The 57,671-nt window shown below is 35.0% G+C and carries 53 protein-coding genes and 3 pseudogenes (1 of these 56 running past the window's edge); 21 read left to right on the top strand and 35 right to left on the bottom strand.

The genetic code is table 11. The features are described from left to right. A protein-coding gene (gene fsa / locus OK414_RS09625) for a fructose-6-phosphate aldolase (protein ID WP_034652863.1) crosses the window boundary here: on the bottom strand, positions 1 to 71 show its beginning. The gene continues 598 nt to the left of window position 1, outside the view; only the first 71 of its 669 coding nucleotides appear in the window; its start codon is at positions 69 to 71; its stop codon lies off the left edge, out of view. 60 nt (positions 72 to 131) lie between these two features. Next, positions 132 to 641 (bottom strand): hypothetical protein, encoded by a 510-nt coding sequence (locus OK414_RS09620; protein ID WP_263045537.1) that lies wholly within the window; start codon positions 639 to 641, stop codon positions 132 to 134. A gap of 491 nt (positions 642 to 1,132) precedes the next feature. On the opposite strand from OK414_RS09620, the gene OK414_RS09615 reads away from it, so the two are divergent. Beyond that, positions 1,133 to 1,429, top strand: a complete 297-nt coding sequence (locus OK414_RS09615; RefSeq protein WP_013082749.1) for a hypothetical protein — start codon at positions 1,133 to 1,135, stop codon at positions 1,427 to 1,429. A 106-nt stretch (positions 1,430 to 1,535) separates the two neighbouring features. On the opposite strand, the gene OK414_RS09610 is transcribed toward OK414_RS09615, so the two are convergent. After that, positions 1,536 to 2,987 (bottom strand): NADP-dependent glyceraldehyde-3-phosphate dehydrogenase, encoded by a 1,452-nt coding sequence (locus tag OK414_RS09610; RefSeq protein WP_216874961.1) that lies wholly within the window; start codon positions 2,985 to 2,987, stop codon positions 1,536 to 1,538. Positions 2,988 to 3,498: 511 nt separating this feature from the next. Between OK414_RS09610 and OK414_RS09605 the strand changes: the two genes are divergently transcribed. After that, on the top strand, positions 3,499 to 3,639 hold the full coding sequence (locus tag OK414_RS09605; RefSeq protein ID WP_168797079.1) for a hypothetical protein: 141 nt from the start codon (positions 3,499 to 3,501) through the stop codon (positions 3,637 to 3,639). Positions 3,640 to 3,710: 71 nt separating this feature from the next. Here OK414_RS09605 and OK414_RS09600 read toward each other — a convergent pair whose 3' ends face one another. Beyond that, a complete protein-coding gene (locus OK414_RS09600) occupies positions 3,711 to 4,157 on the bottom strand; it encodes a hypothetical protein (RefSeq protein ID WP_016763751.1) in 447 nt (148 codons plus the stop codon). A gap of 326 nt (positions 4,158 to 4,483) precedes the next feature. Here OK414_RS09600 and OK414_RS09595 point away from each other — a divergent pair, with 326 nt between their 5' ends. Next, positions 4,484 to 4,639, top strand: a complete 156-nt coding sequence (locus OK414_RS09595; protein WP_016763750.1) for an aspartyl-phosphate phosphatase Spo0E family protein — start codon at positions 4,484 to 4,486, stop codon at positions 4,637 to 4,639. 133 nt (positions 4,640 to 4,772) lie between these two features. Here OK414_RS09595 and OK414_RS09590 read toward each other — a convergent pair whose 3' ends face one another. From OK414_RS09590 to OK414_RS09550, 9 genes are all read right to left on the bottom strand, one after another. Then, entirely contained in the window at positions 4,773 to 5,741 is a 969-nt protein-coding gene (locus OK414_RS09590) for an alpha/beta hydrolase family esterase (protein ID WP_263045536.1), read from the bottom strand. A 472-nt stretch (positions 5,742 to 6,213) separates the two neighbouring features. Continuing rightward, on the bottom strand, positions 6,214 to 7,560 hold the full coding sequence (locus OK414_RS09585; RefSeq protein WP_095379502.1) for an MFS transporter: 1,347 nt from the start codon (positions 7,558 to 7,560) through the stop codon (positions 6,214 to 6,216). Positions 7,561 to 8,216: 656 nt separating this feature from the next. Next, positions 8,217 to 8,501, bottom strand: a complete 285-nt coding sequence (locus OK414_RS09580; protein WP_034655212.1) for a DUF5316 family protein — start codon at positions 8,499 to 8,501, stop codon at positions 8,217 to 8,219. A 178-nt stretch (positions 8,502 to 8,679) separates the two neighbouring features. Beyond that, complete coding sequence (gene ybaK / locus OK414_RS09575; protein ID WP_263045535.1) at positions 8,680 to 9,162, bottom strand: Cys-tRNA(Pro) deacylase; 483 nt, start codon at positions 9,160 to 9,162, stop codon at positions 8,680 to 8,682. A gap of 200 nt (positions 9,163 to 9,362) precedes the next feature. Further along, positions 9,363 to 11,969 carry a phosphoenolpyruvate synthase gene (gene ppsA / locus OK414_RS09570; RefSeq protein WP_263045534.1) on the bottom strand — a complete coding sequence of 869 codons (2,607 nt, stop codon included), beginning with the start codon at positions 11,967 to 11,969 and terminating at the stop codon, positions 9,363 to 9,365. Between the two features lie 346 nt (positions 11,970 to 12,315). Beyond that, entirely contained in the window at positions 12,316 to 12,699 is a 384-nt protein-coding gene (locus OK414_RS09565; RefSeq protein ID WP_034652872.1) for a hypothetical protein, read from the bottom strand. Positions 12,700 to 12,948: 249 nt separating this feature from the next. After that, positions 12,949 to 13,224: a hypothetical protein gene (locus OK414_RS09560; protein ID WP_263045533.1), complete on the bottom strand. Its 276-nt coding sequence runs from the start codon at positions 13,222 to 13,224 to the stop codon at positions 12,949 to 12,951. A gap of 288 nt (positions 13,225 to 13,512) precedes the next feature. Further along, a complete protein-coding gene (locus OK414_RS09555; RefSeq protein WP_034652878.1) occupies positions 13,513 to 13,845 on the bottom strand; it encodes a YolD-like family protein in 333 nt (110 codons plus the stop codon). A 14-nt stretch (positions 13,846 to 13,859) separates the two neighbouring features. Further along, the gene (locus tag OK414_RS09550; protein WP_263045532.1) at positions 13,860 to 15,125 is read right to left on the bottom strand and encodes a Y-family DNA polymerase; all 1,266 of its coding nucleotides are present in this window, start codon (positions 15,123 to 15,125) and stop codon (positions 13,860 to 13,862) included. A 154-nt stretch (positions 15,126 to 15,279) separates the two neighbouring features. On the opposite strand from OK414_RS09550, the gene OK414_RS09545 reads away from it, so the two are divergent. After that, positions 15,280 to 15,522 (top strand): hypothetical protein, encoded by a 243-nt coding sequence (locus OK414_RS09545; RefSeq protein WP_034652881.1) that lies wholly within the window; start codon positions 15,280 to 15,282, stop codon positions 15,520 to 15,522. 546 nt (positions 15,523 to 16,068) lie between these two features. Continuing rightward, a complete protein-coding gene (gene brnQ, locus OK414_RS09540) occupies positions 16,069 to 17,421 on the top strand; it encodes a branched-chain amino acid transport system II carrier protein (protein ID WP_263045531.1) in 1,353 nt (450 codons plus the stop codon). A 129-nt stretch (positions 17,422 to 17,550) separates the two neighbouring features. On the opposite strand, the gene OK414_RS09535 is transcribed toward brnQ, so the two are convergent. Then, entirely contained in the window at positions 17,551 to 18,108 is a 558-nt protein-coding gene (locus OK414_RS09535) for a hypothetical protein (RefSeq protein WP_216875171.1), read from the bottom strand. Between the two features lie 460 nt (positions 18,109 to 18,568). Between OK414_RS09535 and OK414_RS09530 the strand changes: the two genes are divergently transcribed. Continuing rightward, positions 18,569 to 19,039, top strand: coding sequence for a DinB family protein (locus tag OK414_RS09530; protein WP_263045530.1), 471 nt, complete (start codon positions 18,569 to 18,571; stop codon positions 19,037 to 19,039). 508 nt (positions 19,040 to 19,547) lie between these two features. Here OK414_RS09530 and OK414_RS09525 read toward each other — a convergent pair. Beyond that, positions 19,548 to 19,724, bottom strand: a complete 177-nt coding sequence (locus OK414_RS09525) for an aspartyl-phosphate phosphatase Spo0E family protein (RefSeq protein ID WP_016766643.1) — start codon at positions 19,722 to 19,724, stop codon at positions 19,548 to 19,550. 1,101 nt (positions 19,725 to 20,825) lie between these two features. On the opposite strand from OK414_RS09525, the gene OK414_RS09520 reads away from it, so the two are divergent. After that, positions 20,826 to 21,266, top strand: coding sequence for a DMT family transporter (locus OK414_RS09520; RefSeq protein WP_016766641.1), 441 nt, complete (start codon positions 20,826 to 20,828; stop codon positions 21,264 to 21,266). Between the two features lie 344 nt (positions 21,267 to 21,610). On the opposite strand, the gene OK414_RS09515 is transcribed toward OK414_RS09520, so the two are convergent. Continuing rightward, on the bottom strand, positions 21,611 to 21,955 hold the full coding sequence (locus OK414_RS09515; RefSeq protein WP_256656499.1) for a hypothetical protein: 345 nt from the start codon (positions 21,953 to 21,955) through the stop codon (positions 21,611 to 21,613). 277 nt (positions 21,956 to 22,232) lie between these two features. On the opposite strand from OK414_RS09515, the gene OK414_RS09510 reads away from it, so the two are divergent. Continuing rightward, complete coding sequence (locus OK414_RS09510; RefSeq protein WP_095379486.1) at positions 22,233 to 23,645, top strand: ABC transporter permease; 1,413 nt, start codon at positions 22,233 to 22,235, stop codon at positions 23,643 to 23,645. Positions 23,646 to 24,397: 752 nt separating this feature from the next. Here the strand turns inward: OK414_RS09510 and norA are convergent. Further along, positions 24,398 to 25,597 (bottom strand): multidrug efflux MFS transporter NorA, encoded by a 1,200-nt coding sequence (gene norA / locus OK414_RS09505; protein ID WP_034652886.1) that lies wholly within the window; start codon positions 25,595 to 25,597, stop codon positions 24,398 to 24,400. A 138-nt stretch (positions 25,598 to 25,735) separates the two neighbouring features. On the opposite strand from norA, the gene OK414_RS09500 reads away from it, so the two are divergent. After that, the gene (locus OK414_RS09500; RefSeq protein ID WP_034652888.1) at positions 25,736 to 26,560 is read left to right on the top strand and encodes a MerR family transcriptional regulator; all 825 of its coding nucleotides are present in this window, start codon (positions 25,736 to 25,738) and stop codon (positions 26,558 to 26,560) included. A gap of 174 nt (positions 26,561 to 26,734) precedes the next feature. On the opposite strand, the pseudogene OK414_RS09495 reads toward OK414_RS09500, so the two are convergent. Next, positions 26,735 to 27,612 (bottom strand): annotated as a pseudogene (locus tag OK414_RS09495) (Rpn family recombination-promoting nuclease/putative transposase). A 1,031-nt stretch (positions 27,613 to 28,643) separates the two neighbouring features. On the opposite strand from OK414_RS09495, the gene OK414_RS09490 reads away from it, so the two are divergent. After that, positions 28,644 to 28,805: a hypothetical protein gene (locus OK414_RS09490; RefSeq protein WP_016765086.1), complete on the top strand. Its 162-nt coding sequence runs from the start codon at positions 28,644 to 28,646 to the stop codon at positions 28,803 to 28,805. A gap of 224 nt (positions 28,806 to 29,029) precedes the next feature. Further along, positions 29,030 to 30,109 carry a lysozyme inhibitor LprI family protein gene (locus OK414_RS09485; protein ID WP_053215342.1) on the top strand — a complete coding sequence of 360 codons (1,080 nt, stop codon included), beginning with the start codon at positions 29,030 to 29,032 and terminating at the stop codon, positions 30,107 to 30,109. A gap of 399 nt (positions 30,110 to 30,508) precedes the next feature. Here the strand turns inward: OK414_RS09485 and OK414_RS09480 are convergent, their stop codons facing one another. Both OK414_RS09480 and OK414_RS09475 read right to left on the bottom strand, forming a co-directional pair. Next, complete coding sequence (locus OK414_RS09480; RefSeq protein ID WP_016765084.1) at positions 30,509 to 31,738, bottom strand: NAD(P)/FAD-dependent oxidoreductase; 1,230 nt, start codon at positions 31,736 to 31,738, stop codon at positions 30,509 to 30,511. Positions 31,739 to 32,056: 318 nt separating this feature from the next. Then, positions 32,057 to 33,469, bottom strand: a pseudogene (locus tag OK414_RS09475) (PLP-dependent aminotransferase family protein). A gap of 129 nt (positions 33,470 to 33,598) precedes the next feature. Between OK414_RS09475 and pdxS the strand changes: the two are divergent. Continuing rightward, entirely contained in the window at positions 33,599 to 34,486 is an 888-nt protein-coding gene (gene pdxS, locus OK414_RS09470) for a pyridoxal 5'-phosphate synthase lyase subunit PdxS (protein WP_263045528.1), read from the top strand. A gap of 233 nt (positions 34,487 to 34,719) precedes the next feature. On the opposite strand, the gene OK414_RS09465 is transcribed toward pdxS, so the two are convergent. The 3 genes from OK414_RS09465 to OK414_RS09455 all read right to left on the bottom strand — a co-directional run bounded on the left by OK414_RS09465 (position 34,720) and on the right by OK414_RS09455 (position 37,101). Continuing rightward, entirely contained in the window at positions 34,720 to 34,920 is a 201-nt protein-coding gene (locus tag OK414_RS09465; protein ID WP_263045527.1) for a hypothetical protein, read from the bottom strand. 381 nt (positions 34,921 to 35,301) lie between these two features. After that, the gene (locus tag OK414_RS09460) at positions 35,302 to 36,405 is read right to left on the bottom strand and encodes an NADH:flavin oxidoreductase (protein ID WP_263045526.1); all 1,104 of its coding nucleotides are present in this window, start codon (positions 36,403 to 36,405) and stop codon (positions 35,302 to 35,304) included. Positions 36,406 to 36,456: 51 nt separating this feature from the next. Beyond that, a complete protein-coding gene (locus OK414_RS09455) occupies positions 36,457 to 37,101 on the bottom strand; it encodes a DsbA family protein (protein ID WP_263045525.1) in 645 nt (214 codons plus the stop codon). A gap of 150 nt (positions 37,102 to 37,251) precedes the next feature. Between OK414_RS09455 and OK414_RS09450 the strand changes: the two genes are divergently transcribed. Further along, positions 37,252 to 38,103, top strand: coding sequence for a LysR family transcriptional regulator (locus tag OK414_RS09450; protein ID WP_263045524.1), 852 nt, complete (start codon positions 37,252 to 37,254; stop codon positions 38,101 to 38,103). 53 nt (positions 38,104 to 38,156) lie between these two features. On the opposite strand, the gene OK414_RS09445 is transcribed toward OK414_RS09450, so the two are convergent. Then, the gene (locus OK414_RS09445) at positions 38,157 to 38,297 is read right to left on the bottom strand and encodes a YolD-like family protein (RefSeq protein WP_016766715.1); all 141 of its coding nucleotides are present in this window, start codon (positions 38,295 to 38,297) and stop codon (positions 38,157 to 38,159) included. A 410-nt stretch (positions 38,298 to 38,707) separates the two neighbouring features. Between OK414_RS09445 and OK414_RS09440 the strand changes: the two genes are divergently transcribed. From OK414_RS09440 to OK414_RS09425, 4 genes are all read left to right on the top strand, one after another. Continuing rightward, positions 38,708 to 39,061, top strand: a complete 354-nt coding sequence (locus OK414_RS09440; RefSeq protein ID WP_016766716.1) for a hypothetical protein — start codon at positions 38,708 to 38,710, stop codon at positions 39,059 to 39,061. Positions 39,062 to 39,171: 110 nt separating this feature from the next. Further along, entirely contained in the window at positions 39,172 to 39,351 is a 180-nt protein-coding gene (locus tag OK414_RS09435; RefSeq protein ID WP_258358160.1) for a hypothetical protein, read from the top strand. 114 nt (positions 39,352 to 39,465) lie between these two features. After that, complete coding sequence (locus OK414_RS09430; RefSeq protein WP_263045523.1) at positions 39,466 to 40,317, top strand: DUF5677 domain-containing protein; 852 nt, start codon at positions 39,466 to 39,468, stop codon at positions 40,315 to 40,317. Between the two features lie 709 nt (positions 40,318 to 41,026). Beyond that, complete coding sequence (locus tag OK414_RS09425; RefSeq protein WP_263045522.1) at positions 41,027 to 41,275, top strand: hypothetical protein; 249 nt, start codon at positions 41,027 to 41,029, stop codon at positions 41,273 to 41,275. Positions 41,276 to 42,119: 844 nt separating this feature from the next. On the opposite strand, the gene OK414_RS09420 is transcribed toward OK414_RS09425, so the two are convergent. The 4 genes from OK414_RS09420 to OK414_RS09405 all read right to left on the bottom strand — a co-directional run bounded on the left by OK414_RS09420 (position 42,120) and on the right by OK414_RS09405 (position 44,219). Beyond that, entirely contained in the window at positions 42,120 to 43,100 is a 981-nt protein-coding gene (locus OK414_RS09420) for an aldo/keto reductase (RefSeq protein ID WP_098598777.1), read from the bottom strand. Positions 43,101 to 43,377: 277 nt separating this feature from the next. Continuing rightward, positions 43,378 to 43,836: an SMI1/KNR4 family protein gene (locus tag OK414_RS09415; protein WP_205662687.1), complete on the bottom strand. Its 459-nt coding sequence runs from the start codon at positions 43,834 to 43,836 to the stop codon at positions 43,378 to 43,380. Positions 43,837 to 43,863: 27 nt separating this feature from the next. Then, on the bottom strand, positions 43,864 to 44,040 hold the full coding sequence (locus tag OK414_RS09410; protein ID WP_205662686.1) for a hypothetical protein: 177 nt from the start codon (positions 44,038 to 44,040) through the stop codon (positions 43,864 to 43,866). A gap of 29 nt (positions 44,041 to 44,069) precedes the next feature. After that, on the bottom strand, positions 44,070 to 44,219 hold the full coding sequence (locus OK414_RS09405) for a YolD-like family protein (protein ID WP_263045521.1): 150 nt from the start codon (positions 44,217 to 44,219) through the stop codon (positions 44,070 to 44,072). A 163-nt stretch (positions 44,220 to 44,382) separates the two neighbouring features. Between OK414_RS09405 and OK414_RS09400 the strand changes: the two are divergent. After that, a pseudogene (locus tag OK414_RS09400) lies at positions 44,383 to 44,781 on the top strand (class D sortase); the annotation flags it as partial. A gap of 480 nt (positions 44,782 to 45,261) precedes the next feature. Here OK414_RS09400 and OK414_RS09395 read toward each other — a convergent pair. The 6 genes from OK414_RS09395 to hppD form a co-directional block, all read right to left on the bottom strand. Next, the gene (locus OK414_RS09395; protein ID WP_205662684.1) at positions 45,262 to 46,701 is read right to left on the bottom strand and encodes an amino acid permease; all 1,440 of its coding nucleotides are present in this window, start codon (positions 46,699 to 46,701) and stop codon (positions 45,262 to 45,264) included. 277 nt (positions 46,702 to 46,978) lie between these two features. Then, complete coding sequence (locus tag OK414_RS09390) at positions 46,979 to 48,133, bottom strand: homogentisate 1,2-dioxygenase (protein ID WP_263045520.1); 1,155 nt, start codon at positions 48,131 to 48,133, stop codon at positions 46,979 to 46,981. 16 nt (positions 48,134 to 48,149) lie between these two features. Then, positions 48,150 to 49,253 (bottom strand): histidinol-phosphate transaminase, encoded by a 1,104-nt coding sequence (gene hisC / locus OK414_RS09385; protein WP_205662683.1) that lies wholly within the window; start codon positions 49,251 to 49,253, stop codon positions 48,150 to 48,152. 172 nt (positions 49,254 to 49,425) lie between these two features. Next, on the bottom strand, positions 49,426 to 50,712 hold the full coding sequence (gene fahA / locus OK414_RS09380) for a fumarylacetoacetase (RefSeq protein ID WP_205662682.1): 1,287 nt from the start codon (positions 50,710 to 50,712) through the stop codon (positions 49,426 to 49,428). After that, positions 50,709 to 51,725: a hypothetical protein gene (locus OK414_RS09375; RefSeq protein ID WP_263045519.1), complete on the bottom strand. Its 1,017-nt coding sequence runs from the start codon at positions 51,723 to 51,725 to the stop codon at positions 50,709 to 50,711. The genes fahA and OK414_RS09375 overlap by 4 nt, the downstream gene beginning before the upstream one ends. Before the next feature lie 66 nt (positions 51,726 to 51,791). After that, a complete protein-coding gene (gene hppD, locus OK414_RS09370; RefSeq protein WP_263045518.1) occupies positions 51,792 to 52,913 on the bottom strand; it encodes a 4-hydroxyphenylpyruvate dioxygenase in 1,122 nt (373 codons plus the stop codon). A 259-nt stretch (positions 52,914 to 53,172) separates the two neighbouring features. Here hppD and OK414_RS09365 point away from each other — a divergent pair, with 259 nt between their 5' ends. Next, a complete protein-coding gene (locus tag OK414_RS09365) occupies positions 53,173 to 53,484 on the top strand; it encodes a DUF1450 domain-containing protein (RefSeq protein ID WP_263045517.1) in 312 nt (103 codons plus the stop codon). Between the two features lie 266 nt (positions 53,485 to 53,750). Beyond that, positions 53,751 to 54,215 carry an Lrp/AsnC family transcriptional regulator gene (locus tag OK414_RS09360; protein WP_263045516.1) on the top strand — a complete coding sequence of 155 codons (465 nt, stop codon included), beginning with the start codon at positions 53,751 to 53,753 and terminating at the stop codon, positions 54,213 to 54,215. A 748-nt stretch (positions 54,216 to 54,963) separates the two neighbouring features. Here the strand turns inward: OK414_RS09360 and OK414_RS09355 are convergent. Then, positions 54,964 to 55,833 carry a LysR family transcriptional regulator gene (locus OK414_RS09355; RefSeq protein WP_026106744.1) on the bottom strand — a complete coding sequence of 290 codons (870 nt, stop codon included), beginning with the start codon at positions 55,831 to 55,833 and terminating at the stop codon, positions 54,964 to 54,966. 119 nt (positions 55,834 to 55,952) lie between these two features. Here OK414_RS09355 and OK414_RS09350 point away from each other — a divergent pair, with 119 nt between their 5' ends. Further along, a complete protein-coding gene (locus OK414_RS09350) occupies positions 55,953 to 56,915 on the top strand; it encodes a cupin (protein WP_263045515.1) in 963 nt (320 codons plus the stop codon). The last annotated feature ends 756 nt before the right edge of the window (positions 56,916 to 57,671 follow it).

Raw genomic sequence — 57,671 nt, 5'->3', positions numbered from 1 at the left:
CCAGCTAGAACACCTACTTTGTATGCTTTCTTAATATCCTCAAGGTTTGCTGTATCAATAAAAAATTTCATCTCACTATTCCTCCTTATTGTTATACATCAATCTGCATTTCAACTTGCTTGAGCTATAGCCTAGCCAATTTGCTGCAGGGCATATAGATTTTCTATAGAAGCGTTTTCAATCTCTTTTGCAGTTAATACCTTTAATTTTTCTAAAAATTGTATAGCGTCCACTCGGTCTTCAATGTCTTCTTCTGTACGAATATTCTCCGTTTTAATCTGATGGATACATTCGTTGATGACTTCTTTGTACGCATTCGTTTGGATAAACCATTCTGCTAACAGCGTTTTTGTTGCTTCTCTTTCTTCTTCACTTTTAACTGCAAACAAACTCTCTGTTTCCGTTTCACTCAGCATAAAGCTGCTAAAATCGTGATTCATACAAAGCCAAAAATAACCTTTTTGGCTATCGTAATACTTTCCTTCTCTTAAAAGAAAATACTTGATTCCAAATTTAATTTTATGAGATTGGTTCTCTGAACTCGGCATATGAATTTCTTTTATTTCTACGCTTTCTGACACATCCAGATATGTTTCTAAACCGTACTTTGTATTCACTACTTTTGCATCCAATAGGTCCATCCTCATTCTCCTTTTCTCAAATTCTATTTATTTTTATAAAAACAGAGGTCTGATTTTATGTAATAACGAATCCCATTTTTGTGGATGTTTTTCTTAACCAACCGACATGTTTTACTGTTTACGCTTTCATTATATATCAGATTATTCGAAAAATCATCAAAAACAATCAAATTCATTCAAAAAAAGTCATAAAAACGTAAAAAAATAGTCAAAAAAGGTCATTATTCATTAAAAATAGATGAACTTTTACGTTGATTGCGTGCTTCAATGTTTCTTAAGGGAATTACCTTTTCCAAAAAAACCACTTTTATTACATACCCTTTCTGGAAAAATATACTCATTCGTTTCACCGTTTTTTCACTTTAACATGATATCCTGTAGTATACTTTTGTTTCACGTGCTAATTCCCATGATTTTTTACTATTTAAGGTTATTCATTTTTATTAGTGGGAAAGTTACATAAATACAACACGTTATAGGGGGACTTTAACATGGATAAGAGAATTGAAACATTAAAAGAAAAGCTGCCTGATAATCATAAGGAGGTTGCTGTTCTGACCTCTCATATTTTTGATGCGCTTGATAAATTAACAACTGAACATCGCAGATATGTTGATATTTCGGCAGCAGCCAAAATAAAGCCGAATCCGGATGAAGAGAAAGCTTTTTTTGATACCATTTATCAAGTGAAAACACTCATTATGTCAGAGCTTGAAAAAACCGTTGAGGATATCGAGCATAAAGGTGATAAAAACTGGCATAAGAACTATAAAGATGGAATCGAGTGATAGGTAAATAAAACGTTTAAAAGCCTGTGCTTTTTGGAGCACAGGCTTTTTCCTTTGAGATTCTCTACACTCTACTGGCTTGATTTGGAGAGCTCTTGGAATTCAATCATTGAAGATTTAATACCGTTACTTTTTCACGAGTCATCGATTCAATACTTTTACGAATGCCTTGAGCGCCCATACCAGATCCTTTTACGCCGATAAAAGGAAAATGATCAGGACCGCGTTCCGTGCGGCCGTTGATTTGAACGGATCCGACTTCAATTTTATTTGCAATTGAGAAGGCTTTATTAATATCTTTTGTAAAAACACTTGCTTGTAAGCCAAATTCTGATTCGTTTGCTATATCAACGGCTTCTTGATCAGAAGAGACGCGGATAATTGGTAACACAGGACCGAATGGTTCTTCCCATGCCACGCGCATAGTATCATTCACGTCATCTAAAAGCGTAGGATAGATAAGGTTTCCTTCACGCTTGTTTCCAGTCACAACTTCTGCACCTTTTCCGAGCGCGTCTGCAATTAAAATCTGAATAAAGTCCGCTGCTTTGCTATCAATTAATGGAACGATCGTACATCCATCTTCAGGAGAACCGACTGATAGTTTATGTACTTCTTCTTTTAAAATATTTACGAGCTCGTTTGCCACTTTTTCATGCACAAGTACACGTTTAATAGCTGTACAGCGCTGACCGGAATAAGAAAATGCTCCGCTTATAATATGTTTTGCTGCTTCTTGTAAATCTGCATCTTCACATACAATACCCGGGTCTTTTCCTCCAAGTTCTAGTACAAGAGGAATCATGCCTGCCTTTTTAGCTAATTGAGTACCCGTATTTGTTCCCCCGGTAAATGAAATCATGTTAATGCCTTTATGTTCAACTAAATAATCCCCAATAACAGATCCGCGGCCCGTTACGACGTTTACAAGACCTTGTGGAATACCTGCTTGATGAAGAGCTTCAATCATCTTAATACCGCTGATCGCTCCTTGCGTTGCGGGTTTGAAGATAACTGCATTTCCTGAAATAAGCGCAGGCGCCAGTTTAGCAGCTGCTAAATTTACCGGATAATTAAAAGGAGGAATTGCGAGTACAACCCCTAAAGGCACGCGTTCAACAATAGCAACTTTAGACTTAGAACCGCCAGGAAAACTATCTCCCTTCATGCTTTCTCCGTTCATATGAAGGGCTTCTTCAACTGTATAGCGAATGAAATCTGCTGTGCGCACTACTTCATTCCTTGCATCTTTTAAGCTTTTTCCAACTTCCTTCATAATAATTTCGGCAATTTCACTCTGCATTCTTACCAGCTCATCCGCCCAGTTGTATAAATACCTGGCACGTTCTTGCAGAGAAATTTCTGCCCACCCTTTCTGAGCTTTTTGCGCGGCATGTACTGCTTCATCGACCTCTTCTTTTGTGATAGCCTGCACTTTTCCAATCACGTCATGACGGTATGGAGAAACAATGTCAATTGTCTGCCCTGATTTACTTTCTTTCCACTCACCGTTAAGATAAAAAGAATAAGTTGATACATTTAATACCGTTGTTGTCATAAAAAGTCCCCCTTAATAAAAGTGAAATTATTATCAAAATTTTCAGTCTTTTTTATGAATGAAAACTCTGTGAATATTTGAGCAAAAAGAATTCTAGATGCATCTATTTCTATAACTTTTTATATCGCTTGTAACTTCCTTAAACTTGTTGCCTTTAAAGCAGCAGCTTTTCTCTTTTCGACTCAAAACCAAAGCATCATATAATTTAATGAATATTTTGTATTTTTAATATATATAAATTTCTTTCATTCGTACAATACAAAAAAGTTATCTCAACGATTAATAATGTTAATGATTTATGTCCCCATACGAAAAAAATTTATAGATTCCTACTTTTTTAGGGAAAATGGGAGTTTTAAGCTCCCTTGATTATATTTATTTTGAGGGAGATATTGAGGAGATGCCCTACTCTTTTTATTCTATGTGTTGAGAAAATAAAATAAGGGTATATAATAAATATAGGAAAATGAAGATAAAAGTAGAATATATATTCTAAAGGGAGGGATTTATTGTGATTGTTACTTTAGGTTTTGCGGCATCAATTATTGCTTTGTTTATGCTTTTTACTAATCGGACGTCCAATATCCCGGAAGAAATAATCCATGAAACAACAAATGTTAATAAAGAAGAGCAGGATATGTATTATATATAAAGCGTCTTAACAGACGCTTTTTTGTTGCGATTTTTACAAAGTCTATAGCGGTTAGAAACGGCCCTCACCTATCATTTATCTTTATTTGTCAGTGCCTGATAGCCATAAATAGTTAAGCAGAAACTAATAAACGAAAAAAAGATATGTTTTGGCTTAAAGTTAACTAACTTAAATAAGTCCAATTTTTGATACAAGTAGCTTAGCGGAAAAGCAAATAGTGAATCCATAAGTAAATTAACGAAAAAAAATCTCTTAAAGCTGCCAAACGTAAAATGAAAGATCCACAGTGTCCCTATCAAAAAGGGGCCAAAAATAAAGCTGCTATCATTTAAAATTTTTCCTTTCCACCCTCCTTTTACACTCCACCACTTGTAAGGAATAGCTAATGAGCACATTCCAATTACTAAAGATGAGGCAAATAGAGAAGCGGGAAAATAGGTTCTCATTGATTTTTTTGGCATAAAAACAAGGGAAATCCATGGAAGAAACAATTGAAGAATTCTGATGACGTTGGGCATATTAGTAAATTCTCCTTTCTTATGTTAACATGCCTAAATGTAATCGGATTATGCCTATATCCAAAAAAACGGATAAGCTCTATTGCTCTGTGAGTTATTTACAACCGGTGGAACAATCATAATTAAGACATAGCATAGCTTCTAGCATAACGTTTAAGAGCTAATTCTTTTTAAATGAAAATATCTTAATTCAAAATACGACAGACTTCGACACTATCTATTTGTTACTATATTTTTTAGGTTCTATTTTTAGATTGGAACCATTTTTACATAAATAATTTAACAATTTAAGCCTTTAAAATGACGTGGCAAGTGGAGGAAACTTAATGTGTTTCAAATGTAGACTACTGCTGATAAAGATAGAATTTATACGAAAAATGATGATGATGATTGCCCTAGAAGAAGGGTTTACAAGTAGTAATACGATTAAAATCAGTCAGGATCTCGATGTATTGTTAAATCGGTTTGAAGCTACTTGTTAAAAAATGTTCGTTGATAACAGAAAAAGGATCTTTCGATAAGATCCTTTTTCTGTTGGTAGACAATTATTTGTTTCAAAAAAATGAAGGCTGATGTTATTTAGCAGTACATCTTGATCGCGCGTTCATACTCTATTTAATCATTCTGTGCTTCAAAAAAGTCCCACATCATTTTTGAAGCATTAGGACCTTTTGAATCAGTGTCTGATCCATTGTTATTTCCTCCTGACCATGCATGCCCCATATCCTCTACCATAATTTTTTTCATCCAGATTTTATTTTCTGCATCTATGTAGTCAGACATTATGTAGCTATAATGATTTCCGTTGTCTTGTGACGTATAAAAAGCAGCATTTTCATGTAGGTTTATACCGAAATTCTTATATGTATAAATCCACTGCTGAATTAATGTAGACGCATTAACTGGAGTGACTGTTGTATCTGATTGACCATGAAACGTAATGATGGGAACAGGCCGTGCATAAGGTCCCATTTTTTTATAAGCTTCATCACCGTCAAGTTCAGGATTTAAAGAGCCGTATAGCATGACTTCTCCAGCTGTGATGAGGTCTACAGCATACGCATTACTGCCTGCTGAATGAATGCCTACTGCTTTGAATACATCAGGATAAGCAATAGCCATCACATTTGCCATAAAGCCTCCAGCTGACATACCAGCAAGGTATATATTAGTAGAATCAATCGCATACTTAGCGGTTATGTGATCAATCATATCTTTTATTATGTCTGGCTCTCCATTACCGCGAAACTGGTTATACTTATAAAACCAATTCCAGCACCCGTTGGAATTAGCAAAGTAGTTCATTTGAGGATAGAGAACAATAAAGCCTTTTTCTTCCGCTAGTTTATTCATCTCCGTACCTGCGGCAAAATCATCTGCATCTTGTTGACATCCATGAAGCATAACGATTAATGGTACTTTGCTTAATCCAGTATATGTACTTGGAACATACACCTTGTAAGTAAAATAATCATCATAATTATACTCTTTCCAAATAGGTTGAAAGAACACGCTCTGTAATTCTATTAAAAACGTAGAAACAGTTAAAACTGGGTTCGCAAAAAAGGAATATAAAGTATTCACGGAGTTTACCCTCTCTCTATTTCTGATGTATATACTCTTTATTTCGTTATATCACAAAATAATCCTTTTATTATGTAGCTGATCTTTTTATATGCCTCTAATTATTTTGTTCTTCATTCTTTAGTCGTACAAATTCATATACTAAGTTACGCTCTGCGTTGGATAACAACTTTAGGTAATTTTATTAAACTTAGTATAACAACTAGCCAATCAAAAAATTTAAAAAAGGAGTGTTCATAATGACGAAAGCAAAGCCTAGTTTTAAACATTACTGGAATGAGATTATACGAGGCCTTATTATCACCAAATAGTGTACAAATTCATCATGTAAAACTATAGAAAAAAGAATTCTATAGTAAGAACAGTCACTTAGTACGTTTAATACGAATATACGCGCGGAATACTAGAAAAGGACTGGCTATAAAAGCCCGTCCTTTTTTATGTTATCAAACGATTATTTATTTAACCAAAATTAAAAACTGATATTATTTGGCGGTACATTGTCTCCTTTTTCCTCTTTCTTGAGCTCAGATTCTATGTATGAATCTTTAGAGGACTCTCCCATACGCCAATAAACAAGAAAGCTGATGGCAATACACCCTGCTACATAGAAAAAGAAAAGTGATTCATGGCCGATACTTTTCAGCCATAGGGCAATAAATTCTGCAGTACCTCCAAATATGGCAACTGTAAGTCCGTACGGTAACCCAACACCAAGAGCTCGAATTTCTGTTGGGAAAAGCTCAGCTTTTACAATAGCGTTAATCGATGTATAACCTGTTACAATGATAAGTCCAACTGTCATTAATAAAAAAGCCATGACTGGGTTATGTGCTTGTTTCATAAAAAGAAACAGCGGTACAGTCAGCAATGTTCCCAAAATACCAAAGCTCATTAACAGCGGTCTGCGTCCAATTTTATCAGATAGCATACCTGCTATTGGCTGGATGACAACAAATACAAGCAGTGCACAGAAGTTAATCCAGCTTACAACTCCTTTATCCAGCCCTACACTGTTTACCATAAATTTTTGCAAATACGTCGTATACGTATAAAAAGCGACCGTTCCTCCTAATGTTAAGCCAATAACGGTCAACACTGCTTTAGGATGCTTCATAAGTGCTTTAATAGTCCCTGCATTTTCACGGCTTTCAGAGTCCATTTTAGAAAATTGTTCTGACTCATCCATTGTACGGCGCAGCCATAAAACGCTTAGCGCACCGATTGCTCCAATAACAAAAGGAATACGCCAGCCCCATGAAATCATATCTGCTTCACTAAGAACGTTTTGCAGAATAATTTGAACACCTAATGCCACCAGCTGACCAGCAACAAGCGTCACATACTGAAAGCTTGAATAAAATCCTCTTCGCCCGCTGCTTGCCATTTCAGAAAGGTAAGTTGCAGAAGTTCCGTATTCTCCTCCTAAGGAGATTCCTTGCAGTAAACGCGCTAGTACTAGAATAATAGGAGATAATAACCCTATCGTGCCATAGCTAGGAGTACAAGCGATAATAAAAGAACCGCTCGCCATAATGGTAATAGATAAGGTAAGCGCAGCCCGGCGACCATATCGATCCGCATAGCGCCCCATTAATAAACTACCGATTGGACGCATTAAGAAACCGACAGCAAAGATTGCCGCTGTGTTAAGCAGCTGACTTGTTGGGTCACCTTCCGGGAAGAATTGCGATGAAAAATAGACGGCAAAAGCAGAGTAAACGTACCAATCGTACCATTCAATTAAGTTCCCAACAGATCCTTTAAAAATATTACTTGTAATACGCCTGTTGTTTGCAGCTTCACTGGTATGAGCCATGAGTGATCCCTCTTTTCTTTGAGTGTTTAATGTTGATTCTCCTGTAACATGAAGTAGCAAGTAATTTACCAGCAAATCTTTTTAAACAGCTAGACTGTATTGCTTTTTATAAAACCTGTTCAACCAATTACTTATATAATGAGAGCGCTTAAAAAAGGTTGGGTAATTGATTTCAATATCATCTATAGATAATAAAATAAGCGGTTTTAAAAGCGGCGGCTGTCTATTACATATGTAGTGTTAATCCTCCCTTCCATTTATATATTGTACTATTGATTTATTAGAAAATATAATATTTTCTAATTATTTATACAAAAATTTTACAAAGTTCGGCTTTCTAATTTATATGACAAACAGAAAAAAAGCCATGTTCTTTAAGTGAGAACATGGTTAAGAAAATATTCTTATCAACTTGTGAGTGTAAGCTGCTTACATTTACATAATATGTAGAATAAACATAACTTGTACTAAGCTCTAACCTAAATTTAAGATAATTATCGAATTTTAATCTTATCCCTTATTATATATACAGCCATGGATGCTCTATAATTTTGTTGCATTGGCGACCTTAATTTGGCTCATTTGATTTTAAATTCACATAAAAAGCGTTCTATCCCGAGATATTTTTCACCTAAGCTTGTTGTTTGGAAACCAAACTATATAAAATAATGAATGAGAAGAAATACCCCGAGAACTGGAGCAGCAGCTAACATAAGGTTTATAGAATTTGTAATTCTCCACTTCTTGTCTGTTTTTGATTCCGTGGCCAGATTAGCTCTCATTCGATCACCGCTTACAGCTACTCCAGATATAATGATGGCTAGCCCTACTAATAGAATGAAAACGGCAAAAAATACTGTTTCTGAATTTACGTTTGCTATTGTACATCCTAATAAAAGAATAAAAGATAAGATGAATCCTCCAATAATTGATTTAATCATTTTTGCTTTCCTCCTAGCCTTTTTATAAAGTTTCCACACATTAACTATATAATATCATTTTTTCTATATTTTTACTTTTATTTCTGTTATCCCAACCGATAAAAAGACAGCAATTAAAGCCATTTAAAAAAAGCGAAACGCTTATGTCTAAAAGCGTTTCGCTCAAGGGAAATACATTTTAACTCTCTTTTGTGATATCTGCCGGACATATACGAATTACTTTTGATAAGTCACTTAATGTTAACTGTATCTGGTGACCTACACGCCCGCCTGAAAAGTAAATCGTTTCGCAGTCTTCTGCTGTAGAGTCAATGAAGGTTGTGAACTGCTTTTTCATTCCGATAGGAGAACACCCGCCGTGAACATATCCTGTAAGAGGCAACAGCTCTCTTTGAGGAATCATTTCCAAAGACTTTTCACCAGCTGCTTTTGCCGCTTTCTTTAAATCAAGCTCCTTTTCAACCGGTACCATGAAGACATAATGTTCTTTTGATTTCCCTACGGTCACCAGTGTCTTAAAGACTTTAGCAAGGTCCACTCCCAGCGAAGTAGCTACCTGTACCCCACTCAGCTTTTTAGTGTCATAAGAATAATAGTTGTACTCAATTTTTTTCTGATCTAAAATTCGCATGACATTCGTCTTATCTGCTTTTTTACCCATAATTATCACCGATACTATCATAACACGTTTTGTTTTCATATCTCCATATATTAGGATAGGTAGGTTAGTAAGGGTTATTTTGAGAAAGGCAGGCCGTTATAATGGCCTACCTTTTGGTATTGACTGAAGATACGTATAGGAATCTACACAAATTTTCATCTATTAATAAAGAAGAAAAACAGCGCAAGCATCTTTAGCTTTTACAATATTTCAATATACCCTTCTGTTCCATGTACACGAATTCGCTGTCCGTCTTTTATCAGCCGAGTAGCATTCTCTACTCCAACAACCGCTGGCAATCCGTATTCACGTGCAATGACTGCGCCGTGAGTCATCAGTCCGCCAACTTCCGTAACAAGCCCTTTTATCCCTACGAATAACGGGGTCCAGCTAGGGTCAGTAAAGGAAGTGACTAATATATCTCCATCTGATAGATTAGCATTTTCCATGTTTAAAATGACGCGCGCTCGCCCTTCTATCACTCCTGAAGAAACCGGTAAACCTACAATTGCTTGGGACGGAAGATTTTCTCGTTTGTAAACACCTGTAACAATTTCGCCATGAGACGTGATTACACGCGGCGGCGTTAGCTTTTCATATAATTTGTACTCTTCTTTTCGTTTGATGATGATTTGATCATTCATTTTATGTGTGCGCACGACTTCTTGAAGTTCTTCAAACGTCAGATAGTATATATCTTCTGTTTCAGAAATAACACCGGCTTTTACAAGCTGAGCGGCTTCTTTCAGCAGAGCCTGCTTATAAACAAAATAACGATTAATCATGCCATATTTGGGATATTCACGATAACCGATAAAATTTCGGATGAGATTAATCTTTTCTTTTGTTTCTTTTGCTTTTTGTTCACCATCCGGCAATTGCTTCAAGCGGTTTAATAGCTCTTGCTCTTTTTCCAAGGCTTCCTGCAGGCCTTTTTCAAATTTTTGCTTGCTAGCGTTAGCCTCAAAGTTTTTAATATTACCAAGAATTACAGGAATAAGTGCAGCCGGCTTTTCGCTCCAGCGAGTTTTCGTAATATCGATTTCGCCGGGACATCGCATTCCGTATTTGCTGAGATAATCATAGATAGCATCTCGAGTTTTCTCTCCGCCTTCAAACTCCACCAGGTTCTCCAAAAAGTTATCATCTTTTACGTGTTGTAAATAATGGATGACTTCTGGATAAGGACGAATTACATCTGCTACATCCAATAGCGCCAGACCCATTTCTGATGTAATATTGTTTGGTACAGATTGAGAAATCACGTCTGCTGCGTTTTTTTCACCTAGCCACGTCTCCATTTTTTCATTGATCCATGATGAAGCATCCATAGCGGCCATAAACACAGCTGTACTTTGTGGATCAAATAAAATCTTCTTTAATGTCCCGATATCTTTTGAAATAAAATCGACTAACTCTGACCCAGATTTCGTTTGGATGGTTTGCTTTAGCTCTTCTATTGATGCTTGATTCTTCTTGATCAAGTCAGAAACGATCGTCGAGTCGTTTTCGATTTGTGCCTTAGGCTTCATAGGCGGCACGCTTTTATTGCTTTTACCGGAACTTTGATCATTTGGTAAAGGTTTTATAAAGTCTCCTCGCTCTATTATGCTTGTAAGTGCGTCTTTCATGAGCGGATCATGTTGTCCCATCGCACCTAACATCATTTTTCTGCTGTCAGGTGACGCCAGCATAGGGGTGACATCAACAAACAGCCTTCCACCGGCTGTACGCATCGGTGCATTAGTTGTTAACAGAAAAAAAGACAATCCGAGTGGTTTCATGGCATCGGTCATCATTTGTTGATGTCCAACAGATATATAAACGCGATTTTCCTGATCATGTGCTTCAGGAATTGGATATAAAGTAGTGATTGGACGACTTTGGACAATATAAAATGTATCATCAGCCAAGCACCACTCGATATCCTGAGGACAATCAAAATAAGCTTCAAGCTGTCTTCCAACGCGTTCTAGCTGTAAAATTTGAAAGTCAGTGAGCGCTTGCGTTTTTTGTAGATCGAAATGAACTTCCTTCGTTTCTGTCCCGCCTTCTTTTAATCCGTAACTAGCTACCTTTTTAGCTGCTATTTTTTTATCGACGATTTTTCCTTCTTTTACTTTATAGCAATCGGCAGAGACCAAACCTGACACTAGCGCTTCTCCAAGTCCAAAGCCTGCATCGATTGATAACAGCTTTCGGTTAGAAGTAATTGGGTCAGCGGTAAATAAAATACCTGAAGCCTGCGGGAAAACCATTCGTTGAACAATGACCGATACGTGCACTTGACTATGGTCAAATCCATTTTTAATACGGTAGGTTACCGCGCGATTTGTAAACAGGGAAGCCCAGCATTTGCTAATGTGCTCAAGGATGGCTTCTTTGCCTCTAATGTTTAAATAGGTGTCATGCTGACCAGCAAAAGAAGCATGTGGCAAATCTTCAGCAGTCGCACTTGAACGAACTGCATAAGCATGCTCTTCCCCAAACTGAGAGAGAGAATGAATAACTGCTTTTACAACGTCAGAAGGAATTTTTATTTCCAGAATGATTTGGCGAATTTTTTCGCTAATTTCACCAATTTGATCTCGGTCATCAGCTTTTAGCATCGTCAGCTGGTTCAGTAATGCTTGAAACGTTTCATTTTGTTCAAGGGCTTTTTGATACCCGGCCGCTGTCACACAAAATCCTTCCGGTACTTGTATTCCTTGAATTTTTGATAATGCGCCTAAATTTAAGGCTTTTCCTCCAACAAGTGAAAGCTGTGTATTTTTTATTTCTTGAAAGCTAAGAACTAAAGAGTTCATTCAACATCTCTCCTAACCGGTAATGTTTTATTGATTTTACCAGCAGTAAATTAGAATAAACAGTCTATATCGGCGTTTTTTTATGTGGTATAATTAAAGTAGGAAGAGAAATACATACCTTTTTGTTTGCGGTTACATATTTAAAAGTTGTATAACTAACTTATCTAATTGATTCGTATCCTTTTTAAAGCAGGTAAGTACAACTTTGAAGGATTTGTTATTCTTCCTCATTTAACACTTTCTTTTTAGAGAATAAAATTTCAACATCTCTCCTCATTTTAACCCTTCTTTCATTTGGTCACCTGAAGAGTCTAGTTCATTAGATGATTAACTCTCTTTTTTTGAATTATTCCGAAACCATAGTATTACGAATGTATCTCTTCGCTCGTTTTCTAGCAAGTGTATAAATAATCACCTGCAGCACAAGCGCCGCAAGGCTTATCAGTACTACTTGTTCGACAGAATTAAAGGGCGAAAAATATTTCTCCCATTTAGAATCCGGAAGCCTTAATGCGTTATAAAAATATGAAGTACTAAAAGAAATTATATTCCCTAAAATAAGTGATAAATCCGCTCTAATAAGCCCACTTAGATAAGACAGTGCTAGTGTAACTATGGCCATGATTATATAGCTTACCTTTGAATCATCCTCAAAATCTTTTCGCATAGATAAATAAACATATGGAATGCAGTAAATGGTAAAAATTATAAAAGGAAGTAGTCTTCTCATATAGTAATCTCTCCAATATTTAGGATTCGACATAGTTCTCTATTATTATAAATTACCGAAGAGAATTTTTTCCAGTTTTTTGTACGCAGAGAGTGTAGAAATACTTATATGTATCATGATCGTTTGTAGAATCATTCCTTAGGGCAAAGTAAAAAAGCACGCTTATGAGTGCTTTTTTACAGCATATTTATTTAAACAGGACGTGTGTTTTAATCGAACATTTTCCGTTTACTGGTAACAATTACTTCTTTATTTTTCTCCTAAAATGGCTACAGGGCTAAATACCTCGTAATGAATACGTTCGTTTGGTATATCCCATCTATGTAATGCTTTAAGAATAGCTTCCATAAACGGAATCGATCCGCAGAAATAAAAGACAGCTTCTTTTGAAGGAACAACGGATTGTAACAATTCTAAATCAATATAACCCTCTTTATCAAAATCAGTGCCAAGTCGATCCCCTTCATTAGGCGAGCTATAACAGATGAAGGAGGTAACATTTTCGTGGTTGTATGTAGAACTCATTGTTGTTTCTCCCCTAAAAAACTAATTTTAGATTATGCATGCATTATATTTCCTGTATGCTCCAATAAAAGAAAAAACGGTTTTTCCCCTTTGTTATAAATTAATGATTAGTAAAAGTTTAGGCCTAATTTTTCATAAAAACACTAATACGTAAATCTTATGTTTGTTAAGAAAGAACGCTTATGAATTTGATTTCTTCTCAATAAAGTAACAGCATAGTTGGGTACGCTCAAAGAGAAAGCTGGCTTCTAATAATCGTTTATAATTTACTGCCTTCATGCATCTAACCTATACGAACCGAACATCGATAAGTACGTTTAATCTCATTTTATTCTTTAACTCAAATGCATCATCAATGAAGACAATTAGTTTCCCTTGGGAGTCAATAAACTGAATGAATCCTGTCTCTGTTATGCATTGACCTTTCTTGTAATATGTAAGGTAGACTTGTTTATTTGTATGTAAGGCTTCAACCAAGATGAAATTAATCTGTTCCATTTGATCTTCTGTTAAAAAAGGTTGAGGTACCTCTGCTTGTTTTTTTATCATTTCCTGTAATCCTCTGTATTGCTCGGGCATAGTGGCAAACGGTCGCCATTTTTTCATTCCTCTGTTTTGCATGTCATCTTCCTCCTTTATGCTTTATGACCTCCTAAAAGGCCGTTTCGATAACGAGCTGTTGAATGCTCGAGATGGCTTGAAGCTCGCAGAACGCTATTCTTCCCATAACGCATACGAATTTCATCAATTGTTTTAGCAAGCGCATAGGTTCTTTCACGCTGGTCAATATCTTCAAATAAGCTCATTTGCTCTTCTTCTTGAATACTAGTGTTCGATAAAGAAATTCCAATCGATCGAATGGGCATTCCGCTATCAAATGTGTGTAGGATGGTTAAACAATAAGGAAAGATATCTTGACTTAGACTCGAGGCCCGCCCCATCTTCTTTTGTCTTGAGAAGCCGCCACCTGTTTGTTTGCTGTAGCCAATGGATAAATGAATAGTTTGTGCCACGACTTGATGCATACGTAAACGAAAGCACACATCGTCTAATAGTTCTAATAGCAGCAATTCTACTTCTTTTCGATTTGTATAGTCTCGAAACAGAATTTGACTCTTCCCGAATGATCGAGAGCTCGGAATATACACGTCAGAAATGCGACTAAAATCAATTCCATTTGCATGTTGGTGGATTTCCTCTCCTAAGACACCAAATTCTTTACGTATCATCTCTACAGAAGAAAGAGCGAGTTCTTTTATGGAGTGAATACCTAAACGATTTAAGCGTCTTTCCGTAGCGGACGAGATTCCCCAGAAATCCTTCATTGGGTGAATCGACCATAATTTGAAAGGAATATCTTCGTATCGCCAATAAGCTACCCCTGTTGTGCTATTCTTGGCCTCATGATCTAAGCTCACCTTAGCCAGTAAGAGATTGGGACCTATGCCTGCAGTAGCTGTCAGCCGTGTTTTGCGATAAATCTCGTTAATGATTTTACGGGCTAATTCTTTTGGTGTGCGAGCGAATAAATGCAAAGAAGCTGTGGCATCAATAAACAACTCATCAATGCTATACGCATGAAAATCCTCAGGAGCCACATACTGTAATACCAAACTAGAAACATAGTTCGAAGCCTTGACATACCTTTCCATGGATGGATTTACGACATGGATATCTTTCCTTCTAGGAATGTCGAAAAGACGGCTGCCTGTTTTGATCCCTTCTTTCTTTAATAAGGGTGTGGCAGCTAACACAACTGATCCCGACCGCTTTGTATCTCCTACAACTGCCAACCTTGTTTTTAATGGATCTAGCCTACGTATCACGCATGAAACCGAAGCAAAGAATGCTTTCATATCAATACAAATAATGACCCTGTTTGGTAGATATTCATAATCCATTGGAATAACTCCTCAAATAAAGAACGTTTGTTCTCTATTATATACGAACAAACGTTCTTTGTTCAATAAAAACTCTAAAGTTTTCCCGATTATTGTTAATATAATAGAAGACAAGAATATCACGAGTAAATTTGGAAGATAAAGGAGATAGCAAATGAATAAGAAAATGACTAACTATATTATCTTTTTTTCATGGTTTTTGTTTTTAGTTCTTTTATGGATTATCTTCTCATTTTTTAAAGGTGAAAATGGACAGTGGTGGTCTATGTATCGTTTAAATGCAGACAAATACGGCCTTTGGGCTTTAGAGATTTCTTACATAAAGTCTAGTATTGCTGCTTTTATCTCATTAGCAATAGCTTATATAGTGAGTTTTGGATTCAAAAGAAAAAGATAAGGTCAAATCAAGTGCTTTGAAAGTAATATACATCGTTGGCTTTAATCGGAATAAGAAATAATGATAAAAAGACCTTAATTAATATGTTAATAAGGTCTTTTCAGTATCTATAAAATTTATTATGTATTTTATAGATATTAAATAATTGATTTTACTTTTGGATGTTTAGCCCATTTTCAAAAGCTTTATAAGTTTCGTAGTACTATATTTATAAACTTTCTTGCATGTAATTAAATCTCATTAGTTAACAGAATAATATACGCGTTTTGAATATTATTTATGGTCTTCTCAAAAGATAATAACCATATTAAACTACTTAATGTACGCGATTTGAATAAAGATTTTGGTTTTTAATATTATTTTTATTTTAACAATGCATAATGAACGGAAAATTGATAATTTTTTAAATTTTATCAAAAAAGTTTATTTTTTATATTGAAATATGTAATTTGACTGTTTATAATACAAAAAAGATAAGTTATTTGCAGTTTAAGTTGTCTGAAAATTTAATTTTTTATGAAGAATATTATTAATGGGGGTTTCACCGTGTCAAACAAAGTACCGTTTTCTTTTATAGTAATCATTGGTTTAATGTTATTTGCATTATTTTTTGGAGCTGGAAATTTAATATTCCCTGCCATGCTCGGTCAGTTAGCGGGAGCAAATATCTGGTCAGCAAATGCGGGTTTTTTAGTTACTGGAGTAGGCTTGCCTTTACTTGGTGTACTAGCTTTTGGATTCTCCGGAAAGGAAGATTTACAATCATTAGCAAGTCGCGTACATCCTATCTTTGGTTTAGTATTTACAACTGTTCTTTATCTAGCTATTGGACCTTTATTTGCTATCCCACGAACAGGTAATGTCTCTTTTGAAATTGGACTTAAACCTTTCATTTCTGAAGGCTCTAGTTCTATAGCTTTACTCATATTTACTATTATATTTTTCAGTATTACATGCTTTTTTTCTCTCAATCCGGCGAAAATTGTCGATATTGTCGGAAAATTCTTAACGCCAATTAAATTAACATTCATTGGAATTCTAGTTCTAGTAGCTTTTATTCATCCTATTGGAAAATTTCAAGCACCTACAGAAAAATATGTAACAAACTCTTTTTTTAATGGATTCCAAGAAGGATACCTAACAATGGATACTCTTGCATCTTTCGTTTTCGGAATCATTATTATCAATGCAATTAAAGAAAAAGGCGCTAAAACAAAGAAGCAAATTATAACTGTTTGCCTAAAAGCTACGGGAATTGCTGCTATTATTCTTGCAACTATCTATTCTGCCCTTTCATATATGGGTGCTTCAAGTGTAGAAAAGCTTGGGCATTTAGATAACGGAGGTGCGGTCTTAGCAAAAGTATCTAATTATTATTTTGGAGAATACGGAGGCGTACTGCTAGGCTTAATGATTACAGTAGCTTGTCTGACAACTAGCGTAGGACTTATTACTGCATGCTCTTCTTATTTCCATAAATTATTACCATCTATTTCTTATAAGAAAATTGCGATTAGCCTATCCATATTTAGCGCAATAATCGCAAATGTCGGATTAAATCAATTAATTTCTTTTTCAGTACCTGTTTTAACAGTTCTCTATCCATTAGCAATTGTGCTAATCTTTTTGACATTCCTTCATTCTTTATTTAAAGGATGTGCTGAGGTATACCAAGGTAGCCTATTCTTAACGTTTGTTGTAAGCCTGGTAGATGGATTAAATGATTTTGGCTTACACATCCCTGGTATTGACCAATTATTTACTTACTATCTTCCTCTTTACCATATTGGATTGGGTTGGATATTCCCTGCAATTATTGGAGGTCTTGCAGGTTATGGAGTTAACTTGTTTAAAAATAAAGAGAAATTTACTTCTAAATCAACAAGGTTAAATAAATAAATTCTAAAAGAAACCTTTGCTCAGATTGAGACAAAGTCCATAAAAAACCACTATTCCCTCGCTTTTTCTAAATAAGTGAGAGAATAGTGGTTTTAAGAAATCTTTACTTATTCGCTCATAATCTCTTGTTTATTTTATTTCAATTGCCGAAGCTTTGTTATCCCAATCTGAAGCCATATTGGCAGTTTTACCATACCAATCAGAGTGTCTAAAAGAGACTCCTTTGCCATACCCTTGAGATGAAGTATGCTCCCAGAGAGTCGTTGAATAGCTTGAAGAAGGTGATGCCGTGCTTAAAGACGAAATTCTGTCGTTCCAGCTGGAAGGCAAGTTTTTAAAACCGTCTCTCCAATAAATGTACTGGCCTCCTTTATTTTTAGACTCGTAGAAATCCGTACAACAAGCACCACTGCCCATCATGGTGACTTTGTTTTGAAGTCTCTGTTTATCTTTCTCAATAAATGCGTTCAAAGCCTCCCGGCTCGTAAACCCATATGCCAACCAAGCGCCTTCTTTATTCTGTTTAGGTAGAACCATGGTTACTTGTATATCTTTGTTGGAAATGCTATTCATTTTGACCTGAGAATCTACATCTTTTCCATCGACAGTTACATAATCAAATGTTTTAATTGTATACTCTTTTTCTGCATACGCCCCGTTCGCGGGCACTGCTATAAATCCCACCATAACAAAAAGAAAACACAATGCGGAAAAGCAACGTTTTACTTGCAAGTCCTTCACTCCCTTATTATTTACATTTTGGTAATATGGTTGAACAAGCGAACCGGTGTTAGTACCCATGTGTAAAATCCAGATGAAATAACAGTTTTTTTGTCAAATGTTATAGCTGGTTACTCTAAATCCCCTATACCATAAATATAATAAATATTTAAAATGTAATAAAATGCTAAAATCACTAAATTTAATTTTAGTTAAAAATGATCATTTTTAACATTAAATGTAAAATAAGCGCGAAACAAATAGTATTTAATTAATTTTTATAACCGTTTATTATTCCTAATAGAATAGTTCTAGTTATCATAATTGATTTTATAAGAACCAGAAGTACTCGAAATAAGTTTAGCTAGAAATTCACATTTTTATTTTAGAGAAATTATGCAAAATATTGATAAAAGGGGGAGCACAGATGAATGTAACAGATATAATATTAATAAATTTAAAAGAGATTAGGAGAAGAAGTATAAAGGTTTGGGAAGCAATTCCTGAAGATAAACTCGATTGGAATCCGGATAAAGGGGCTATGCTATGTTTAGAAATGATCCGTCATGTTTTAGAATCAGAATATTACTACCACTTAGCTATTAAAAATTCAGGTAGTCTAAGGGAATTTAATTCTCCTTTCGAAAAGAGACCATTACATTCTGTAAAAGATGAATTAGAATTTGCAAAATCATACCACCAACAATTTTTAGAAATGATTAGTACTTTTTCTGAAGAAGATTTAACAACTATTCAAATAGACCGTTCAGATGTGGGCTACGTTCGTTCCCTAGGTGATATGTTGATGCGGATAGGCTATCATGAATCCGTACATGCTGGACAACTCTTACAATATCTAAGGATCATGGGGGTTGATCGCCCTAGAATATGGGGTTAAAACAAGCAAACGCTATAAATATCATATACAATCTTAGTTATCATAATCACTCTTCAAGGAACCAAGCAAGCGAAAGAACCCTTATAAATAAGGGTTCTTGGAAGTTTTTTTTATTGGATATACAGTTTCTTATACGTCTTTGGTATAACTGATTTTTTCTGTTTATCAGTTGAGAGGATAATGTATAAAAAACCTACCTTTTATACATATGGCAGTGTACCTAACCATTAGTCCTTATAGCAAAAATGTGCTATTGTGTACATGCGGTTATATTTTGGTACTTTATAATTAGCATTCCTACTAAAAAGCTATCTCGTTTGTTAATGTCGAGATAGCTTTTAATATATAAATAAAAATTTAAAAACATCTTTACTTTATTATCCAAATTATTTATAATTTACAAGTCGATTAGTAAGTTAATCACCACTTACTAAAAAGCTATCGCTTTCTCTTGCTAGGCCAATGCTGAGAGAAAGCGATCGTTTCTTATTTATAAAGAGATGAATACTTACTTCGTTAAGCTTACCTTCTGTAATTCATTCAACAATTGATCAATGGATCGGCTCACTTGAAGTGTGCGATCACTTGTTATACCTTCTTCTCGTGCTACTTGAATCATCTTCTCCCTCTCTTTTTCTATCTCTATAAGTAAAGTTTGTTGTAAAACACCTTTATACCCCTGCAATTTCTCTACCACCTATTTACTAAAAATGTTAATATGTTCACCTATTTAACAATAAATGTATTCTCCTTTTATTTCAACACCCAACCTAAAAGAAGTCAGGGGTATCCTTTGTAAGACCTACTTAATAGCTCGAAATCTAGAAATACGAGGATAGATAGTCATTTTGCAGTCTGGTTTATCTTGTTATCATTGCTATTCTATTTGGAATTCCCCAAGGGATATTGAATTTAGCTAACCAAAATGCTGTCTATTTTCAGGCTTCGCCCAAACACATTGGTGCTTCAGCTGGTTTATTAAGAACCTTTATGTACATGGGAACTATACTTTCTTCTGCCACAAACGGATTGTTTTTTAAATCTGAAGCAAATACAAAAGGAATCCATCATCTAGCACTATTTAGTTTAATCATTTGTTTTATTCTGATTGTTACCCTATTCGATCAATCTCTGAGTAAAATTAAAAAAAACAGATGACCGTTTAAAATGCTGTATTTACACTTAGGCATGCTTATTTGCAAGAAGATTTTAGTAATAAACTTCAACGATTGGACACTTTTATGTAGTAACGAAAAAGCCCAGTTTCTCAGTCAATAAATTGAGTAATTGGGCTTTTTATTACTGGAAATTCCTTAGTGGGAAAAATGCACATTTTGTATATGATCGTGCACCTTGGGGAATGTTAATCCAACTCATTAGCTATACACCAAATGAATTAGATTATCCAGAAGAGAGTGAAGCAAAACGTTTCACACCTTAATAGATAATCTGGTGGGTGTTTATATTTAAAACATAAAATAACAACTTAAAAAGCTGCATTTCTATAAATCAACATAGGAATGCGCTTTTTGTTTGTTGAAATAGTAACCGTATACCTTATTTGTTGAATAAATGAACATTGCCAGACAAGTAATGAGGTATAGCTAACCGTCATATTTTAAAATTATTGAAGAAGTAAATAAAATTCTTAATGAAGAGATATCTTAAATACTGAAATAGACATTAATAATTTACGTTTATTTACAGATTAAACATAGGATAAATAGCAACAATTCTCAGTAGCAATCAGCTCTGTTGAATATAAAAGAGGTATGGGAGGAATATAATGATAATTTTTTTAATTATATTTGCAATATTAGCTGGCATGGCTTTACCTACTCAATTTAGTGTCAATGCTCAATTGAGATCTGTCGTACATTCCCCTATCATTGCTTCGACTATTTCTTTTATAGTTGGTGCAATTATTTTGCTTATTATATCTTTATTTGGAAAAGGTATGAGTGTAAATAAAGAATGGTTCGCAGCACCGTGGTGGGTATGGACCGGAGGCCTGTTAGGAGCTTTTTATGTAGTTGCTTCTATTGTACTTATACCTCGTCTAGGAGCTACTGCTACAGTTGCTTACATTCTTGCAGGTCAAATGGTTGCTTCTACTTTAATTGACCATTTTGGATTAATAGGAGTGCATGTGCACTCTTTAAGCATTCCTAGAGTAATAGGAGTAGTTTTAATCATTGTCGGAGTTATTATCATTCAAAAATTTTAAAATGTAATAATATAAAAGAAAACAGTTATGAAATCGATAATAAACATAACGCCATACAGTAGAAAAAAATAACTAATACTTTATCTAAATAAGCACTGACTATTTCCTATTTTAGTTAGTGCTTATTTTAAATACGTTTTTATTTTATCCTTACATAAAACGAGCATCAATGAATTCGCTTAATCTCATTTTATTCTTTAACTCAAATACGTTATCAATAAAAAAATCAATTACCAAGGGAATCGACAAACTGAATGAACCTTGTCTCTGTTATGTACTGCCCTTTTTTATAATATGTAAGGTACACTTATTTATTTGTATGTAAGGCTTCAATTAAGGTGAAATTAATCTGTAAGACTATTTCGATAACGATCTGTCGAGTGAGGAAGGTGACTAGACTCACGTAGTACACTATTCTTGCCATAACGCAGCCGAATGTCATCAATCGTTTTAGCAAAAGCATAGGCTCTTTCACGCTGATCGATATCCTCAAATAAGCTCATTTGCTCCTCTTCTTGAATGCTAGTGTTTGATAAGGAAATGCCAATGGAGCGAATCGGCATCCCACTATCAAATGTATGTAAAATGGTTAAACAATATGGAAAGATATCTTGGCTTAAGTTCGAGGCTCTCCCCATTTTCTTTTGTCTGGACAAGCCTCCACCTGTTTGTTTGCTGTAGCCAATCAACAAATGAATCGTTTAAGCTACTACTTGATGCATGCATAAACGAAAACACACATATATGGACAACTCGTTGGTATGCTCCTCTATTCTTCTACGATGTTTCAAATGCGACAACTCAGAAAGTCTTTTTGAAAATAAAAGACTGAAGAAATATTAATTTTCTCCAACAAAAGAAACGTTCCTGTAACTATGAAAGGTGTCTTTTTATAACCTAATAATCGATACCAAACTGGACATAATAAAATGAATAAAAAATATCCATTGTTAGGGGAATTGAATCGTGAAGCAATTGTTTAAATTAAGCTCCTCATGGTTTCCAATTTGGTTAATATCATTATTAATGTTAGTCATGGTATTTGTATATCTGCCTATATTTAAAGGTGCAAAACAAAACATGTCTGATGTTCCTCTAATTGTTGTAAATGAAGATAAGGGAAAAGTTGGCGATGCCATATTATTAAATCTTATCGAAAAGCAAAATGGGAACTCTTTTAAATGGGAAGTTGATAAAAGTAGGAAACAAGCATTCACTGATATAAGAAATAACAAGGCATATGGCGCATTAATTATCCCTTCAGACTATTCAAAAAGTCTTGATCGAGTCCATGATACGCTTATTTCCGGTCTTACAAATGATAAACCTGCTGATTTAGAAATTTTATTGAACGAAGGGATTGGGCAAACTGCATCCATGATTGCGAGTAATACCCTTCAGACAGTCGCTTTAACTGCTTCTAAAGGAATTAGTAGTCAACTAAAAAATGAATTACTGCAAAAAGGAATGAGAGTAGCACCAGAGAATGCTTCATTATTAGAAAACCCCGTACAGGTTGTTTCCAAAAATGTACTGAGGCTGCCGGTTAATCTTAATAAAGGAATGACACCGTTTGTCATGGCCCTTATATCATCTATTACTGGAATGTTGGGTGCAAATATGATACATGGATATCTTTTGCGAAGTAATGGCATTTTGAAGAAAAGGGGATCTGCATTAAGTGAATCTGAAGTCCTTACATCAGAAATAATTTTTGGTATCATTTTAACTTTCTGTGTTTCAATTTTTATTCAACTAGGGGTATTTGGAATTTTTGGGAGTGCACATGCTTCAAACATTTGGACGATATTCCTGTTTACTTTCTTTAGTTGTACAACCATGTTTTTGTTATTTAAAACGATAGCAGTATTTTTAGGTGGATGGGGAATGTTAGTAATGTTCCCGGTGAATTTTATGGGGATATTTTCTAGTGGCGGAGCATTTCCTCTATCAACATTACCTACCGTCCATCGACTGTTCAGTCATATTCTACCTACAAGATATATTGTGGATGGAATAAGGGCATTACTTTATTATGATGGAAGATTGGAGGCAGGACTTGGACTAGCCTTATTGGCACTCTCCATCTATTTTGTTTTGACATTAGCAATTCTTATTGTATTCATTAGTCTTACTAAAAAATATAAAGAAGCAGCTGTTGATGAAAGTGGAAAGAAAATTGAAGTAGAAGTAGGAAATGAAATTCCTCATGAACCACCTACTCACGAGCAAAGGAAAAGTCTCCATACAGGAGAAAAAGATGGAATGTTTCGTCAAGCAGTGTCTAATTTAGCTAAAGGCAGTAATAAAGAGAAACAGGAAATGAATGATAATGAGTATCGAAACGCATTGAAGTCCTTAGACAAAAATAAAAAATAATATTATTGCTTGAAGATGAGAGTAATAATATTATTTTTTGCGTATTTCTAGATTTTTTACATTAACAAAAATACTGCTATAATAGCAGTATTTTTAAATTACTAAGTAAAGGTAAAAGAATAATAAAATAACAATATCTAGTTCCTTAACATACAGGTAACCGCATAAAATGTATCTAAACGTGTAACTTTTTACTTTTGGTGACGTGACCCCTAGTATAGAAAAGCTAAAAATTTTTAATCGCTTAATTATTAGAAGGTGGAGGAAGCCTTTGTTCAATAAGGCTTTGCAATGATATTCAATAATCAAGCGAGTTTCTTAAATATTCGGTTCTCGAAATAAAAAGCCACCTTAAGTAAGTTGAAGAATGACATTTTTCTGTGTTACCAATCTCAAAAACGAATGTATTTAATAAGTTTTATTTTCTCATTTTTTGATCGTAAAATCTTTGATGATTTGTTATCAAGACTATTATCAAAAACAAATTAACAATAACCTCCTTTCGAAATTAGCTCCAATCATACATAAAGCTTGTATTAACGCAGTAACGCTAACGAAGTAGATAGCCTTTAGATACTATGTAGCTACTGCAGTAAGCTTGCCTGTCCAATCGAAAAATAAAAAGAACTCTTACCCCAATAAGTAAGGGGGAGCTAATTATGTAAGAAGTAATGGGTTTTTACATGCTGGTAGTTGTCTTAATAGCCCATTTTTCATGAAATAGATGAGAAATCAGATTTACATATAAGAGTTTACAAGGTACTCTTTTTAGATAGGTTTAACTCTTCAGTCTTAGGTTTTTTCCATAGTATAGTGATGGCTAAACCAATGATAATGACAACTGTACTGAAATAGTAGGGGTAATTAATATTAATATCAAATAAAATGCCACCTAAGATGGGGCTAAATACGTTGGCCAGGGAAGTGAAAAAAGAGTTCATTCCTCCAACAAAGCCTTGTTCGTTACCAGCAATGCGTGATAAGTACGTTGTTACGGCTGGGCGAATGAGATCCGCACCTATAAATACGGTAAATGTGACTGTCATAACCGTCCAGTAAGAGCTCACTAATGTCATTGTAAAAACTAAAATCGCAGATACTACCAATGACCAACGAATCATATTAATTTCACCCATGTACTTTACTAACGGTTCGAATAGTACAATCTGAAATATTGCACCTATAATGGCACCGCCTGTGATTGAAATAGCAATATCCAATGGACTAAACGCGAATTTATGATCAACGTATAAACTGAAGAATGACTCAAATGCTGTTAACCCAAATGTCGATACAAAAATGACTACAAAAGCAATAAAGAACATAGGCATGAATATCTTCTTTAAGCCCATCTTTTTTTCTATTAGTCCTTTGACCTCTACTTCTTCTTGAGGAGACGCGGGTTCTTTTAACAGCTTAACGGATAAGATTGCAGCAACAAATCCAAGAACTGAAGCTGAGTAAAAGGGTACTCGCGTGCCAATCTCAGCTAAGAAGCCACCTACGCCTGGCCCTATAATTAATCCAGTAGTAATAGCTGCTGACATATATCCTAGCATCTTTGGGCGTGTTTCTAATGTTGTTATATCTGCAATAAAAGCTGTCACAGCAGGCATAATACAAGCACCACTAACACCGCCTAAAATACGTGATACGAACAATAACTCGATTGTTTCCCCTATTCCAAATAATAATTCTGATAGACTGAAGATAAATAATCCTATTACTATCATGATTTTACGGCCAAATTTATCAGCTGCTTTCCCCGCAAATGGAGAAATAATTAATTGTGTTAGGGCAAATATTGCTGTTAAATAACCAACAGTTGTACCACTAATGTTCAATTCATTCATAATACTCGGTAATACAGGTATGACTAAACCAATTCCTAAAAAAACAATAAATATGTTTATAAGTAAGAGGTATAGTGTACTTCTTTTTGTCTTACTCATATGGAAACCTCCGTCTCTATAGATTGCTATGCAAAAGCTTATATAGCTTGATGTACCTTCCATGTCATATGATATAGCGGTTGCTTATGGTAGAGTATGAAGTATGGAGTTAGTCTATAGTCAAGAGGAGTTTTCAACTTGGAGAGAAAAACTAAAACTTTAACTACAGGAGAATTTGCTAGCTACGTGGGAGTGAAGAAAGATACATTATTTTATTACGATAAAATTAATCTTTTCAAACCTGCGGGGAAACTTTTAAATGGTTATCGCTATTATACCTATGATCAAATTAAATCATTCTCTACACTCCAGTCTCTTCGGAAATTAGGTGTATCAATCGAGGAGCTAAAAGAATATCTTAGTTCCCAAAACACTCATAAATTTATTCAAATGGCAAATCAGCAAACCGTTATAGTAGAAAAAGAAATTGAAAAATTGCTTCAAATTCAACGTTTCTTTAAGCAGATTATTTCAACGGAAGAGGAACTGAAAGGTGTCGAATTTGGAAAAGTTTATGTCCAAAAAACGGAGAAAAAGTACATCCTTCTAAGCAATAAAACCTCAAATGAGGGCATGAATACTGTAGAAGAATGGTCAGAGCAATATAATCATTTTGGAAAACAGATAGGTTTGCAAGTTCCGGTACCTATTGGATCTTTACTAACAAAAGATACCCTAATTCAAGAGAGGTTTGAGAGGGTTGATTATTTATTTTCTTATAGTGAGTTGGACACAGGACAATCAAGGCCAGAAGGTCTTTATGCCATTTATTATCACGAAGGACCTTATAAAAATATTGAGTCTTCCTATCTCCATGTAACTAATTTTATTAAGACAGAAGGCTATTCTATTGTAGGTGACGCGTATGAAGAGTACTTGTACGATTCGATGAAAACTAATAACGAAGAAGAATACCTTACTAAAATTAGCATACAGGTGGAGAAAGATTTAAAGGAACAGTAAGATTTATTTTTTAATCTTGTACTTATAGTTGCACCAAGGGGCCACTTTCTATGAAATAGTACAAAATTCCTTCTAGAACAAGAGGTTTGTTATTTTATCTGAGTAACGAAAAATAAGTACCTAATCTATAATAAAAAGAGCTGTATCGTAAGATACAGCTCTTTTTATTGATATTTATTGGTAACGAAGTTTCTCCACGTCTTCTATTGTAAGACCTGTCAATTTACTTATCATTTTACTGTCTATACCTTCTTGAATCATGCCTAAAGCAACCTTCTGAATCCCCTTTTTTTCTCCTCGCTCTTCTCCCAGTTTCTCTGCTCTTTTTAAAGCAGATTTTTCATCTAAAAGAGCTTTTCGTCTTGCTTCATAAGCAAGTAATACTTCTGGATCTTGGCTCACACGTTCCCATTCATCCATTGCTTTCTTTAATACCTGATCTTCTTGCATCGCAATCTCCTCCAATACTTGAGTGATTTCTTCATCTTCAGATGCTTCAAGTAATAATAACCATCGCACAAGTTGATCTTTTCGAGGATCTACCTCTCTATTACGCCATTTAATTAATAACTTAGGTAGCTCCATAAAATGAATTTCCAGCATATCAGTTAAGAGTAATTTTTGTTCACGCTCATACAGCTAGAAAGTTGAGTGATAATCATGAATATGGGACAAATAACGGAAGTTAACAATATTAATTGTAATGGTTTTACAAAGCTCTCCGTAATCCATGCCTTCCTTCATTTGGCTACTATACATTTTGGACCAATAATAGAGTGTTCGCTTTTCCATATCAGCTTATTATTAAGTTGAATTTCAATATTAACGCGGCTTCCATCCTCTAATTGCGCGTGTACATCTAAAATCGAACGTTTATCTTCTTGGTTTTCTTTATTAAAATGCGGATCTAATAACTGAACCGTTTGAATCTTCTTCTCATCTGGAAAGCGAAGTGCCGCATTTAAAAAGGCAGCTAAAATGGATTCATTTCCATGGGTGCCAAATAACGATTTAAACGCAAAGTCGACACGTAAATCTAATCGTTTCGTCATAATGCCCTCCATCATATTTATGTTTGTTATTAGTATATATCACGACTAGATTTCTTCTTCCTATATCACGCGTTCTAATTCGATACGTTCACATTGAAAAACTTGTTACTCCTGTTAGGTACAAGATATTTTTAATAACCCATTAATTGAATATAATTAGATAAATAATAAAGGGACTTTCTTTTTGTTTAAGTGCTGCAAGAACTTAATAAGGTGATCAACATCATCTTGAGAAATGGGTAAAAGCTGTGCTAGAGCATTTTTAATATCTGTTAAGATACATAAGTCATGTAATTCATGATCAGTGAAGATAGTTTGAAGGGGATTCAATCTGAATAGTAATGGGAGATTGTCATATAGGTCAGTTCCACACTTAACAAAAAAAATTTGTCTCCATAATGATCCATATTGTGTAATCATCTCGTGTTCGATGATCCTTACTATTGTTATTTCAATTTCAAATAACAACATATTCAAATAACAACATATAAGACTTACATATGAGCTCTTTTTCCATGTACATTCCTCCTTTTATAGGACTTTTAAAATAAGTTAAATTATAGTTGTCCTGCGGTCCACTGTGCCTGCCTAGGTATACATCGAATGCATAGATGTGTTTCTCGCTACTTTTCCATTACCACTTCCCTTCTCTCTATTTGACCATCGTTGATTCCTTCTCACCTATTAATGTAATCATTTGAGAAAGGCAAACAACTCTTTGTTCTGAGTTTCGGTCTCAATATAAAAAAAGCTAAGAATGACTGTTTGAAACTAATGTTTCTGTATCTTAGAGGTGAAAAAATAAGGTCATTTTAAAATGTCAATCTACTAAAATTCCTAAAACAGTACATTTCATTACTATTTACCTCCATTTTACTCCTAATTCTCATGTATAACACGACTTTTTACACCTTTATAAGTAAAAATATTCAATTTACTTTATATTAACTTATGATTTCGTGTAGTAAAATTAATTTTGCTATAAATGAACAATGCAAATAAAAATACATTTATCAAAAGGGGATAAAACAATGAAAAGTCGTGTTATCAAAATTGTTTCTTCACTCGCTATAGGAATAGGAATTGTTGCAGCTCCAGCTTCCTCATACGCTGCAACGCCTAAAACCATGAAAGTTCATTACATTGATGTTGGTCAAGGAGATAGTATTGGGCGGCAGATGATGTCGTTATAATAATGTGCTAAATAAAGTATTCTTGCTCTAGCATAATGAATAAGATGTCAGTCTCTTACTTTGAGACTGTTTTTTACGAATTAATTATTAATAAACTGTTTTGAAAAAATTATAATATTTCACTGCTAAATAATATCATTACTAAGGAATAAAACGTTGTTATACTATCTTTTAATATTGGTAAAATACACATGAAATTAACAACTTTTAGAGGGGGAACAGCTATGTATAAAAAAGGTGTTTTTTTATTAATTACGGCAATTTCTTTACTGGTTTCTGGCTGTCAACAAGAAGAAAAAGTCGATTCAAAATCAAGGGAAACTGGAGAGGTTAGTAGCCAGGAGACCAGTGATAATAGTGCTAATAAAGCGAATCAAGATAGTAATAATGCTACAGACAATAATACTGGGGAACCTTCAACTATAAAAGGTAGCGATCATGGGAGTGCTGTTCACAAAAATAGTAATCAGCAAAACCCAACTAATTCAAATACAGTCTCCGATGACGCTTTTGTTACTAAAGATACAGCAGCTCTAGTAATGGCTGATTACATAAATGGACTAACAACTGCAATTAATACAGGCCAGTTCAGTAACGTTGCACATGTTTTAAAAGGTTCGTTATATAGTGACCAACAATCATTAGTAAGCAACTTATATAAGAAGGGTATTAAAGAGAACTGGGTAGATTATTCTGTAGTAAATTTTACAAAAGCAGGTAACTCTTCTGATGGGCCTCTTTATAACATACAAACTGTAGAGACTGTATCTGTTATACAACCAGATGGATCTCAAAAAACAAATAAATATAATTGGATGTACACAGCCGTGCTTATCAATAACCAATTATACTTAACTGATATAGCTAAGAATGGACCGATTACTACTGTATCAAAGACTGGTCCAACTTCAAGCACTCCATCAACAAATAGTCCAGCTACAACCATAACTAATAGCAAAAAAGCTTATTATTTAGATTTATTAGAACAGACTAGAACTAGTGAAGTACAACCAGTTAATGACCAAATCGATGGTGACAGAAGACAAGCTTCTGGAGCAAATTATCAAATGTGGGACCAAGTGTTGAACGACATCTATGGCGAATTAAAAAACCAATTATCTGCATCAGAGATGAATGATCTAAAAATCAAACAACGTCAATGGATTAAAGATAGAGATGCTGCTTCTCAAAAAGAGTTGAAAGAAGCTGGAGGCGGAACTTTAGCTTATGCTGAAGAAGCTCGTATTTTACACGAAATGACTAGAGAACGTTGCTACGAGCTAGTTACTTATTATATGAAATAATGAGAAAATGCTATATTTACATGGTGGAACTTTATGTATTGGCTATCTTTATTGTTATGTGTGTATATGCCATCCTATAAATCACACACATACACATTTGCTCTTGCTATTTCTTGCCGTTATTTCTCTTCCATTTCTATCTGACTATTATTAGCTAACACCATCCTTTGCAGATTCATAAACTTCTCTAATAGTGATGGGAATAATTTAATGTATTCAACGTAACAAAGAGCCACTTGTTGCATACAAGTGGCTTTTTATATTGAGTATGTTTTAGATAAAATGTGCTAATCGTAACAGAATATTATCTTTGTTTTCAATATATCCCTTTCTGCTCTCGGTTTACCTTCCCCTCATTGCTAATTCTTGAAAACTCTTAGGTCAATTTCAAAATTTTTGCTAGATTGACTGCATAATTCGTGTGAGTTCTTTTTCTAAAGCATCGGGCTCGTTTGAGTAATTATAAATCCCTAAAAATTTCTCTATAGCCACTGGATGAGAACTGATTAGCTTATTGACAGCATTCTGTTGTTCAGAGATGCGTTCATTCTGCGAAATTTGACATCCCATGTGAAACCGAACCATAAACTCGTCTTCTATTGCCTTTTGATATTCTTCAGATATTTGATTTGATTGTTCAGATTGCCCCTTATATTTTGAGAGAATATTGGATAATATACGTGCTCCACATATAGCATCATGGATACCTTGTGCCATGCCAGGATCTTTAAAACAAACTGCATCTCCAACTAACGCCCACCCTTTTCCCATCCCTTTATACCAGTAATTATCATATCCGAGAATGCCTTTAACCGGTTCTACTAGTTCTGCATTTTTTAAACGCGTCCCTATTGTTGTATTCGGAAAGTTATCTGTTAAAAAATTGCGTAGACAGCTTTCTGGATTTAATTTCAATCGTCCTATCAATTCCTTATTTTCTAATGGGAAAATGCCGGCAATAACATATAAATTATCATTCGTTGGAAAGAGAATGGCTGTGTTATCTTTTATCTTGTATACTTCAAATTTAGGGACATTGTCATGGCGAAATTCAGAGAAGTACCCGAAATAGATGCCGACTTTTGCCGAAATGCTTATTTTGATTTCACTTTTTACCAGCCTGCGGATAATTGAGGATCGGCCGTCTGCCCCGACTACCATGCGAGCTAAAAATTCTTGTTTCTCGTTATTGCCATCTAGACCTTCCACCCCTACTACTGTATCGTCATCATGAATAACATCCGTCACACGAAACCTTTCTAGAACGGTTACATTCATTTGTGATTTGGCTTGTTCAAGTAGGATCTGATCGAGATAAGTTCTTCTAATGCAGTAACAACTTTCTTCTCCGTCAACCTTAGGGATGCGTCCTTCTATCGCGGTATCCTCAAATTGAAATTTAATATCCTGTACCGGTGGGGCGTTTGTTTTCAATAATTTGTCCATGACACCGATTTCTCGAAGAAGAGCGACAGTATTATTGAAAAAAGTATGGGTTGATAATGTATCCTTTGGAAAGGTCGCTTGGTCTACTAACAACACATGGAAACCTGCCTTTCCAAGATAAATAGCAAGGGTAGAGCCGGCAACTCTAGCACCGGTAATGATGACATCATACGTCTTATTCATCGTATCGCTCCGTTTCCAAGTACAATTATTAATTTGCGTATCCATTTAGAAGGATTCCAAAACTAATGCTCTTACGAGTTAAAGCAATGAGGTAAATTGACAAGGGTATGCTACATACATAAAGTATGGAAGTTAAAACGAATTAAGCACAGGGAATTCCCACCTGTTAAACAATTAAAAAGAATTTGTGCTAAAAATCGAAATGATATTTTAAGCATTAAATAAAAGCTCATTTACAAGAAGGTACAATAGATGGATTGAAACATAGATATAGATTCTAGATATATATTCCTTAAATACGAATAACTTATATTTGTTTTATGAACTAACATTAAATCCCCAGCATTTTAACAATAATTGGACAGCATCTTCTAACTCACCTTCAGGAATTCCAGCAAAACCAAAAACAATATTAGGAGGGTTTTCTTGTTCTTTTTCAAATGAGTAAGTGGATAATGGATATACCTTTATAGCTTCATCACCTGCTCTTCCAACCAATTCTTTTTCATCCATCCCATTATTAACCGTAAGAACGATATGAAGGCCAGAATGCCCACCAATAATAGAGATTTTATCTTGATACGGTTTTAATAATTCTAATACTCTTTCAAGCTTACGACGGTAAATCTTTCGCATTCTGTTTAAATGTCTCTCAAAATCACCTTTTTTTAAAAATTGAGCTAAAATATGTTAGTCAATTCTTGAGACAGAAGAGGAGTTATAGAAAGATAGTTTTTCTTTATATTGTTGTAGAAGAGGCCTTGGTAGCACCATATAGCTAATCCTAATAGATGGCATTAGAGATTTTGAAAAAGTGCCTAAATAAATTACTTTTCCGCCGAGATCCATGCTCTGCAAGGCAGGAATGGACTTTCCACTATAACGAAATTCACTATCATAATCATCTTCTATTATATAGCGATTCTTATCTTCTGCAGCCCATTTTAATAGCTTAGTCCGTCGATTTATTGATAACACAGTGCCATACGGAAAGTGGTGGGAAGGGGCTAAGTAAACGACATTAATATTTTTCCGATGAACATCTTCTACTTTTACACCTTCTTCATCTACTCCAAGAGGATAAACTTCATTTTGAAAACTCTTGAGCATCTTTAAAATTAAATGATAACCTGGGTCCTCTACACCATAAATCGTTTCTTTGTTAAAGAGGAGCAAGAGTTGGTGTAATAAGTTTTCAATCCCGGCCCCAACGATAATTTGATTAGGTGAACATTGTACTCCTCGAGCATGGTACAAATAATGAGCAATTTCCTCCCGTAATTCTATTTCCCCTTGTGAGTCTCCAAGTAATAATAAGGAGTGATTATCCTTGTTAATTGTGTCTTTGGCATGCTTACGCCAAATGGAAAAAGGGAAATTCTCAGTATCAATCGAGCTTGGATGAAAATTGTATTTTATATCTTTCTTAGTTATTTCAATATTCTCCCGCAAATGATTGTTTACTTGTATATATTCTAAGTCGTCATAGGCCATAACAAAGTATCCTTTACGTGGAGATGCCTCTACATATCCTTCTGCAGCCAGTTGCTCATAAGCTGTCTCAACAGTGTTCCGACCTATTTTTAGGAAACTAGATAGCTTCCGTTTGGATGGTAATTTTGTTCCGTAAGAAAGGCGTCCTTCTATGATTTCTTTTTTTATATGCGAATATAATTGTTCGTATAATGGTATACCATTTAGTCTATTTAATTGACATGATAACATTTCCACTCCTAATAACCTCCCTATAACTGGACCTATTGTTTTTTAGAAAACTGGCACTTCCAATAAAGTCAATTAATTTCTATACTATTTCATAGATTCGTAAAATACAAGAGTTAGTGAAATGGAGTGTATGAAATGAAGAAATCATTAGGTACTGATCGTGTAAAACGAGGAATGGCAGAAATGCAAAAAGGCGGCGTTATCATGGACGTGATCAATGCAGAACAGGCAAAAATTGCAGAGGCAGCAGGCGCTGTTGCTGTTATGGCATTAGAACGCGTTCCAGCTGATATTCGAGCAGCAGGTGGCGTGTCTCGTATGGCAGACCCAACAATTGTAGAGGAAGTAATGAATGCTGTATCTATTCCGGTTATGGCAAAAGCGAGAATTGGTCATATTGTAGAAGCACGTGTACTAGAAGCAATGGGTGTAGACTATATTGATGAAAGTGAAGTACTTACACCTGCGGATGAGGAATTTCACCTTAACAAAAGCACATTCACAGTGCCATTTGTTTGTGGGTGCCGTGATTTAGGAGAAGCAGCAAGACGAATTGGTGAAGGTGCTGCCATGCTTCGAACAAAAGGTGAACCAGGAACAGGAAATATTGTAGAAGCAGTACGCCATATGCGTAAAGTAAATGCGCAAGTACGTAAAGTTGTGGGTATGGACGAAAATGAGCTCATGACAGAAGCAAAACTATTAGGAGCTCCTTATGAGTTATTACTGCAAATTAAACGTGAAGGTCGTTTACCAGTTGTCAACTTTGCTGCAGGTGGTGTAGCTACACCTGCAGATGCAGCATTAATGATGCAGTTAGGAGCAGATGGTATATTCGTTGGATCAGGTATCTTTAAATCGGATAATCCAGAAAAATTTGCTCGTTCAATCGTAGAAGCAACGACTCATTATGAAGATTACGAGTTAATTGCAAAGCTCTCAAAAGGATTAGGGAATGCAATGAAAGGCATTGAAATTTCATCATTATTACCAGAGAATCGCATGCAAGAACGAGGCTGGTAATTTTTAAATAGATAATGTATCTTACGAAAAGCTATTCTTTTTACTAACTTAGTTTTTTTTCTTAAAATATAAAGATTATTTCTGAAAAGCTAATTTTTGTTATTGAAAATACCATTGCTTAGAACAAGCAATGGTATTTTTTCCTTCTCTATCCTTAATGATTTTATTATTATCTAATATATTATATTTTTCTAATATCCATGTGTAATTAATACACAAAGGAAAAACAGGGACTAAACAGTCCCGAAAACCATAAGGGAGATACGCATAAGTTTTTCTGCGGAAATCTTAAATAATTTTTCGATGATAACAAAGAGGATTTCTACTATCCATATATCAGGAGCCGAACTAATTTCATCATATGGACGCTTCCATCCTCCATAGATAAAGATAAGTCCTACTAAAATCATACAATAAATAATAACAACTGACATTCAAGTCCTGCTTTCTTTTGTAGTCTAAATACTTTTCTTCATGTCACTATGGCGGCATTCGCGCAAGAAAACGTCACCTTTTACTGAACTTTTGAAGTAAGCTGAGTTGCAGTTATCGCATCGGCCACTAACCTTATTATCAAGACTAAAATTCAAATAATATAGATAATAAAAGGGCCTTACATATTAGACATATATAATATGTAAGGGCCCTTTTATTCACAAACTTTCTTGTAGCCAAAGACTTGAGCAATAAATAGAGTAATGAATTTTATCTAATTCATCACCCATCACCCTATTCATTATACGTTACTATGTCAATCACAAAATTCGGTTTTTTCTTATTCGAATAAAGCACTATCACTAATGCACGGAGAATATTTACACTTCAAATTCTTTAATTTTAGCGTCAGGACTTAATGTCTTTTCTGGTACAAATTCGTCTGGTTGTTCCCCATTTTTCACTTTGTTTACCCAGTCATGGTTAGCAAGTGCTCCACGACCTAAAGTGATAACATCTGCTTCACCTTTTTCGATAATTTCTTTTGCTTTTTCTGGGTTATGAAGGCTTCCGTTTGCGATAACAGGTAATTTGCTGTACTTTTTAGCTAATGCTGCAAGAGTAGCTCCAGTTCCTTCGCCTTCAGAGAATGCAGGTTGCCATGCTTCAAATTCTGTTACATGGATAAAGTCTAGTCCTGCTTGTCCTAACTGACCAAAAATAATTTCAGCGTCTTTCTCTTTATCGGCCCACTTATGATAATAGTCATTTATTTTACCTTGAGAAATTCTAATACCAACTGGATAGTCTTTTCTGACTGCTTCACGCACTGCTTCTGAAACCTCTACTAATAAACGAACACGATTTTCAGTAGTGCCACCATATTCATCAGTTCGTTTATTTGCATAATCTGTTAAGAACTGGTCTAGGATATACCCATTTGCACCGTGGATTTCAACTCCATCAAAACCAGCCTTTTTAGCATTCTTTGCAGCCTCAGCAAATCCTTTAATTACTACTTTAATATCTTCTTTTGTTGCTTCTTTAGGCACTGAGAATTTACCATTACCACCATAAACTTTCATTTGTTCTCCTTTTGGTTCAACAACTGATGGCCCGATTGAGTCCTTTACAAATCGATTTCCTTGAGATAAAGCACCAGCATGCATCAATTGAAGGATTATTTTTCCACCTTCTTGATGAACAGCATCTGTAACCTTTTTCCAACCCTTAATTTGTTCGTCATTAATGATACCAGGTTGATCGAAATATCCTTGACTATAAGCATCATCTGGATATGTTCCTTCAGTTATGATTAAACTAAATCCTCCACGAGCAAATTTCGCATAATAATTAACCATTTCGTCAGTGGCTACACCTTTTGGTGTAGCGCTTGTGCGTGTCATTGGAGCAACACCTACGCGATTGTCAATTGTAATACTACCTAATTTCACGGTTTCGAAAAGTAAATTGTTGTTTGGCATAATAGAAACTCCTTCTTTATTTGAAATTATATATAGTGGTAAATTGTTGAATTAACACCCATTAATTCCGCACGCCATATCCTCTGGGAAATCAGGCTGCTTTTTATTAATTTCTTCTGCAATAATATCTTCAAAAGATTCTTTAGAACGAATACCAGCTATTTTGGTATCACCAATAATAAAAGTGGGCACTGCAGAGATATCTGCTTCTTTATATGCATGTTGAAGTGCCTTTTGATGTGATTCCCGATACTTTCTCGTTTCTAGAGCTGCTCGATACTCATCTGTATTTAAATTGACTTCACCAGCTAACTTGGTCAGTACATTAATATCACCGATATCTTGTTCTTCTTGGAAAAAAGCTTTTAGTATACGTTCGTTATATTCATTTCCTTTCCCATTCTCTTTCGCATATTGGTATCCTTCAAATGCCAAATGAGTATAAGGTTGAGGAGAAACTTTGGGAAGTACTATATTAACTCCCATTCTTTCTGCCATAGGATAAACAGATTGTCTCCAAGTATTCTGTAGATAGTGACCTTCAGGCTTTAGAGTTTCATTCGGGAAAGGACGCAATTCATAAGGCATCCACTCTACTTCTACATCCTTTCCTTTAATTGCTTCCTCTAATGGCTGTTCAGCTAGAAAACAAAAAGGACAAACGTAATCGGAATAAACTTTTATCTTTATCGTCATATATAATACCCCTCTCCTAACATATTTAATTCGTTACTATTGATAACAAACTTGTTATGCCCTTATAATAATATACAATATAGAATCAGTAAAATAGATATATTCGAACGTAACGTTCGCTAAAATTGAACTGAGGAAGGGAGAAGCAATATGGAGCTTAGACACCTGGTCACATTTAAAACGATTGTAGAGAAAGATGGCTTTAAAAGGGCAGCTGAACATCTGGGGTATGCTCAATCTTCTGTTACCACCCATATTAAAGAACTAGAAAGAGAATTGGGAAAACCCTTATTCGATCGATTAGGTAAAAAAGTGGTGCTGACTCAATATGGTCACCACTTTTTACCGTATGCGGCCAAAATCATTGATTTATTTTCACAAGCTTTAAACACCAATGATGAGCCGGTAGGAAACCTTATTATAGGTATTTCTGAATCACTCACAATAGACCGTATCCCCCCAATACTAATTGAATATAAGAGATTATATCCGAAGGTTAATCTCTCTTTAAAATCAATTGATAATTATGATGTAACATCATATTTACAAAACGGAGATATTGATCTTGCATTGATACTTGAGAAAGATGATTTATCCCTTTCAGAACTTTTTACGGAAAATTTAAAAAGAGAAAAAATGGTTCTAATACGTCCTAACGACGTTAAAGACTCTAGTACAGTACTATATACCGAGCGATCATGCAGTTATAAATCTGTTTTTGAACACTATATAAATTACAAGCAAATGGATGTAAAAGAGAGTCTGGACTTTCAAAGTATTGAGGCTATAAAGCAGTGTGTTAGAAGTGGTCTTGGTATTTCACTCGTTCCTTATTTCTCAGTAAAAGAAGAGCTAATCACAAACAAATTGTCGGGTGAAGAAGTACCGCCAGATCACCCTGCCATTTCTACTTTCCTTGCTTATCACAAAGATAAATGGTTATCACCAGCTATTTTAAAAATGAATGAATTGATAAGAGAACATGCTAAGGGATGGGAATAATCTTTTATTACCCAAATCACATTTAATCTGTATTCATAATGAGTCCCTATTATCTAAAGCACTAACTTATTTGTATGTAAGGCTTCAGTCAGGGTAAAATTGATTTGTTCCATTTGCTCTTCTGTTAAAAGAGGTTGAGGTACTTCTTCTTGCTTGTTTATGACTTCCTGTAATCCTATGTATTGCTCCGGCATTCAGTAGCATTTTAGGTTGTATGTCTCCTGTTTTCAGTTGTAGTAAAACGAGATGTATTAACAAATCGATAAGTTATGCTATAATAGCGATGGAAATGATACGTGAATAATCTAATGTATTCAACGTAGCAAAGAGCCACTTGTTTTATACAAGTGGCTTTTTCTATTGGGTAATTTGTCCTCATATGAATATTCATCTTTAGAAATGTCTACGCTTGTAGATGTAAAGCTTAACTCACTTTGCAGCTCTTTATGTACAATCCTGTTGTGATATCTGTTATTGAAAACCCCCTAAACTCCTGCGGAAACTGTCGAGGGGTTTTTGTCTTTTTATAAAGGAAAAACTCAAAAGAACGAAGAATATATTACGGAGCGTAATGATAAAAAAATATTCCAAAGGAGTGTTTTTTATGAAGTTCTGGATGAAAGAAATTAGTTATTCTCAAGTTGAAAATAAGATACAGAGTGGCTATAAAGAGTTGTTTATGATCGGACAGTTTCGAATTGTAGATGCCTATAAAATAGTAGATAGTAATGACCATACAAAAGATATTCAATCTCATTTCATACTGGATACGAAGACTGGTAATAACTATGAAATAAGTGTAGAGCTTGCTTACGGTCTTGTATCTGCATTTTATTGTGATGGGGATCGAAGGTCTCTATTATCTAACATAATAGCATGGGTAAAGTATATGAATGGTAAAAATAGATTAGCAACTAAAAAAACTGATATTTCTAATGTATTATCTGGTGTAGTATAAATAAGAAAAGAGAGCAAACCTCTGCTCTCTTTTTTTTGCATTATATTTAGAACAGCTTTCTTTTTCCCATATCTACTACTATGATAATCAAGGAATGTGAAGGATAAAAGATGGAGCAACAAGATAAGTACGCAAACATTGATCTAACAAAAATTCATGAATATAGTGAGCTACCTGACAAGAAGAGTGAACGCTGTGACAACTGCGATGGAGTTAATTTCAAAAATAGTGTAGGTAAAGGCAAGTTTCTACGTGAATGTTTGAATTGTGGAATGAAGAAGTATATATAAAGAATCAATCAAAGAGTCTATGAAATTTATAGGCTCTTTTTCTATGTTTATATGTGTTTCTTTCTTAAAAATGGGGAATATTGTATACATAACGTTTGAAATGGAGGGATTATATTGGAACGAAATCCAATTTTGGAGCAATTAGAGGAGTATAGTGACAACCTAGAAAAAGAGATTGCCGTTTTACAAGAAAAAAGATGCATATCATACAAACCACTTTTAGAGAGTTTGAAGAAACAATATGCATTTGCTCATTTTCTCATGTATGAAGAAAGCGTCTTTGATACAATGCCCCAAGGATATAAAACCCTTTTGTCTAAAGCTTTATCCGATGTACTGGTAATACACAGCACAGTTACTATAGGTTGTGTAACTCAAAGCTATAATATAGTACGATCTTTATTTGAAACATATGTTAATTTAATGTATATCAATAAAAACTTTGAGGCCAATATGAAGTATTATGAAGACTATACAATTTTTGCTCAGTATCACAAACTAGAGGAACATAAGAACGATCCAGATTATAAATATGATCCTTATTTTATACAATTTAAGAATAGAACGGAAGGTCCTCTCCAAGAAAAATACAGCTTTATAGAAAATAATTATAAAGAAAGAAAAGATTGGTATTTCATTCCACTATCTGAAGACATCAAAAACCACCCTGATTTGACAGACCGGGAGAAAAAGAAAAAGAATATAAACTTCAAGACTCTTTGTGAAATTACAGGTAATGAAAAAATGTACCAAAAGCTGTATCCCTCTACATCCAATGCTGCTCATAGTACTTCACTAGCAAATAACCTTCAAAGTCAGAGCGTTGCTTCTCAAGCGGGTACAGTAATTAGCTTGGTTAATCTCTCTATACATTTATTAAGCCAAATGTTACTAGTTGGCCTTAATAGACAGATAGAAACAGGTCATGAAGAGTGTGAAAAATATCTTGAAATAAGATTTGCTTAATAAAAAAAGAGAGAGCAAATCTCTAAAGTTGCCCTCTCTTCATCACGATAAGGTAATTGGATTTCTCGTAAAATCGGCACCTGATCCCTGTTGTCTTCATGATTGTTTTAATATATACATTTTGAACCGTTTGGAAAATATCTGTTGAAAAATCAAACTGCTCCGTCAACCCCTCGTCGAAATACAATTCATGCTTTACCGCGTAACCATTAAAAGGTGGACAACCTACAGGAGTTGTTACTAAAAGATTATAAATTGAAATCAAGTTAGAGAAATGAACATGGTAACTATAAAGCCTAGATTGCGAGAGCTACTAAATGAAAGAGGTCTTACACAAGGACAATTGTCAGAAATGACGGGCACTCCAAATTCAATCAAATTAGGAGGCCATTTCTACATAAAAAAAACCTAGATTTTTAATGAATACTTTATGTATTCCTATAAATAATTACATAAATGCACATAAATTCCTAAATTAATTCAAGCTAATAAATTATTCCCCAATCCCTGAATTTAAAAAACATTTGCTCCTGTTTTGACGAGTTTTTTGCACATGGGAAAATTTTAGAGATTGTTTACAAGTCAATTGGGGCTTTTGCATCAAAACCAAAGTATTTACTCTAATAGGGTCGATTGGCGTATGGAGTAACATTTTTTGATGTGAGATAATTTCGAGTATACGGAAAGCAATAAGGGGGAGAGTGAGAATATGAGTGAAAAAAAGAGAGAGATTGAATTTATAAAAATTATATGTGTCATAGATGGTTTGGCTGAAGGCTTAAACATTAGAAAAGAGCAAGAGTATTACGGATTTGAGACTGTCGATGAGCTTGGTTACAATGTTTATACGGAGAAAGAAAAAGGTAGATTGCCTATTTATATCGGGTCATATCCAAAAACGTATTTTCAGCTAATAGATAATGAAATATATGTTGTAACGTTCGAAAAAAATGCCTAATATTTTGGACGTATTTTCTTTTACAGACAAGTAGGGTCATTATCTACAATAGGTGAAGGGCCCACTAAAGAAAGCAACCTTAAAGGTTGCTCTTTCTATAAAACTATTGTCCTTACAACCAAGTATATTGCAACAATAGCTGCAAGTACTATTAGTACATTTAAAATACGATGTTGAGTAGCTAAGTGATTATGCTTTCTACCTGCACGAGTCAATGGTTGCTTTTCATTGTTATTTCCACTCACTATGTTACATCTCCCATCCTATTTGGTTATTTGTTTTCATAATTTAAGCCATAAGCTGATCTTCGTTAGTTGATTCTTCTTTTTTTCATTTTCCTTATACATAAGATATAAAAACCACTAAATTTAATAATCGACCAAATAAGTGTAACCCCAGGTTCATAGTTAACTACCTTAAACAAACTTGGTATAGATTCGAAAACAGAATCGTTACTTGTGAGAAATACTGCTAAAAACATGTTATTTACTGTATGTGCTCCTTTTTTATATGCTTGCGTTTAGTTATTGGCCTATCTTTTTCATAAAATGGACGAGAAATTGAAGGATGTCCTAACGACTAAAGCAGAATGCAAGTAGGGTCAGTGGGAGCTTGGTGAATCATACGCCTCAAGTTTTAAAAAGAGTGAAAACATGATTGAATAAAAAGAGAGAAGGGAAGCCCTTCTCTTTTCACTCTATAACGACCTGGGCCTAGCATAGGGTGACGTCTGTCCAAAAGATTAAAAAATTCATTCATCAACTGTTTGGATTAGTTTCATAAGCTAGTAACTTAAAGGGAACAGGATCTCTATGTTTCTAGTGAATGTTTTTGCACCAGAACCTTACAAATTAACACTGCTCATATCCGGATAACGTTCTCCTGCTGCCACACCTTTTGGGGCTACTTCATTAATGCGATAAAGTTCTTCTTTGGATAATTGAATTTTAAGGGCTCCAATATTTTCTTCTAGATATTGAATTCGTTTTGTTCCTGGAATCGGGACAATATCATCTCCTTGAGACAGAATCCAAGCAAGTGCCAGCTGTGAAGGCTGACAGTCTTTTTCTCTTGCTAATTCTCTAATTTGATTCACAAGATCTAAATTTTTTGTGAAGTTTTCTCCTTGAAAGCGAGGAGAAAAGCGACGATAATCATCTTCTGCCAAGTCTTCAAATGTTTGAATTTGCCCTGTTAAAAAGCCTCTTCCTAAAGGACTGTAGGCTACAAATCCAATTCCAAGCTCACGGATAACAGGTAAAATTTCGTCTTCGACATCTCGGCTCCATAGTGAATATTCCGTCTGAATAGCTGTTATTTCATGTACTGTATAAGCACGGCGGATCGTTTGAGGAGCTGCCTCAGACATGCCAAGGTAGCGTACTTTTCCCTCTTGAACTAATTCAGACATCGCACCAATTGTTTCTTCAATTGGAACATTAGGATCTACTCTATGCTGATAATAAAGATCAATATAATCTACTCCTAAGCGGGATAGACTTGCATCACAAGCTTGTTTTACATAGTCTGGATGGCCATTAACTCCTAAAAATGATCCATCTTCCCCTCTTACATTCCCAAACTTTGTAGCAATAATAACTTGATCACGTCGATCTTTAATAGCTTGACCAACTAATTTTTCATTTTGGCCAACGCCATACATATCTGCTGTATCAAGAAAATTGATACCCAGTTCGATGGCACGATGAATGGTTTTTACTGATTGGTCATCATTTCGTCCGCTGTAAAAATCAGACATGCCCATACAGCCTAAACCAAGAGATGAAACCTCTAAATCGGATTTTCCAAGTGTTCTTTTCTTCATATTAATCATCCTTCCTGCTTAAATTAAGGTTTATAATAGTTAAAATTATCTGAATATAACTGATTTTATTATAATCTAGGATTAAGAAATGAGTAAAGAATAAGGGTTTTGGTGCAAAGATAAGCGGTAACATTAAAGGAATAGATACTGATTCATGAATGGATTAGTGATTCCTTAGATACTATGTACCTACTTCAATAAGCTTGTTTGTCTACTCTCAGAAATAAAAAAGGAACTGAAAATTGAATGTCAGTTCCTTTGTATTGTATAAATGTAGTCATTCTTCATCTTCATAAATAAATAAGCCATTTACGAATGTTTCGAAATCAGGAGCTAATTCCAAAATAAGTGTGTCTTCTCCCCATTCTAGATCCATATAAATTATAGGAGGAGTATCTTTTGTATGCCGATAATCAAATGCAATCCACCAATGTCCCTCTCCACATAGTAAAACAATATCTTTAGGTAAGTCCCATTCTTCTATATAATAATCACTGGATAAGATGCCTTCTTTTCCTATTCCATAAATTTCAGGAACGTTTACATGATCGTTTGCCCAATTTGTTGGAACAGAGGTAGGATAGTCACAATACTTTAAATTGCCCCCATTCTTTATTTTACATAACTCAATATAGGATTTTGGTAACTTCACACCCAACTTCTTTTCTGCTTCGTTGACCATTTCTTCTGTTAATTTTTTTGATTGACTGTATCCATCATCCCAAATATCTCTCATTTCCCCATCCCTTTCAACCCTTACCAACTAAATGCTTTTCTTCATGCCACATTCCCTGCATTCACGTAGGAAAACGCCACCTTTTACGGAACTTTTGAAGTAAGCTGAGTTGCAGTGATCGCATTTTCCACTAACTTTATCCGGAAATTCATCGTATTCATACACTTTATCAAGATCTATTTCTTGCTGCTCTTTCTCTTCCATGTTGATCACTCTTTTCTAATTGGCTCTTATTAGATTACCACAAAATGGAAGGTGAAATTAATTTGTTCCATTTGCTCTTCTGTTAAAACAGGTTGAGCTACTTCTACTTGCCTGTTTATAACTTCCTTTAATCCTATGTATTGCTCTGGCATCGTGGCGAATGGACGCCATTTTTGCATTCCTCTGTGTGACATATTATCATATAAGTATGAAGTAAAAGAAAAAGAAGATGTAGGCCAACAAAGTACCGGAGTAAAACAAGAAGATTCAACTAGCAATGTGAATCTAGAAGAGGTCGATACAAAGTCTCCAAAGAAAATGGAAGATTATAATTATACCAAAGGTCAAAAAGTAGCGAATCTTGTTATTCCTAAACTCGAATTAAAATACTCAGTGTATTGGGGAACAGATGCTGATACCTTGAAAAGAGGCGTAGGGATGTTTGTTAGTGATTTAACTAGTACTCCAAAGGGAATGGAGCACACAGTATTAAGTGGGCACCGCGACACCGTATTTACAAGGCTAGGTGAACTTAAAACAGGTGACAATCTAATTGTAGAATTTGATAATAAGCTTTATGAATATCAAATTAAAAAGATTTGGATTACACATAAAGAAGATCGGACAGTAATTGTTCCTAAAGACAAGCCTATGCTTACATTAACAACTTGCTATCCATTTGATATGATTGGAAAAGCGCCTGATCGCTACATTATTCAAGCTGAAATGATAAATAACTAAAAGCGACTTACCATTAATAGGTATGTCGCTTTTTATTTTATTCATCTAGTTATTAACTTTGGTGAAGTTGAGTCCAATCAGTAATTAACTTGCCATCTATAACATCATTGGAAGTAATAATTAATGTCTTAAACTTATCTACTTTTTCAGCAAACCCCATTCCGTTGAGAAATAGCCACTTATGAATGGTATCTGGGTGTAATTTAGAATCCTGATTTAACGCTGTTGCTACTATGTAGCTACTGAAGTAGGAGATGAGTAGATTGTGGTGTATACGGTAAATGAAACAATTTTCATCTAAAAAAAGATGCCAATAGGCATCCCTTTTAGCTTTAATTATAATAAAATGTTTGATTAAACAGATTCTATCACACAAAATTGTTTGTGCTAAGGCAGTTAATGAGTAGAAGATTACATGTATTAAGATAGACTTTTTTAATTAACTTGAATATATTAATTAGATAAGTGCATGTAGAAGGCTTATAGAATTTCTCTCTTATCTATTTCTTTATCAGCTTTTAAATTTTTCTCCCTCTTTCCTAATTCGCTATTTCTGTAACCAAATATAAAGTAAACAATAAGACCAATCACCAACCAGATTCCGAATCCAATCCAAGTGGTCACCGGTAAATTAAACATAAGGTAGCCACAAAATAACATAGAGATAATAGGGATAAACGGAACAAATGGGACTTTGAAAGCGCGTGGTAGTTCAGGTTGTGTTTTACGCAAAACCAATACGCCTACTGAAACAACCAAGTACGCAAAGAGTGTTCCGATATTAACTAGTTCAGCTAATCTATGTAAAGGAATGAATCCAACAAAAATTGCAACTAAGATTCCTGTAATCCACGTATTTATAATAGGAGATTTCTTAACTGAATCGACTTTGGACATTGTTTTAGGCAATAAGCCATCCCGACTCATAGCAAAAAACAAACGTGTTTGTGCGTATAAAAGTACAAGTAACACTGTAGTCATTCCCGTCAAAGCTCCTACCGAAATAAAGCCTGCTACCCAGTCTTGGTGAATATAGCTTAAAGCAAAAGCTACCGGGTTTTTCACATTTAATTCAGTAAAGGGAACAATGCCTGTTAGAATGAAGGAAACAATAATATATAAGATCGTACATATAGTAAGGGAAGAAATAATCCCGATAGGCATATTGCGCTGAGGATTTTTTACTTCTTCGGCTGCAGAAGCTATAGAATCAAAGCCAAGGTAAGCAAAAAAGACAGATGCAGCACCTGCTGTTACCCCAGAGAAACCAAATGGCATAAATGGTGTCCAGTTTCCCGGTTTTACATACCATATGCCGATGACGATGAATAAAAGAACAACGGCAATCTTAATCACAACCATGATATTATTTGCACGTGTAGATTCACGTAAACCACGAGAGAGCAGAAAGGTAATAACTAAAACAGCAGTAATAGCTGGAACGTCAATAAAGGTACCTTTTCCAGGATCGTAAGCACTTGTTATAGCAAGTGGTAATTTCAATCCGAACCCACTTAATAATCCTTGAAAATAACCTGACCATCCACTAGCAACTGCTGAAGCTGCAAGTCCATATTCCAACAGTAATGCCCAACCAAGAATCCAGGCCATCACTTCACCAAAAGTAACATAACTGTAGGTGTAAGCGCTACCAGAAATAGGGATAGAAGAAGCAAACTCTGAATAACATAGCGCAGCAAATATACAGGCAAGTCCTGAAAAGATAAACGAAAGCACAAGAGCCGGTCCTGCGTGTTCTGCGGCGGCTACTCCTGTCAAAACAAAAATTCCTGTGCCAATAATGCAGCCAATCCCCATCATTGTTAGATCTTTAGCTCCAAGTACTTTGTTCAGAGATTTATCCGTTTCTTGAACACTGGCCAACATATGAGAAATTGACTTTTTTCGAAATAAATCCATGTAGGTTCTCCCCTCAAAAATGGAATATTTGTTTTATCATTTGCACTTCTCTAGAATAAGCGTATTAATGGCCTTAATAATTTAAAAAAGGAAATTTTTTTATTCTATCTATCAGATTATTCCCACACCACTTTTCTGTTTTCATGAATACTTATCTTTAAAAATTTTAATAGCATGTAATGATTAAATAAAAGGGAGCTGGGCGTTTAAATAACGCCCGGTACAAAAAGCATAAAGGCTATGATATCGGCCATAAAATTTAACTAAGCATATTTTTCTATTTATACCAGCTCTGCATGTAAGAAGAATCTTCGTAACGATGCGCTTGCTTAACGACATGAAGTGGTCGGAATGTATCAATCATAACAGCTAGTTCTCGCGTTTCTTTTTTCCCAATGCTTTCTTCCATTTTCCCTGGATGTGGACCGTGTGGCAGCCCACTTGGATGAAGAGTAATAGATCCCTCCTCAATTCCACGCCTACTCATAAACTCTCCATCCACATAGTATAGTACTTCATCACTTTCTACATTGCTGTGTACATAAGGAGCCGGAACGGCCTCTGGATGATAATCATATAATCGTGGCACAAATGAACAAATTACATAGTTATGAGCTTCAAATGTTTGGTGAACTGGAGGCGGCTGATGAATTCTACCTGTAATTGGTTCGAAATCATGAATACTAAAAGCATAAGGAAACAAATACCCATCCCAACCTACGGCGTCTAATGGATGAAAGTCAAATAAATAAGAAGTCAACATACCTTGAGCTCGCACACGAACCTCGAATTCTCCTCGTTCATCTTTTGGCTCTAGTTTTTCTGGTGTTCTTAAATCACGCTCACAATAGGGAGAGTGCTCTAGAAGTTGACCATGCTCATTACGATAGCGTTTTGGAGGCATGATTGCTGAGTTTGATTCCACAATGAGAAATCGTGCCTGTTCTGTTTCTAGAACTACTCTATATGTAGTACCAATAGGAATAACTAGGTAATCACCTGGAAGAAAGGACAATTCACCAAAGATACTCTCTATTTTTCCTTTTCCCTCATGGACATACAGCATTTCATCGCCTTCCCCATTACGATAAAAGTATGACATTTGTTGTGTTGGCCGGGCAACTCCAATGGCTACATCATCATTAACCATAAAGATTTTTCTTGCTTCAAGGAAATCTCCCCCTGCTTCGGTTTCCCAAGTGGGAAAGTGACGATGCTTAAGTGCCTCTTTTTCTTCAATCTCATAATGGATTTCTGTGATTTTTTTAGCCTCTCTTACTTGTGTTGGGGGATTGATATGATAAATGAGTGATTGAATACCCGAAAAACCTTTCGTTCCCATAACTTGCTCATAGTGTAAGCTCCCGTCTTCTTTCCGGAATTGTGTATGGCGTTTAGCAGGAACCTTCCCCATCTTTACATAATGTGGCATAAACACTGCTCCTCTCTTATTGTATTACTTCGCGAAGTGCTTGGATAAACGCTTCATTTTCTTCTTTTGTTCCGATTGAAACACGAATTGTGTTTGGGAGTCCCAATACCCCTCCGGAACGAACGATAATTCCTTTATGCAGTAACGATTGAAACACATTATCACCTGATGAATTTAGCCTTATCATTACAAAATTACCTTGGGATGGAAAATAGCTGAGACCCATTTTTTCGACCTCTGCCGAAATATATAACCTTCCTTTCTCGTTCTCTTTTTTACACTTGCTAACAAACTCTAAATCTGCCAATGAGGTAGTAGCTGCAACTTGTGCCATACGATTAGTGTTAAAGGGTTCCTTTACCTTAATAAGTTCCTTTACAAAATTTGAATGCATTACTCCATAGCCAATACGTAGAGCAGCCAATCCATAAATTTTTGAAAAAGTACGTAAGACAATCAAGTTTGCATGAGAGTGAATAAGTGGAACCGTATTCAAGTGGTCTTCTGCTGTCACATATTCAAAATAAGCTTCATCAACAACAAGCAGTATGTGATTAGGAACTTGATTAATAAATGATGTCAGTTCCCTCTTTCCAACAATCGTTCCAGTAGGGTTGTTTGGGTTACACACAAAAATCATGCGCGTTTTGTCCGTAATAGCAGCGAGCATACCACCAAGATCGTGCACCCCGTTCACAAGTGGTACTTTAATCGCCCTGCCCCCTTCGATGATGACATTCGTTTCATAACGAGGGAAAGTGACGTCTGCCATGATAGCCTCGTCCCCAGAACGGATATAGCTGCGTGTGAGCAAACGAAGAATTTCATCCGACCCATTTCCCGTTATAACTTGCTCTTCCTTAACTTTTAATTGTTTCGCTATTTTTTTTACCAGAACAGGCGCAGTTCCTTCCGGGTAAAACATTAAATTTTCCATTTCTTTTATCATGGCCTCTTTTGCCATTGGTGAATAACCTAATGGATTTTCATTCGAAGCAAGTTTAATAATGCGATTAAGACCTAGTTCTCGCTTCACTTCTTCAATAGGCTTACCTGGTTTATAAACATCAAGACCTTCTAATTCTTTCCGTGAGATGATTTTATGTTCAAGTACCTCCATGCTTTCACCCATCCTGTTCTATGTAATTTTGTTACAGACTGATACAGTGATCTCTCCAACCTTTTTCTCCACTTTCACTCATAAGTTCTACTTAGTTGTAAAGCCCATCAGTTGACTCTAATCCCATTCCCAAACACATCTGTCTTAGAATATACTGAACGAGCTTTACGAGTTAAATATGAGATAAAGTATAAGATTGTTTAAGGGCTGGAAGAACTCGTCCTGTCACTTCCCCAAATCCAATTCTATATCCCTCTCCTTGACACCACCCTGTAATCGTTAACTGATCTCCGTCTTCTAACCAAACCCTCTGTTCTCCATTTTCCATTTCTATCGGCTCAGTTCCACGCCATGTTAGCTCCAATAAACTTCCTCGCATCTCTTTTTTAGGCCCACTAATTGTTCCTGAAGCAAGCAAATCACCAGGACGTAAATTACATCCTCCTACTGTATGATGAGCAATCTGTTGAGCCATGGACCAGTAAAGATAACGAAAGTTACTTGTGGAGATGGTTTTGGAATTTTTCATTCCTTTACCCTTAAGATTCACCTCTAAATGAATATCAAATGAACCAGGTTTATTTGTACGTAAATAAGGTAACGGCTCTGGCTCCTGCTCTGGTCCAGCTACTCTAAAAGGCTCGAGAGCTTCAAGTGGCACCACCCAAGGAGAAATTGAAGTAGCAAAGCTTTTAGCTAAGAATGGTCCAAGTGGTTGATATTCCCAGGATTGGATATCTCGAGCGCTCCAGTCATTGACTAGTACAAGACCGAAGATTTGTTCCTCGGCATTTTCTAAGGCAATATTTTTTCCTCTTTCATTACCTGGACCAATAAACCATCCCATCTCTAATTCCAAATCAAGTTGACAACTTGGACCAAATAAAGGTGCATTTGAATTCGCCGGTTTCATTTGTCCTTGTGGACGTCTTACATCAGTCCCACTAAGAACTACTGAACTAGCTCGTCCATGATAACCAACTGGCAAGTGAGTCCAATTCGGCATTAGGGCATTTTCCTTTCCCCTAAACATAATGCCTACATTAGTTGCATGCTCTTTTGAAGCATAAAAATCTGTATAATCCCCAATTTGTGCAGGCAAAAGCATTTCGACATTTTTTTGAGGAATTAATGCAATATCACGGAGGGCATAGTTATCCCTTAAAATTGACTCATCTTCATGTAGTAATTGTTGGATGCGTTTTCTTACATCCCGCCATGCTTTAGTTCCAAGAGACATAAATTCATTAAGAGAAGCTTGTTCAAAAACTCCTTTTCCCTCTACATCCGTACCATCAAAATATCCCTCAGCATCTAGCACGGAAAGATCCAACACATAATCCCCAATTGCAACTCCAATACGGGGAACCCCCATCATAAGGGGGCGAAATACACCGTAAGGAAGGTTTTGAATGGGAAAATGGGATTTAGGATCTACCTCTATAAATGATTTCATCATCTCCACTCCTCTTCTATACTATAAATTCCTAATGCACGTAGGTCTTCACGGGGCTCATCGAAACTACAGCTGCCATATGAACAAAGTAATTTTTCTCGTAATCTTATAATTTCAGAAGTTGGGACGGTTAAATTGTGCCATTGTAATCCTTTATCAGTGAACTTGAAATTCTTTGATTTCTCATCATCAAGAATTTTTACTGTTGATACTATATCTAGTTTTTTGATATGAGCTAGCATCCCAGCTGTAAAAACATTGAGGAAACCATGCATTCGTGTATTCACTTCTTCACGATACATACGAATTGGATGATGTAGTCCGGCAGTGAACTTCACGGGAATATCTCGATCACGACATCCGACAAGTACGGTTGCTATTTGCTGAGAAGTTGGAAATGCTTTTGCTGTAACTCCACCAGTCCGTAATTTAAACCCTAGTAAGAGATCGCTTTCATTATTATGCGCAGCAATAATATCCAGAGTTTCAAGTATCTTAGATTCCCAGTCCCTATCTAAGGGTATTGTCGCTTCACAAAAGGTTTGTAGTCTCCTCCTGTCTGTCGCTTTTGTAATAGTTTGTAATAAAGCACGATCAGGTATATGAGGCGGGAGGGGAATCTCGCATATGTCAATCTTGATATTCCTCTTATATTCATTACGAAAAGATCTAACTATTTCAAGATCCGCATGTAAGCTATTTAGGAATTCAATCTTATTATTACTCCTAGATCCTAAAGCTGAGATGATTAACGGACGTTCTTTTGAAAACATCGATACATACGGAATAAGTTGATTTAGTTGTGAGATAGGAATAATAAACCGTCCGAGCATCCATGAATCTTTACAAATTTGAAATTCCTTGTAATTTTTTATTGAGGTTTCCAGAGATAAATTAGCTGGTGGAAACAACCCAGCATAATCAATTAGATCTGATAAAAAAGCATGGATACTAGTTTGCAATTTTGGGCTCTCGCTCATCTTAACAACACTTCCAGCTATACTCTTTATATTCATGTCGCATTCCTCCTTTCTTTTTCATATTTACCAAACAACAAATATTAATTTAGCTTTAACTATAGCTTAAATATTCCCTCGACGTTCTTGTTCACGTTCAATGGATTCAAATAATGCTTTAAAATTTCCATCTCCAAATCCTAGAGCACCTTTACGTTGAATAATTTCAATAAACAAAGTCGGACGATCTACAATAGGTTTTGTGAAAATTTGAAGTAAATATCCTTCATCATCACGATCAACTAAAATACTAAGTTCTTGGAGCTTTTGTAGATCTTCATCAATTTTTCCTACCCGTTCACTTAGTTCTTCATAATAAGTAGCTGGTGTGTCAAGAAACTCTACACCATTGTCTTTCAATGCTTTAACTGTTTTAATAATATCGTTTGTCAGTAGTGCTAGATGCTGAACACCTGGGCCTTTGTAAAAGTCTAGGTATTCTTGAATTTGTGATTTTCTTTTTCCTTCCGCCGGCTCATTAATCGGAAACTTAATACGCCCTGTTCCATTCATCATGACTTTAGACATAAGAGCTGAATACTCTGTTGAGATGTTTTCATCATCAAAGTGTTTAAGTACATTAAAACCAAATACTTTTTCGTAATAAGTTGTCCACTCATCCATAACCTCTACGTTTCCTACGATATGGTCAATGCCAACAATTCCCGTAGAAGATGTGCCAGTCTCTAATTCATAAGATTGATACCCTGGTAAAAAACTGCCTTTGTAATTTACTGTCTCTAATAATGTATGAACAGTGTCCCCATACGTACCAATAATCGCTTTCTTAACAATTCCATTCTCATCTTCTTCAGACCATGGCTCTCGAATGGCAATTGCTCCTCGCTCAATTGCTCCCTTATATGTCTTTTCAATATCAGAAACTTTTAATGCAATGTCTTTTGTTCCCTCACCATGTAGTTTTACAAATGCAGCAATATCTGTAGTCTCCTCAAGACTTCCTGTAACCACTAGACGAATTGCTCCTTGTTCAAGCACATAAGAAACACGATCACGACAGCCTGTCTCTAATCCACGGTAAGCCTTAACTTTGAAACCAAAGGCATTTGAATAATAATAAGCAGCTTGCTTCGCATTTCCTACATATAGTTCTAAGTGGTGGATGCTTTGCACCGGAAAGATTTCCTCTTTTTTTGTTTTTTTCGTTTCTAATACTTTTTCAGACATTGAAACAACCTCCTGTTTTTTAGTAGATGAATAGTTTTATTCCCAAGTAAGGGGATAATATTTCCAACAATCTAAATAGTATAACTAGTTTTCTCATTAAGCAAGCGCTTACATTGAAGCGTTTATTCTGTGAAAGGTTTCCTCCTTAACGTGCTAAAGCAAGAATACGTTGCTGTATATTCTTGCATCTTTTTTAAAAATATTTGTAAAATCATTCTAAATCCTATCAACAAATTATTAGTCTAAAGGAGAGAACAAAATGGAATATACTATTAAATTTTGCCCTTGTAATTTTGAAGAAGAGCTCTATGATGCAAAAGAGAAATTGCAACAAATTTCAAATGTGGAAATTATAGAAGAAAAATGTTTACTTTATTGCGGCCAGTGTTTAGTACAACCATTTGCATTAGTCAACGGTAAAAACATTGTCAGTGATAGTGTCAATGATCTTCTTGCAGATATTTTACAGCATCTCGAAGGCACACAGATAAATTGCAGTAAAACAAAACTACAGGTGAATTGTGAAGGGTGTGGGAGTTGTAATTTCCATAAGGAACAAGTACTTCGTTGAACCTTTGATACTAATGTTGGACTTATAGCATAGTATCGTCTTGCGTTGAAGAATCTTCTGTTAAGGCTTTACAGATCATCTATTTAATTTTTCAACTTATTATCTTAAATTGGATTTATTTCTAACCATCAAGATAAAAATGGATTTAACGATTAATTTATCAATATAATAACCATGTATAGTCAAGTATCCTTTTTAGATTCATGCTAATAGTGTCTTGATAAAGGAATATAAAAACAATTTTATTTGGAAATGGAGTGATGAAAATGGATTTGATTGATTGTCGCTTACTGCAATTTATACAAGAAGATAGTAGAATTACTGTCAATGAATTGTCTAAACGATTACTTCTAAGTCAATTAAGTATAAGAAAAAGACTACAACGTTTAGAAGAAAATGGTGTAATACAAGGTTTTACGGTAATTATTTCGCCTGACGCAATTGGAAAAAGTGTAAAAGCAATTATTCAAATAGCGAATTTAAAAATAAAAACTCAGCAATTTGAAGAAATTATCAAAGGAGAAAAAGATATTTTAGAGTGTCATCGGATAACCGGAATAAACAGTTATTTTATGAAGACGGCAGTTTCATCCATAAAACAGTTAGAAGACTTTTCAAACCGTTTGACCCATTATGGTAAAGTCAATACATCTTTGATTATTACTTCTCCCATATCTCATCAAATTTTACTACCCAAAACTGAGTATCTTCAACCAATCAAGAATGAATAACGCGCAGTGATATCATCATAAAAGACTAGTATAAAACTGTAAGGAAGTAGTTACAGTTGTGAACTACTTCTCTCTTTAAGAGGCTTTTTTTATTAAACAAAGACTTCTTATTAACGAGTTTCTTTCTAAAAAAATTATGAGGATAAATAACAACTTCTTGCATTGATTGAAGTTGAAAACTTTCACTTTGATCTCGACTGCTCACACGTATGTATCCAAATCTTCTGTTTTCTATTTTTATACCTCATTTGTGGTTCTCTTCCTCTTATTCTATTAAAAACGTTCGTAAAAATGTATGCATTTTATAAGACGTTCGTAATTTATTTTCAAATTTAAACGAACGATAAAAATAATAGATTTCTTATATAAAAGAAAGGTCCGTAAAGGTATACTTTTTTGAACATTCTTCATTCTTATAAGTAATTGAACAAGTTTACTTTTTGTAATTTAAGGCTTACCTCTTACATTTAGAGACATCAAATAGCCGTCTTTTCTACAATATAACTAATATTTAAAACTATATAGATATTTAATGCGTTAAATATTACGTAAATAGATAAAATCAAATTACATTTACTTATATATCCAAACTCAGATTTATTCTTATACTTCTTACATAATATAAAAGGTGTATCTTAAGATACACCTTTTAAAACCCTATTACTTTGGCAATAAAATCAGCTATTAAAACTTTTTTACTTTTAATTATAGTTTCCCATGGACATATACTATTTTGTACTTTATCTAACTAAAATAAACAAGTCTCTCTTGCTAACTGGATAAAAGATTGCACTAAAGGTGATTGATCTTTTTGTCGCCAAGCAATACCCATAGAAGCTACAGGTAATTGATCGTCAAGGTCCAAATATACAACATCTTGGGTATGTAAATTCACGGCGGATTGTGGAACTACGGCAATACCCAATTTAGCTGCAACTAGACCGATTACAGTTTGGAATTCTAAAGCCTCTTGTTGGATGATTGGATTACATAATCCTAAGATTTCATCATAGAGATTTGACCATGTTTTTCTAGACAACATTACAAAAGGATAGGTTTTAAGATCAGAAAGAGAGACGTTTTTTATTTTTAATAATGGATGCTGTTTTGGAACTGCCAGTACGCATGGGACTGTAGAAACGATTTCGGTATGTATTATCTCATCATTTACAGGTGGTCTTAATACTCCTATATCAATTTCCCCTTCATGTAAAGCTTCTAATTGCATAGGCGTAGACATTTCGAATAGATGAACTTCAACTTCTGAATACAAATTTCGAAATTCTCTTAGGATTGAGGGAAGAATATCGTAAGTAGCCGATCCTACGAACCCAACTCTAATTGTCCCGATTTCTCCATGTTGAGTACGTTTCGCATCTTCAACAGCACGTTCAAGATGATTAAAAATCTTACAAACTTCCGTATAAAATAATTTTCCTGCATCTGTTAATTTAACTTGACGTTTATTTCGATAAAAAAGAACAATATCTAATTCTTTTTCTAAATTCTGAATTTGTAAACTTAAAGGAGGTTGCGTAATCTTGACACGCTCTGCTGCACGACTAAAGTTTAATTCTTCTGCTACAGCGATAAAATATTGTAGTTGTCGAAGCTCCATCATTTTTCCCCTCCTAATCAGTTATATATAAAATATATTACAACAGTTTATATTATATATTTCACTATTGTCTTTTATCAAGATAAGATAATACCATAAAGATAATAGGAGGTTTACACATGACTATAAATGAAAAACAAGCAAATTTATCTAATGGAAAAGTGAATAAAGACTGGACTAAAGATGCCCTTTTTTATGAATATACTACTGCTGCTGATCCAATCGGAAGTGGTATCATAAGTGCAATTCCCCCTAAAGAATTTTCCTCTGAATTATATAACTCAGGAGAAACTCGTATTGTTACGTTGGACCTTTCAAATGAACTCAAAACTGAATATCCGGCAACAAGTCCATCACTTCTTGCTCACTTCATTCGAATTAATGCGAATGACAGCATTACTACACAACCCAATGCAACCAGTGAATTATATTATATTATTTCTGGTGTAGGCCACACAGAATTAAATGGTGAGATAATCACTTGGAAAAAAGGTGATTTTTTAACTCTTCCATCCGGCTCGACTAGCAGGCACACTGCAACAGAAGATGCAACCATCTATTATATTCTCGATACTCCACTTCTTAATTATTTAGGAGTTAAAGCAACAGAAACTCGTTTTAAACCGACACTTTTTACAGCTGAACAAGCTAATGCGAAATTGGAGGAAGTAGCAAACGCTCCTGATGCTCACCTAAAAAATCGTATTTCTATTTTATTAAACAATCAAGAATTCAAACAAACTCTAACCATTACACACGTATTATGGGCGATGTTCGGAATTGTTCCTGTAGGATCTAACCAAGCAGCTCATAGTCATAAGTCAGTTGCCCTTGATTTTGTTGCTTATGCTGCACCCGGTACTTATACTTTAGTCGGAGATAAGATTGATCCCGTTACTAAAAAGATAATTGATCCCGTTCGCATTGATTGGGTAACAGGAAAAGCATTTGTTACTCCTCCAGGATTGTGGCATTCTCACCACAACGAATCTGAAGAGCCTGCATTTATTATCCCAATTCAAGACGCAGGCCTTCAAACGTACCTTCGTACATTAGATATACAATTCACTCACTATGTTTAAAATAAAAAAGCACCTTTTCGGGTGCTTTTTGCGAATGGGAGACTGAATATGAGGGTAGCTAAATTTTGTGAAAGGAACATTAAAGTAACTAAAGCAAATATAGTCTTAGATATTCTTCAACAAAATTATCAGCAAGATATAGAGATTTGTGTTGTGGATTGCTTCAGACGATGTCTAGAGTGTAGAGTGACCCCATTTTGTCGTGTACAACTAACCACACTTCAAGATAATGACGTAGACACTTTGGTGAAAAAAATACTAGAAAATGTTTAAATTAAAAATAGCCTTAAAGGTTATAAGAGCAGGCTTAAGCCTGCTCTTTTCCTCTGAATATCATATACAAACTTAGTTAACACAATGAAAAATTTGTATTTACACTTTTACCTAAACCACTATCAGGTTCTGAACATTCTGCTATGGATACGTGGTATATAAAAGATTTTAATTAACAATAACAAAATAAAAAGCAACCTCAGCATTGGCAGGCGAGGTTGCTTCATGTAAGGGTTCATTCATACGTATCCAAGTACGAACGATAGCAGAATTATAACATGTTTTTCAATATAAATACTATTTTTGATGTGTCTAACATATGCATAAAAGGTGCTTTTTTTATGCATGATCTCTTCAACTTCCTGTAAGGAGATATCAGTTGTATCAACGATGTATAAAAAGATGCATATTCTATAAAAGTGACTCTGTTCGAACCCTTACTCCCATAAGGGTTCTCTTTTTTGATGTGTACCGGAAGAGACA

Origin of the sequence: Priestia sp. JV24 (assembly GCF_025910025.1) — a bacterium.
Taxonomy (GTDB): Bacteria; Bacillota; Bacilli; order Bacillales; family Bacillaceae_H; genus Priestia; species Priestia megaterium.
The sequence above is the reverse complement of the archived record's forward strand: the minus strand, read 5'-3'. Positions and strand labels throughout refer to the sequence as shown.

What these genes read in the sequence shown, in the direction of transcription:
- OK414_RS09620 (WP_263045537.1), bottom strand. Translation starts at nt 641, where the DNA reads ATGGACCTATTGGATGCAAAAGTAGTGAATACAAAGTACGGTTTAGAA.
- OK414_RS09615 (WP_013082749.1), top strand. Translation starts at nt 1,133, where the DNA reads ATGGATAAGAGAATTGAAACATTAAAAGAAAAGCTGCCTGATAATCAT.
- OK414_RS09610 (WP_216874961.1), bottom strand. Translation starts at nt 2,987, where the DNA reads ATGACAACAACGGTATTAAATGTATCAACTTATTCTTTTTATCTTAAC.
- OK414_RS09600 (WP_016763751.1), bottom strand. Translation starts at nt 4,157, where the DNA reads ATGCCCAACGTCATCAGAATTCTTCAATTGTTTCTTCCATGGATTTCC.
- OK414_RS09595 (WP_016763750.1), top strand. Translation starts at nt 4,484, where the DNA reads ATGTGTTTCAAATGTAGACTACTGCTGATAAAGATAGAATTTATACGA.
- OK414_RS09585 (WP_095379502.1), bottom strand. Translation starts at nt 7,560, where the DNA reads ATGGCTCATACCAGTGAAGCTGCAAACAACAGGCGTATTACAAGTAAT.
- OK414_RS09580 (WP_034655212.1), bottom strand. Translation starts at nt 8,501, where the DNA reads ATGATTAAATCAATTATTGGAGGATTCATCTTATCTTTTATTCTTTTA.
- ybaK (WP_263045535.1), bottom strand. Translation starts at nt 9,162, where the DNA reads ATGGGTAAAAAAGCAGATAAGACGAATGTCATGCGAATTTTAGATCAG.
- ppsA (WP_263045534.1), bottom strand. Translation starts at nt 11,969, where the DNA reads ATGAACTCTTTAGTTCTTAGCTTTCAAGAAATAAAAAATACACAGCTT.
- OK414_RS09565 (WP_034652872.1), bottom strand. Translation starts at nt 12,699, where the DNA reads ATGAGAAGACTACTTCCTTTTATAATTTTTACCATTTACTGCATTCCA.
- OK414_RS09560 (WP_263045533.1), bottom strand. Translation starts at nt 13,224, where the DNA reads ATGAGTTCTACATACAACCACGAAAATGTTACCTCCTTCATCTGTTAT.
- OK414_RS09555 (WP_034652878.1), bottom strand. Translation starts at nt 13,845, where the DNA reads ATGCAAAACAGAGGAATGAAAAAATGGCGACCGTTTGCCACTATGCCC.
- OK414_RS09550 (WP_263045532.1), bottom strand. Translation starts at nt 15,125, where the DNA reads ATGGATTATGAATATCTACCAAACAGGGTCATTATTTGTATTGATATG.
- OK414_RS09545 (WP_034652881.1), top strand. Translation starts at nt 15,280, where the DNA reads ATGAATAAGAAAATGACTAACTATATTATCTTTTTTTCATGGTTTTTG.
- OK414_RS09535 (WP_216875171.1), bottom strand. Translation starts at nt 18,108, where the DNA reads ATGGTGGGATTTATAGCAGTGCCCGCGAACGGGGCGTATGCAGAAAAA.
- OK414_RS09530 (WP_263045530.1), top strand. Translation starts at nt 18,569, where the DNA reads ATGAATGTAACAGATATAATATTAATAAATTTAAAAGAGATTAGGAGA.
- OK414_RS09520 (WP_016766641.1), top strand. Translation starts at nt 20,826, where the DNA reads ATGATAATTTTTTTAATTATATTTGCAATATTAGCTGGCATGGCTTTA.
- norA (WP_034652886.1), bottom strand. Translation starts at nt 25,597, where the DNA reads ATGAGTAAGACAAAAAGAAGTACACTATACCTCTTACTTATAAACATA.
- OK414_RS09490 (WP_016765086.1), top strand. Translation starts at nt 28,644, where the DNA reads ATGAAAAGTCGTGTTATCAAAATTGTTTCTTCACTCGCTATAGGAATA.
- OK414_RS09485 (WP_053215342.1), top strand. Translation starts at nt 29,030, where the DNA reads ATGTATAAAAAAGGTGTTTTTTTATTAATTACGGCAATTTCTTTACTG.
- OK414_RS09480 (WP_016765084.1), bottom strand. Translation starts at nt 31,738, where the DNA reads ATGAATAAGACGTATGATGTCATCATTACCGGTGCTAGAGTTGCCGGC.
- pdxS (WP_263045528.1), top strand. Translation starts at nt 33,599, where the DNA reads ATGAAGAAATCATTAGGTACTGATCGTGTAAAACGAGGAATGGCAGAA.
- OK414_RS09465 (WP_263045527.1), bottom strand. Translation starts at nt 34,920, where the DNA reads ATGTCAGTTGTTATTATTTATTGTATGATTTTAGTAGGACTTATCTTT.
- OK414_RS09460 (WP_263045526.1), bottom strand. Translation starts at nt 36,405, where the DNA reads ATGCCAAACAACAATTTACTTTTCGAAACCGTGAAATTAGGTAGTATT.
- OK414_RS09455 (WP_263045525.1), bottom strand. Translation starts at nt 37,101, where the DNA reads ATGACGATAAAGATAAAAGTTTATTCCGATTACGTTTGTCCTTTTTGT.
- OK414_RS09450 (WP_263045524.1), top strand. Translation starts at nt 37,252, where the DNA reads ATGGAGCTTAGACACCTGGTCACATTTAAAACGATTGTAGAGAAAGAT.
- OK414_RS09445 (WP_016766715.1), bottom strand. Translation starts at nt 38,297, where the DNA reads ATGCCGGAGCAATACATAGGATTACAGGAAGTCATAAACAAGCAAGAA.
- OK414_RS09440 (WP_016766716.1), top strand. Translation starts at nt 38,708, where the DNA reads ATGAAGTTCTGGATGAAAGAAATTAGTTATTCTCAAGTTGAAAATAAG.
- OK414_RS09435 (WP_258358160.1), top strand. Translation starts at nt 39,172, where the DNA reads ATGGAGCAACAAGATAAGTACGCAAACATTGATCTAACAAAAATTCAT.
- OK414_RS09425 (WP_263045522.1), top strand. Translation starts at nt 41,027, where the DNA reads ATGAGTGAAAAAAAGAGAGAGATTGAATTTATAAAAATTATATGTGTC.
- OK414_RS09420 (WP_098598777.1), bottom strand. Translation starts at nt 43,100, where the DNA reads ATGAAGAAAAGAACACTTGGAAAATCCGATTTAGAGGTTTCATCTCTT.
- OK414_RS09415 (WP_205662687.1), bottom strand. Translation starts at nt 43,836, where the DNA reads ATGAGAGATATTTGGGATGATGGATACAGTCAATCAAAAAAATTAACA.
- OK414_RS09410 (WP_205662686.1), bottom strand. Translation starts at nt 44,040, where the DNA reads ATGGAAGAGAAAGAGCAGCAAGAAATAGATCTTGATAAAGTGTATGAA.
- OK414_RS09405 (WP_263045521.1), bottom strand. Translation starts at nt 44,219, where the DNA reads ATGCAAAAATGGCGTCCATTCGCCACGATGCCAGAGCAATACATAGGA.
- OK414_RS09395 (WP_205662684.1), bottom strand. Translation starts at nt 46,701, where the DNA reads ATGGATTTATTTCGAAAAAAGTCAATTTCTCATATGTTGGCCAGTGTT.
- OK414_RS09390 (WP_263045520.1), bottom strand. Translation starts at nt 48,133, where the DNA reads ATGCCACATTATGTAAAGATGGGGAAGGTTCCTGCTAAACGCCATACA.
- hisC (WP_205662683.1), bottom strand. Translation starts at nt 49,253, where the DNA reads ATGGAGGTACTTGAACATAAAATCATCTCACGGAAAGAATTAGAAGGT.
- fahA (WP_205662682.1), bottom strand. Translation starts at nt 50,712, where the DNA reads ATGATGAAATCATTTATAGAGGTAGATCCTAAATCCCATTTTCCCATT.
- OK414_RS09375 (WP_263045519.1), bottom strand. Translation starts at nt 51,725, where the DNA reads ATGAATATAAAGAGTATAGCTGGAAGTGTTGTTAAGATGAGCGAGAGC.
- hppD (WP_263045518.1), bottom strand. Translation starts at nt 52,913, where the DNA reads ATGTCTGAAAAAGTATTAGAAACGAAAAAAACAAAAAAAGAGGAAATC.
- OK414_RS09365 (WP_263045517.1), top strand. Translation starts at nt 53,173, where the DNA reads ATGGAATATACTATTAAATTTTGCCCTTGTAATTTTGAAGAAGAGCTC.
- OK414_RS09360 (WP_263045516.1), top strand. Translation starts at nt 53,751, where the DNA reads ATGGATTTGATTGATTGTCGCTTACTGCAATTTATACAAGAAGATAGT.
- OK414_RS09355 (WP_026106744.1), bottom strand. Translation starts at nt 55,833, where the DNA reads ATGGAGCTTCGACAACTACAATATTTTATCGCTGTAGCAGAAGAATTA.
- OK414_RS09350 (WP_263045515.1), top strand. Translation starts at nt 55,953, where the DNA reads ATGACTATAAATGAAAAACAAGCAAATTTATCTAATGGAAAAGTGAAT.